Source organism: Phocaeicola coprocola, from assembly GCF_041333015.1.
Taxonomy (GTDB): domain Bacteria; phylum Bacteroidota; class Bacteroidia; order Bacteroidales; family Bacteroidaceae; genus Phocaeicola; species Phocaeicola coprocola.
Genome location: NZ_JBGKGM010000001.1, coordinates 57,672 through 115,342, shown reverse-complemented (window position 1 = coordinate 115,342; position 57,671 = coordinate 57,672). Strand labels below are relative to the sequence as shown.

Below are 57,671 nucleotides of genomic sequence, written 5' to 3'. Positions count from 1 at the left end.
TTTGTTTGTCAACTTTGGAGAGGCGGAAGCGGCCTATGTACTTCCGGTATTGGCTAAAGTACGTGCGGCCGGTATTCGTGCCGAAATCTATCCTGACAGTGCGAAAATGAAGAAGCAGATGAGTTATGCAAATGCGAAAGCTATTCCGTTTGTTGCTATAGTGGGAGAGAATGAAATGAACGAAGGCAAGGTCATGCTGAAAAACATGGCTACTGGCGAACAGAACTTGCTGGCTCCCGAAGAATTGATCGCTGCTATACGCTGATAGAAAGAAAATTTTTATTTGTTATTTCTCACCCCCTTCACATGCTTAATGCAATGTGAAGGGGGTGAATTGTATATATAGATCGAGTATTCAAGCAAACCAAATCATAGGCTGAATTTATCTGGAAAAGTGATTTCTATATGTGCATTAAATAATCAGCTTGTTTGCCGGAATTTATCCTGATGTTTTTTTTTATTTTGTACAAAAAAATAAAAAATATCATCATGTTTTTACTAAAAGAAGCTGATAAATTTTGAAGGGTAAATGAATATTCTTGATTAGATCTTATTTTAAACTATAAATTGGAATTTTCCTCCAGTAAGATATTTCAGTAATACAAACGTAATTGGCTTGTAAGTAAATCATCAAAAGGATGCAATCGGCACGAAATATCACCGCTCTATTTTTGCATCAGAAAAAATTAGTAGCGAAGGATGATTAAAACTAACAAGATGTTTCTTACAGCTTCGGCGATGATTTTAAGTGTCAGTGCCCAGGCTTTTACTTTAAAAGGTGTGGTTGTTGATAACTCAACGAAAGAGCCGCTTATCGGAGCAACTGTTCAAGTAGGTGGAACCACGACAGGAGTTATTACTGATATCGACGGACGGTTCGAAATTAAAGATATAAAAGGCAAAACATGTACGCTGATTGTACAGTATGTTTCGTATAAGACACAGGAAATTATCGTAGAAAAAGGGCAGAAGGATGAGTTGGTTATAGCACTTGCTCCCGATAATCAGCAGCTTGATGAGGTTACGGTGGTAGCCAGGAAGAATCTGGAGAATGAACGTTCGTTGATGATGGAGCGTCAGAGGTCGAGTGTAGCTATCGAAAATATCGGGGCGAAGGAAATGAGTACAAAGGGAATTTCCAATGTAGAAGAAGGCGTGAAGAAGATTACCGGTGTGTCGGTTGCTTCGGCTGGACAAATCATTGTACGCGGACTGGGTGACCGTTACAGCACGACGACATTGAACGGGTTGCCTATTGCTTCTCCCAATCCTGACCATAAGTTGATACCGCTTGACTTGTTCCCGTCTTCTACCGTGAAGAATATTACCGTAAGTAAAGTCTATGAGGCCAATTCGTTTGCCGATTATTCAGGTGCACATATCGACATAGGTACAAAAGAGCAGACTGGTGAAGATTTTTTCAGCCTTTCGTTTAATACCGGGGGCAAGTTCAATACTTTAGGAAAAGATACTTATCAGATGGATCGTGATGGAACTTTGTTTAAAACTCCGTCACTCGACAATAAGTTACGTGATATGTCGCTAGTGGATTTTGAGGAATATGCCGGAAAAAATCAGTTGTTCAATACCAGTTTTGATGTATCTCGCAGTAAGTCTTTACCTGAATTTGGTGGAAACGTAGGGTTCGGAAAGAATTTTGATATAAACGGGAATACTCTTAGCTTGCTGGCTTCAATGGGGGTAAGCAATGAACAGCAAACGATGCTTGATGCCAGTGTACGTACGCTGGAGGCTACCGGAACCACATTGAATGATTTCAGTTATGACAGTTATTCCAGTGAACTGAAGATTGCCGGATTAGGTAGTCTGGGATATAGTTTCCGTAAGCAAGACCAGTTGAATTATACTTTTTTCTATGCCCGCAATGCGATAGACAATTACATGCTTCGTGAAGGATATGATTATGAAGATCATAACTTGATTGGAAGCAATAACGTAACGCATGTCTATACACTGCAAAACCATCAGTTGGGTGGAAAACACTTTTTCGGTGACAAATGGAGTATGAACTGGAGTGGTTCGTATAGCAAGACTTCGAGTGATGAACCCGATCGCCGGCAGATTATGTTTATCAGAGAAGGTAATGAAATCAATTTGTTTAAGTTGAACCGTCAGGAAACCATGCGTTATTTTGGTGTACTTGATGAAAAAGAATGGGTAGGCAATCTGTCGGGTGACTATAAATTTGGAAACCAGAACAAGTTGCAGGCTGGATTTACTTACAAGGACAAGACACGCGACTATAGCTCAACTCGCTTTTACTATAATTTGAATAAGTTGAATCCGGTGATTGGAGGTGAAGAGGATATTTATACACCTTCCGGTTTCCTGAATCAGGAAGCTATAGAAAGTGGACTTGTTTCCATCTCACGCTCTCAGCAGCCCAAAGACAGTTATACAGCTGGAAATAAAATTTATGCAGGATATATTTTAGCTGATATTTATCCGGTAGAAGCTCTATTGGTGAATGTGGGAGTACGCTATGAAAGCAGTAAGCTGTGGGTGAATTATGCAGAAGACGGAGGAAAGTTGCAGCGCCGTGACTTAAACAGTAACGATTTGTTTCCTGCCATGAACTTACGTTATCAGCTGGATAAAAGAAACAGTTTCCGTTTTTCATTCTCGCGTACAGTGACGCGTCCTTCATTTATCGAAATGGCTCCTTTCCTTTATCAGGAATCGTATGGTTCGGCACAGATCCGAGGTAATGCAGATTTGAAGAACGGTTATAACTATAACCTTGATTTGCGTTATGAGTTCTTTGGAGAAAATGGTGACATGTTCTCGGCAACAGCTTATTATAAACATTTGGAAGACCCTATTGAGCAGATCCAGCAATTGTCGGGAGGAGCTACTATCCATTCGTTCCAGAATGCCAATAATGGTATGGCTGCCGGTCTGGAGGTTGAATTCCGTAAAGAACTGATACGTGATTTACGTTTGGGAGCCAACGCTTCGTTTATGTATACTGACGTAAAGCTTCCCGAAGGAGGAGCATATACCAATACTCAGCGTGCTTTGCAAGGAGCATCTCCTTATCTGGTGAATGCTGATATCACTTATACTCCGCGTCTGGACGATGTGAAACAGTTGAGTGCAGCTTTGGTCTATAACCTGCAAGGTCCTCGTATTCAGTCGGTCGGTATTTCCGGACTGGGAGATGTCAAGCAGCAGCCGGTACATACTATGAATTTTGTAAGTAGCTTTAAATTCAATGAAAAAGTTTCATTGAAACTACAGATAAACGACTTGCTTAATCAGCCTGTTGTCTTCAAACAGGAAGTTCCCTCTACAGGAGAAAAGGTAGAAGTTGAGCGCTTCAAACGTGGAAGCAGTTTTGAAATCGGTGTGACATATAACTTATAATCAAAATAAATTCTAAACAACTAACTTAAACAAAACATTTTGAGTATGAAAAAGAATTGGAAGTTTGCAACAATGGCATTGATAGCTGGCGTATCTCTTTTTGCAACCTCTTGCAGCAGTGATGAAGATCCTGTCAATAATCCGGGTGATGGAGGAGAAGATACCTATGTTCTTAACAGTGACATTACCGAAAATGTAACGTTGGAAACTGGAAAAACCTATACACTTAGCGGAGGTGTTCATGTTAAATCGGGAGCAACTCTTACTATCAAGCCGGGAGTTACTATCGTAGCACAGCACGATGAAACAGTAGATTATATTCTTATCGAACAGGGTGCTAAGATTGATGCGCAGGGTACAGCTGCACAGCCTATTGTTATGACTTCTGAAAAGAAAGAAGCAGGAGCTTGGGGAGGTTTGCATATCTGCGGTTATGCTCATACAAATAATGGATCGGGAAAATCAGAAATAGGTAATGCACCTTATGGAGGAAACAATGATGCTGACAACTCTGGTACATTGAAATATATCCGTTTGGAATATACCGGATATGCTTTTGATGAAGAACATGAAGCAAACGGAGTTTCTTTCTATGGTGTTGGTAATGGAACTACTGTAGAACATTTGCAGGCTTATCAGGGATCGGACGATGGATTTGAATTCTTTGGAGGTTCTGTCAATGTAAAATATATGGTTGTGACAAGCTGTAGTGACGACTCTTTCGACTGGACTGAAGGATGGAACGGGAAAGCACAGTTCCTGGTTGCTTATCAGGAAGGTGAATCTTCACTGGGATATGCTTGCGACTGCCTGATGGAATGTGACAATAATGGTACTAACAATGCGGCAACTCCGGTTGCACATCCGACAATTGCCAATGCTACTTTGATTGGAAACGGTGGAGATGCTCAGGGAGTACGCTTGCGTGCCGGAACTCAGGTAGAACTTTACAATACAATCATAACAGGCAAAGGCAAACCGCTGACTGTAGAAACAAATGAAACAGAGAATGCTTTAAAAGATGGTACTTCAAAACTGGAGTATGTTGCTATCAGTGGTGAATTGTCATCTAAGCAGGGAATCTATACAAATGCAGACTTTGCTCAGGCTACTGGCAATCTGACAAATCAGGAATTCTCATGGACAGGCAAATATGTAGGTACTCTTGACGGAGGAAAAGATTTGTCTGCAGACAGCTTCTTTACTAAAACCGACTATAAAGGTGCTGTAAAGAGCGGTGACGACTGGACTTCTGGTTGGACACTATAATATCAAGTCTTGCCAAGAGGCATACGAACTTCTGCTTTTTATCCGGAACCGGTTGCTGATGACCGGTTTCGGATTAATTTCCCCCTGACTCCGGCTTGTCCGAACTCTCCAGCCTCGAGGAAGCTGTCGCCAACTTTTCTTCCGAATGTGTGCGCAAGCTCCGTATGCAGCATAGCTGTTGCACGGAAATAACAGTCTTTGCCTATACCAGTCGTTTCCGTCTGGATCTTCCGTAGCACTGCATCAACCGCACCATCCACTTGCAGGTACCGACCAACGACCTCCAGGAGCTTGTAAGCACCGCAGTCCGGGCACTCCGTATGGATTTCCGTAAAGAGGGGGGATATTTATATAAAAAGCCGGTGTCATTGTCTGGAACATAGTTCCTGACTCTGCCGTCCAGACCAACCTTTTTGATACCATAGACCGTGAGAAGCAGTCACGTCTGGCCGCTGCCATAGATGCCATCAACCGCAAGAACGGCCACAATACCATTAAGGTAGCTGTCCAGGGCACTACGGACAAGTCGTGGCATCTCAAATGCGAACACATCAGCAAGCAGTACACCACCAATCTGGATGATATTATAATGATTTATTGTAATGGTGATAAAAGAGAAAAGGAGGCAAAATAACCTCTTTTCCTTTTAAAAGGTAGGACTATAATACAAGTACTGTCAGCCTTCAAAACTTGTTTCATAATTTCTCCTTATCTATTTCGTTCCTACTTCAGACAAGTTATAATACATGCTATATAGCATGTAAAATACCTTTTTTGCAGATGTTCTCAATCTTTATGTTTTGTTAATGTTCTTTATGTCAGTAAAATACCAGTTACTAACTAATAAAAGGGACCGTTTAAATGTAAGCATACCAGTCTTTTCAGCGACATTTTGACAGACAGTCATGTGTTTTTAGGCAGATATAAGAAAATTCTTTCTGCGTTAAACCTAGCATCCGATTTTTCCATCTTAAAATATTTATCTACATTACGACCAAATCTAATACTATTAAATTATGAAACTGAAAGTACTCATTTTATTATTTGTACCTTTCATGCTTGCAGCATGCAGGGACGACGATAACCCACGTAGTAGGCCAAACTTTGTAGAGACCTCATTTACCGATATCAGCGGAGAGTTGACAAATGATTATGGAGAAGAAGTTCTGACAGACAGAAACACACTCTACGGAATATCTGTACGGCTGGATAATCTTCATACATACTCTTATGGATTATTTGACGACTTAAGCAAGGCAGTAGTACGCCGAGATGCAAATCAAGAATATTGGTTTAAACTGACAGTAGTACCTAACGGAAAAACATTATGCACACAAGATGAACAAGGAAACTATGGAGACCTGTTTACAATATATGATGACGGTAAACTGCAAAACTGCCCACTCAGTAACACCTTTATCTACTGTGATACTACTATTGCGCGTAACGGATTCCAGGAAGATATTCAACCACGAAAAAGTTATCCATACGACATTTACGTAGACATGGATAGAGTTTTCAATACTGCCACAGAACAAAGATTTGTCTGCTACAAATACAATGGCCACATCCGCTTCTTTGCCTATAATCTTTCACAAGGCAGATTTGAAATACACATGAACGAGATGGACAAACAGTTCTTCCTTACCCCAGAGAAACAAGAGTGCATCCTTCCCTTTACCCTACTAAACAGATTCCCATTTCCTACAGCGATGTGCAGAGATTATGCCAGTGAAGCTACATTCCAAGTGAGATACATAGATGAAGAACGACAAATCGACCGATGGATGAATAAATCCGTAATTGTACACAGAGACGAACAGAATATCTTTTTGTTGGATGTAAATGAATTTACAAACTGATTGTTTAATCATAATTTATACGACTATGAAAATAACAGGTAATTTTAATCCCAAAACCGGAACAGAAGAAGAGTATACCGTTGATTTCGAACAAGAACTAACACAAGATACAATTTTTAATTGTAATATTTGGGATGAAGTAAAAGGAGAAGCAGGATTCTTTTCTGCTACCATAGATAAAAAACTACCTTCTAACTTTTACCAAGTATCTTATAGAAAAGGGACTAAATCTTTTAAATTTAAAATTTTTTGGGTTGAAGAATGTAAAGACGCCCAAATTTCTATTAATGGAATAAAAGGTACAATACTCAATTATGTAACTAAGTTGTTTGCTGTCACAACCCCTACCTTGACCTTACAAACAATTCCCCCGGAAATTAAATTAGGTATGAATATATCTTGTGAAACCTTATTGGGAAAAGACTATAGCGATGAAAAACAATATCAAATTGAGCAAATATGGGATATACCCAATCAACTTTTTAAAAAAATTGGAACCCCAGGAGTTAATCGCAACCATCTTTATCAAACCTTGCAAGCCATAGAATTAGGACAAGGACTCATCAATTTATCTGTCAAAGTCCAATATTTAAACAAAAACATGATAAAAGCTACTGTAGGCAAAGGATGCCTGAATGTAGAAGTAAAGAATCCCTATACATTAACAGCCAACAAATCTTCGACCTGCATTGGTAGCTATGTAACATATACTATCAATGGCTTACAAGGTGGAGAAAAGATTGTATGGAAAGCTGTACAACATGCGAAACTTTACAGTGGGCAAGGAACAGGTACTGCTGTATTTCAAGCAACAGAACAAGGTTATTTAAATGTGAATGTTACTATTCAATATGAACAAGCAAGTATTCCATTAAACTCGAATGAAGTCTGGTCGGGAAAACCAACTATCAATACCAGCCTTGAAACATCCCACGTAATGACAGAACGAACCCCGGTTATCATAGACGCAAGCAATGAGTTCTTCCATTACAAAGGAGGCATATCCTATGCCATAGAGAGCGAAGATGCAGAATACGTTACCGTTACAGAAACGGATAAGAAGTTTAAAGTAGAAACCACCATCCCCGGAACCCAACGAGGAGAAATCAAACTGCGCCTGAAGGTATCGAACGACTGCGGAGAAGTATCGAATCTGCATACCATCGCGTATGATACATTGCCCGGCTTGGAACCTGCCAAAGCCATTGATTTATTTTCGGCCAAGGAGCATGAATTTTCATGTGTCAGAACATATGATATGGTGAAATATGTAGGGAATCTGCAAACTTTCCAAATGTTCTTTTCTTTTACATTGGAGCGTAAAGCTACGATTAAGTATATACGCCCATTCTGCACAGAAGAAAAATATTTAGGATTCCGCATATTCGACAGAAAGGATGAAGACCTTGAAATACCATTATATACGCACGAAGCATCGGATACCTACATGACCATAGATAATATGCCATCAGGAGAATACATGATGGCATTGGATGTAGTACGTAATCATTCCGACAAGCTTGAAATTCTATTCAGTGGCTTTATTGGCGGCAGTAGCCCAACTCATCCTTATGTAATAAAACCGAATGAAAACGGTTTTAATTTCAGCGACTGTAGAAGCACAGAAACGTATGATGCCAATTTCTACTATAAGAATGAGCAAGGAGAATCTGTAGGTTCGGTAGCCGGAACACATAATACTTACTACATTCTTACATTGGAAAAGCCCATGAAGCTGATAATCCATACAGCCGATTCGAAGGTTAGCACAGAATTTCACATCATGCAAGGAGAACCTTATGACTGGAAAGTGCTGTATCACGAAACTGGAGGAAATTATCGTATGGAAGAAATACAAGCCGATCCGGAAGTATCGGAGGAATTGAAATCCATGCTATTGAACTCCCTTTCGGCTGGACAGACTTATGTAAAACGGCTTTTCCCCGCTGGTGAATACCGCTTTGTATTGAATGGGATCAAGAAATCGAACGGAGGACTATACAACGGATCCCTTAATTTTAATGTCATAGGATTACCTATCACCGGAAAATCTTTTGATACAGCTTTTGATTTGGGAACTTTTAAAGAACATGAATTCCATTTTAGCCAGATTTTCAGTGATGTACAAGCACACAAAGAATTGGGTATACAAAAACTGTATTACCAGTTCCACATGGAAAAGAATGTCAATTTTATGTTGAATGCCAAAAGTAAATCCTCTTTTCTGCCCATTGTTCTTTATAACTCAAATAAGGAGCCAATGTCAACTTCTGAAACAGAAGAGGGAATCTGCATTAATGATATGCTGGGAGGCAGATTCTATTTTACTATAGATATTGCTTCTGTGGCAGAAGATGAACTGGAAATAGTAGGAAAAGGTATGTTCCGGGGACGAGATCCTTACTTCTCCTATAATTTAGGTACACATGATAAAGATTTCACTATTTCGGACACAATCAACACAGCTGTTGGAGCATTTTATGAAACATTCATTTATACAGATGAAAGCGGAAATCTGGTCTATCCAAATGAACCAGAAGCGCGTCATGTGTATTATAAAATCACACTACAAAAAGAAATGCAGCTTATTATACATACGACATATTCTGAAATCCCTCTCACCGAGTTGCATATTATGATAGGGGAACCCATTGGATGGAATGTTTTGTATTACAAGGATTATGGTTGTGAAGGTATTGAGAATGACCCGGATATTCCGGAAGAAATAAAACAGAACATTACATTCGGACAGATTTGTGTAAAAATCAACCTACCTGCAGGAGAATATAAATTAGTAGTAAATGGAACCAAACGGACAAACGCAGGCTCCAGAAATGGAGTACTGGTTACAAATATAATAGGTAAGGTTATCTAAAAAGTGGAAAGCTTTCGAAAAAGTTTGTGAGAGGGTTTCTGTTTTCGTCTGGATAAGGTAGTCTTTAAGTAATCCTTCACATATTACGTGAGTTTGAAATAGAATTATAATACCCGCCATTGACAAAATATACATCAATGGCGGGCTTCTTCTCAGAGAAACGGTATTCAGAGATAGCTGACAATGAATTGGCAATGAAATAGCGTGAAAAAGATAACGCGAGTGTTATTATCTGTGTGCTACCAATTTGGATGATATTATAATGATTTGTTGTAATGGTGACATGACAAATCAGGAATTCTCATGGACAGGCAAATATGTAGGTACTCTTGACGGAGGAAAAGATTTGTCTGCCGACAGCTTCTTTACTAAAACCGACTATAAAGGTGCGGTGAAGAGCGGTGACGACTGGACTTCTGGTTGGACACTATAATATCAAGTCTTGCCAAGAGGCATACGAACTTCTGCTTTTTATCCGGAACCGGTTGCTGATGACCGGTTTCGGATTATTTTTGCCGGTTATTCGCTTTCGTCCTTGTCTTCATCCTGACTGATCAGGCGTGAAGATAGTTTCTTTTTAGGGGTAATTCCCAGTTCTTTCAGCATTTCTGCCTGACGGATCACATTGCCTTTTCCTGCCGATAATTGTCCGAGTGCAGTATCGTAAGCTGCTGAGGCAGTCTTTAATGTTTCACCTATACGTTCGAATGTTTCGGTAAAGCTTACCAGTTTTTCGTATAAGGCAGTACCCCTTTTTACTATTTCCTGGGTGTTTTTTTCCTGATATTCTCGTTTCCACAGATCGAGTGCCAGCCTGAGTGCCGCGATCAGGTTGGTAGGACTCATCAGCACGACCTTTTTCTTGTAGGCATAGTTCCAGAGATTCGGATCTGTTTGCAGGGCCAGTACATAGGCTGGCTCGTTAGGAATGAACATCATTACGAAATCGAGCGAGGAGATATTATATCGGGAGTAGTCTTTCTGACTTAGTTCGTCGATATGAGCTTTTACGGAAGATAAATGAGCTCTCAGGTATTGCTCCTGTTCACTACGTTCAGAGCTGTTTACATAATTGGCATAGGCTGTGAGTGAAACCTTTGAGTCGATGATTACCTGACGGTTGTCGGGATACTTTACCAGAACATCTGGTTGCAGGCGTTGGCCGTTTTCGTTACGTAAAGGTTCTCCATGTTCATCTTTTAAAAATTCCTGACGGAAATACTCTTCTCCTTCCCGCAGTCCGGAGTTTTCGAGAATCGATTCCAGAATCATTTCTCCCCAGTTTCCTTGTGTCTTGGAATCACCTTTCAGCGCACGGGTCAAGTTATTGGCTTCGTCACTTATCTGCTTGTTCAGTTGTACCAGTTCCTTAATCTTGTCTTCCAGTGAAAAACGCTGCTTCGATTCTTTGTCGTACACCTCGGCTACCTGATGCTTGAATTCGTTCAGATTTTCTCTGAAAGGATTTAATAAGTTGCTGAGGCTTTCGGCACTTAGTTTATTGAATGATTCTGCCTTCTGTTGGAATATTTTGTTGGCGATGTTTTCAAATTCCAGGTTGAACTGTTTATGCAGATTTACGATTTCTTGTTTTTGATGGTCGAGTTTTTCTTCGAGTGCACGCTTTTCCGCCTGTAGGGCAGCTACCTGCCGGTTTGCTTCTACGACCAGTTTTATGTTATTTTCTGCCTGATTTTGTATGCGCAGATTCTCTTCTCTGTATCTTTCTGTTTCGGTTGCATGTTGCTTTTTTTCTGCTTCCAGCAAGTCTTCATGATGCTTTGTTTGTAAATATAGCTGAGTCTTTAATGAATTTAACTGGCGTGAAGCTATGAAATATCCGATAAGTCCTCCGATAAGGAGCGTAATGATAAGGTAAAGTATTTCCATTTTCTGTAGATGTTGTTATGTTTGGAATGTAAAGATACAGTTAAAGTTTTAATCGAAGCTAGTCTTGATTTGATATTTTAGAGGAACGCTGAGATTCTGTTTGGCAAGTATGTCAGTAGAAAAAGTGGATTTTGTCAGAAAAACCATGTCAGAATGTCATGAAAGAAGTCTGGCACGTTTTTCGTAACAAGTCAAATGTCCGTTTCAAGGATATAAATAAAATGTATATATAAATAAGTAAAAATATAAAGACTATGAACATTAAACCATTAGCAGACAGAGTCCTGATTCTTCCGGCTCCTGCAGAAGAAAAAACGATTGGTGGTATTATCATTCCTGATACAGCAAAAGAAAAACCATTGCAGGGTGAAGTTGTGGCAGTAGGAAATGGCACAAAGGATGAAGAAATGATATTGAAAGTTGGCGATACAGTATTGTATGGAAAATATTCAGGTACTGAAATCGAACACGACGGAGTAAAATATCTGATGATGCGTCAGAGTGACGTTCTCGCAGTTTTGGGATAATTCATAAGTTGAACTTTTAAAACATTAAGATTATTATGGCAAAAGATATTCTCTTCAACATTGATGCTCGCGATCAGTTGAAAAAAGGTGTAGACGAATTGGCTAACGCTGTTAAAGTAACTCTCGGTCCGAAAGGTCGTAATGTTATCATCGAAAAGAAATTCGGTGCTCCTCATATTACAAAAGACGGTGTAACAGTTGCTAAGGAAGTAGAATTGAGCGATCCGTTCCAGAATACAGGTGCACAGTTGGTTAAGTCTGTAGCTTCGAAGACTGGTGATGATGCTGGTGACGGTACTACAACTGCTACTGTATTGGCTCAGTCTATCGTGGGTGTAGGCTTGAAGAACGTTACTGCCGGTGCAAATCCGATGGATTTGAAACGTGGTATCGACAAGGCTGTTGCTAAAGTTGTAGAATCAATCAAGGCACAGGCTGAAACAGTTGGTGATAACTACGATAAGATTGAACAGGTTGCAACTATTTCTGCAAACAATGATCCGGTTATCGGTAAACTGATTGCTGATGCAATGCGTAAGGTTTCTAAAGATGGTGTAATCACTATCGAAGAAGCAAAAGGTACTGATACTACTATCGGTGTAGTAGAAGGTATGCAGTTCGACCGTGGTTATTTGTCAGCTTACTTCGTAACTGATACAGAAAAGATGGAATGTGTGATGGAACACCCATACATCTTGATTTACGATAAGAAGATTTCTAACCTGAAAGATTTCTTGCCTATCCTTGAACCGGCAGTTCAGAGCGGACGTCCTTTGTTGGTTATTGCCGAAGATGTTGACAGTGAAGCATTGACAACATTGGTTGTAAACCGTCTGCGTGGCCAGTTGAAGATTTGTGCAGTGAAGGCTCCGGGCTTCGGCGACCGTCGTAAAGCTATGCTGGAAGATATCGCAGTATTGACTGGTGGTGTAGTTATCAGCGAAGAAAAAGGTTTGAAACTGGAACAGGCTACTATTGAAATGTTGGGTACTTGCGATAAGGTAACTGTTTCTAAGGAAAATACTACTATCGTAAACGGTGCTGGTCAGAAAGAGTTGATTCAGGAACGTATCAACCAGATTAAGGCTGAAATGAAGAATTCTACTTCTGATTATGATAAAGAAAAACTTCAGGAACGTCTGGCTAAATTGTCAGGTGGTGTAGCTGTTCTTTATGTAGGTGCTGCCAGCGAAGTAGAAATGAAAGAAAAGAAAGACCGTGTAGACGATGCGTTGTGTGCTACTCGTGCTGCTATCGAAGAAGGTATTGTACCGGGCGGTGGCGTAACTTACATCCGTGCTATTGACGCATTGGAAGGCATGAAGGGTGACAATGCAGATGAAACAACTGGTATCGAAATAATCAAGCGTGCTATTGAAGAGCCGCTTCGTCAGATTGTAGCCAATGCCGGAAAGGAAGGAGCAGTGGTTGTACAGAAAGTACGTGAAGGTAAAGGTGATTTCGGATACAATGCACGTACAGATGTTTACGAACACTTGCATGCAGCCGGTGTTGTAGATCCTGCTAAAGTAACTCGTGTTGCACTTGAAAACGCAGCTTCTATTGCAGGAATGTTCTTGACTACAGAGTGTGTCATCGTAGAAAAGAAAGAAGAAAAACCTGAAATGCCGATGGCTGCTCCGGGTATGGGCGGTATGGGTGGCATGATGTAATCTTCCCCCCTTTTCTATAATAAAAAACGGAAACCTCTCGTTCTGGGAAATCTAGACGGGAGGTTTTCTTGTTTTTGGAGATATTGTTTTTTAATTGATAATGCTTTTTTCTGACTCTGACTCTATTTTGTGCCTTCGGAAGTAAAAAGGTTTATGTGGAAAGAGATTAATTGGCTTTCAGTTTCTATTTTCTGATTTTTTTTGTATCTTTCCAAATAGAGATAAAATGTTAGGAGGAATTGATATGACAAAAGAAGAACTGATGCGTAAAGCCATAGAACTTTCAGTACAAAATGTAGCTGAGGGAGGAGGACCGTTTGGCGCAGTTATTGCTAAAAATGGTGAGATTATTGCGATGGGAGTAAATCGTGTAACTCCAGATTGTGACCCTACGGCACATGCTGAAGTTAGTGCTATCCGTACGGCTGCAAAGATATTAGGGACTTTCGATTTGAGCGGGTGTGAGATTTACACTTCCTGTGAACCCTGTCCGATGTGTCTGGGAGCTATTTACTGGGCACATTTAGATAGAATGTATTATGGAAATAGTAAGAAGGATGCTGCTGATATAGGTTTTGATGACGCCTTTATATATGAAGAACTTGATTTGAAACCGGCAGACCGTAAGCTGAAGTCTGAAGTGTTATTGCCTGAGGAGGCTATTAAAGCTTTCCGTGATTGGGAAAATAAAACTGATAAAGTAGAATATTGATATCGTTTAAAATTAGAAAGCACCACGGATTACGCTGATCTCGGAAATCTGTTATCGGTTTTTGAACAGTGTAATCTGTGGTGCTTTTTTTGACACACAGCTTAATTTCTTATTTGCTTGTAATTTACATTTTCATTGCTTTTTTCAGACATGCTGATTAATCAGTGCTGTTATCGTGTCATCGTTTCCCAAATCTTCACATGGTTTTCTTCCATGATGAGGAAACTTTTTACGAATAGTTTTTTAAGCTTCTCAATCATCTAGAGTAGTCTTGTTTTATGTTTTGCAACACAAAATTACATCTTTTGAGTATATGTTGTTATGTTGTATAGCATATTTTGACCTCTCTTTGTATAATTCTTGATGTAAATCAATTTTACAAGCGAAAAATGAATAATAATTGGGTACTGTCAAATAATGATTGCTTAGAACTTTAATCTTGCAAATTCACTTTCGAAGTTGGGGGTAAATACTCCCTTTCCTAAATTGTTTTTTATTTCTTCTATTGACCAGAAACGCCCTCCGTCAAGTTCGTTGCTGGGAGAGATTTCTCCGTTATAAATAGTACGATGGCAGAATACCAGTTCTTTTTCTCTGTCCGACTCAAAAACATAATGTGTAAGCAGTTCGAAAGTAAAGTCGGAAATGCCAAGTTCTTCTTGAGCCTCTCTTTTTAAGGCCATTTCCACACTCTCACCTAAGTCAATATGTCCTCCAACCGAAGTGTCCCATTTATTGGGCTGAATATCTTTCCATGCAGGACGTTTTTGTAAATATAGCTCACCCTTATCGTTGAAAACATGCAGATGAACTACCGGATGGAGTAATTTACTACCACTATGACATTCTTTTCGTGTAGCAGCTCCTGTGATATTTCCTTCCTCATCTACTATCGGAAACATTTCTTCATTGTTGTCGAACATAATTATTGTCTGTTAAATGTTAGTGCTTTATTTATTGTTGCAAAGATACTAATTTTAGTGAGACAAGATTGGATAAGGCAAGAAGGAAAGGTATATAGAAGAGGCTGAATTCTATCGGGGATACGGATCAGAATTCAGCCTCAGGCTAGTGATTTCTTAATCAGAAATTTGTATTGTTATTCTATTGAAAACTTTTTAACTTAATTATTTACCTATTGTCAATTATTGTCTATTGGATATTCTGAAAAAATCTTTTTACTTTAAGTTGGTATGTGAAGAAGGAATCAGTTCGAAAATACTTTTGATTCGTTTCATGTCAAATTTAGGAGTACGGTCATAATAATAAATACCGTTTTTCTCTTGCTCAACATCTGTCAGCTGAGTGTAACAGAATCCCATTACATGCTTAGCTCCTTTCAGTGCTTCTACCTGTCCTTGCAAACGTGTATAAAACTCTTCTTCTGTCTGTGGAAGATTACCATATCCCCATGAGTTTTTACGTTCTTCGGGAGCCATCCATCCTATACCTCCAAATTCATCAACCATATAAGGTTGTCCTTCATATACGGCCAAATATTTTTTATCGCGGCTGTTGCGATAAGGTTCTTCTCCTTCCTTAAATATTAACTGTTCTGATAAACGCGTACCATCTTGTTCATAATTGTGGACACTCCAAATATCAGTCAATACATGATCATCTCCACTTGCATCGTTGATAGGACGAGTAGAATCCATAGCTTTTGTCATGTGGTAGATGTCACGGATTAAGCGCGGATAAGAACCGTCACGGCTTCCCCATGTTTCATTGAAAGGAGTCCAGGTTACTAATGATGGGTGGTTACGGTCGCGTACCACAATTTCACTCCATTCACTGATAAAGTTACGTGCCGCAATTTCATCGTTCACATCCATTACCCAGCTTGCACTTTCTCCCCAGGTAATGTATCCCAGTTTGTCTGCCCAATAATAATAACGTTCTTCGAATACCTTCTGATGTAAACGTGCGCCATTGAATCCTGCATTTTTACCTAAAATAATATCATTTTTAAGCGCTTCGTCTGATGGAGCAGTCCATATTCCGTCGGGGTAATATCCCTGATCTAATACCAGTCTTTGGAAATAAGGCTGGTTGTTCAGGTAGAATATTCCATCAGAAATATGTATCTTACGCATGCCGGTATATGATTCGACTTTATCAAGCACTTTTCCTGATTTGTCTTTAACCAGATAAGTCAGTTCATACAAGAATGGTGATTCCGGCGACCATAATTTCATGTTCTTGACCGGAAGTACAATGCATGTGTTGTTAGAGCATGTTGCCTGCTTTTTACTGATAACCTTATCACCGTCTTTCAGTATGATTTCTAATATGTTATCCGATTCCTTGTAAAAGCTGGGGGTAGCTACTAATTGTTTCTGGTCGATATCTGTGCGTATAACCATATCTTTTAAACCTTCTGAAGCAACGGCTTCCATCCAGACAGTTTGCCAGATACCTGTGACACGGGTATAAGAACAACCTCCTGAGAAAAAGTTTGTACATTGTTTTCCACCGGTTTGTTTTCCTCCTCTTAAATCATCTTTTACTTGAATAACCAGGTTATGAGTGTTTCCTGCCTGTACAAATCGTGTAATATCTATTGCAAAAGATGAGCTTCCTCCCCAGTGTTGCTGAATTTTCTTTCCGTCAATGTATATTTCGCACCAGTAGTCTACGGCACCGAAATTCAGGAATATTTTCTTTCCGTTCCAGTTAGCTGGTATGGAAATTTTTCTTTGATACCACATACAGTTTATAAAGTCTGTATGTTTCACTCCAGACAATTCACTTTCCGGACAAAATGGAACTATAATGTTCTTGCTGAATTTTTCCGAATTCTGAAGCTGACGGTCAACACCGGACTGTCCGAAATCAAAATCGAAGGTCCATGTACCATTCAGGTTAATCCAGTCTTCCCGTTCAAATTGCGGACGTGGATATTCTTTGCGAGGCAAATCATTAGCTTTAACATTAAATGCTAATGCCAGAAAAAGCGCAGCTGTTGTAATTAGTTTTTTCATCGTTTATTTAGTTTGGGTTAATTATTCGTAAGTATTGGGAAAAGCACTGATACGCAAACGTGCTGCTCCCATAGGTATAAGAGTTATGTTTTCTTTTTCTCCTTTAGGCGCATTCGTTTCTGGTAGTTCATGACAAAGTCCATACTGATCTACCTTCCATGAAGGTACTTTACGGCCTATTGCTTTGATTTCTATTGGACAACTTTCCTGAGTAAATGGGAAGTTGTTATCAGGCCAGTTTTTCCGAATAACTTCAAAATTCTTTAAAGCATTTTCTTTATCCAGAACAAGAGAATAATTCCAGGCTGATGCAGGGAATATCTCAAATGAAGGCCAGTTTTCTGCATCTGCATCGTTTTGCCATTGTGAATCTCCGATAGCAGTCTGACGGCTGTCACGCTTAATGTATTTTTCTTGTATCTTTAGCGAGAAGGTCAGGGGGCCGTAATCGATACTCACACTGTTTTTATTGACTTGCCATGTGCGTAAGTTTAGATGCATCGGCACATTCAGCTCTATGACATCATCGTTGCTCCATGTTCGTTGGATACGGACATATTGTCCTGCTATTAATGAAGTCTTTACCTTTTTACCATTAATTTTGATGGAAGCGTCTGGACTCCATGATGGAATTCGCAGATAAAGAGGGAAATCTACATTTTTTTCTGTCTGGACTAATAGTTGTATAGACTCTTCGAAAGGATAATTGGTCTTTTCTATAAGTTTTATTTTCTGATTATTCCCAACTGTAATATCCGCCTGGCAGGATGCATATAGGGCGAGTGCTGCTCCGTTGTCGGGAGTTGCCAATACAAGGTGTTTGGCATAATAAGGCCATCCTTGGGTATGATTATGCTGACAACAACGACAACTGAAAGGATTCATTGCTAAAAATGGTCCAGAGTTGTCAATTCCGGGGTGGTGGTTTTGCGCATCGCTGGTAACCTGGTTAGGACTAGTTATATAACGCAGTGCTTTAAAGTCGGGCATTGTTGCAGCCGGATAGGTATTGAATGCAACATCTTCACAGTTTTCAGCCCAAAAAGGATCACCTGTAATTTTTAGCATGATTTCATCAGAGGCCATTTGTTCTACCATACCACAGGTTTCAACTCCTTGTCGTGGATCAATATATCCCATGCGAGCATTTTCGTCAGCTCCAAACATGCCTCCCGGAACTTGTCCAAAGGTACGTCTGATCAGATGATGTACATTATAACTAGCTGCCAGCATAGCAGAATCTTTACTTAGTAAGTAATAGGTAGCTGGCTCTCTGAAGCATTGAGCTATATTTACGTTATGCCAGTTGGGCAATGATGAAGGTTTTGTCCAGTCGGCTGTATTACGGTGTATTTTCTCAGCAAGTTCAAGGAGAAAAGCTTCACCTGTATGATTATATAACCAATATACACTCAGCAGATTATCTCCTCCGCGGCTGTTTTCCCAGTAATCTTCCAGAAATTTTTCATCAGCCAGATTAAGCTGCCATTTAAAATAGTTGGTCATTAAGTCAAGTACCCGGGAATCATTGGAATATTCGTAATATGACTGCAAGCACCAGAGCATAATCATCTGTGCCCAAAGTTCAGGCTTGTCACCTCTCATATTAATAGGACCGAATGAACCATCAGGACGCTGACTTTTTAAGGTTGCTTCAATCCAGATTTTAGCTTCATCAATCATTTTTTTGTCTTTTAGGATATACGCAAGATTGCCATATCCTTTGAGCCAGTAAGGAACCTCTTCCCATCCGTGATCTCCTTGTGTGGTAAGCCATGCATTATTATTTTTTTCCAACCATGCACTGATTTCATTCAGGTGGCCGGTTAATCCGTCTCTCTGACGTATCAGATACTCTTTCAACCAACCTTCGGGTTGAATACTTCCGACGGGTAGTTTTATGAAGTGTTGGGGCAATAACGGCAAACGATTATTGACATAATTAGAGGTGGAATTACCAAGAACTGGTTTTTCTACCATTGTAATGCTTTCATCCTGATGGGGCGCTTTTATCTGTCCACAAGAAGATAGCAGTATGATTACCGTGGAATAAATAGCTGTTTTGATATTCATATTTCTCATAGCTAATCGATTTTTTTCTCTGTTGCAAAAATTGTGTTTTTAAGAAAGAATCAACAAAAAAAATAAGTACATTAATGAAAAAAACTGACCATTTTTGTTTTACTGACAATAAAATTTGAATCTTTGGAGTGAAAAAGATAAATTTTACGTACTTTTGACAAAAAAGTAGGCATTTATTTTCTAATGTTCTGTATTATTTTTGTTTCTCTAGATATTTTTAGTTTATGAAATTGAATATAATTTTCTTTTTAGGGATAGTTGTCTTGGGGGGATTATCATGTACGGATTCGGGGAAAAATCAGTTAAAAGTAGAGGATGACTATTTTATTAATCCTATTTTTTCTTCTGGAAGTAATCCTAATGCTTTATTTTATGGAGGAAAGTATTATTATACTCATGAAACAAATGATATGATTCTACTTTGGGAAACTAATGATATAACAGATATGGGTAGTGCTGTTTGTAAAGAAGTTTGGCGACCTACTGATCCCAAGAGTATGCATAACTTGTGGGCTCCGGAGATACATCGGATTAATGATAAATGGTATATTTATTATGCTGCTGATGACGGAAATACGGACAATCATCAAATATATGTATTAGAAAATGATGCACGAACTCCGATGGAGGGAGCTTTTAAACAGAAAGGTCCCATTATGACTAATCAGGAATGGAACTGGGGAATACATGCATCTACTTTTGTGCATAAAGGTGTGCAGTATCTTATTTGGTCAGGATGGCCTAAGCGACGCATTATGGAAGAAACCCAATGTATTTACATTGCAAAAATGAAAAATCCATGGACTTTAGACGGAGAACGTATTATGTTATCTTCGCCGGAATATAACTGGGAACGGCAGTGGGTTAATCCTGATGGAAGTCGTACTGCCTATCCGATTTATGTAAACGAAGCTCCTACATTTTTATATTCTAAGGATAAGAAAAATTTGATTATATATTATTCAGCTAGTGGATGCTGGTCTCCTTATTATTGTATCGGAATGTTAAGCTGTAGTGCTGATGCTGATTTATTGGATCCGAAGTCTTGGAAAAAAACAACAGATCCGGTATTTTATCAATCTCCGCAAGACAGTGTGTGGGGACCAGGCAGTCCGTCATTTATCCCTTCTCCAGATAGTACAGAATGGTATATGCTTTATAATGCAAGAAATATACCTAATGGAATTACCGGAGAAAGTGAGAGTAGAACACCACGCTTACAGAAGATTTCATGGGATGAGAATAATATGCCGATATTAGGTAAGCCTGTCCGTTTAGGAAAGCCATTACCTAAGCCTTCGGGTATCGTTAAAAAGTGATTTAGAGATATAAAAAGACAACCTAGAAACTTTTAAGGTTGTCTTTTTTGTGTAAATATGATAGTAGTCTGTTCGTAATTTTGTTGATTTGTTTAAATATTTTGCCTAAACCATAATCATCTGAATATTGCTAGTTTGAAGTATTCTTTAATTCTGGTACAGTTTGATACTGCTTTCTGAATGTACTTTTTGGGAGAGTTGCATGGTGTATCTCTTTGCCGTATATGGACTCTTGTCAGCCGTAAGTGAAGTTGGCATGTGTTATTATTAGATGTGATATTTGTTTTTGAGGATTATATTTTGTTTATTCAAATTACTATTTCTATGTGTATTCGAATCTCCTGTTTGTTTAGATGTCAGGAGGTATTCTTGATAAAGAAGGCAAAAATATAATAATTTTAATTCATTTTCTGTGCAAAAAAATTTTCTTTCCTCTCTTTAACTTACAAAGAATCTTATGTGGCAATAGCGGGAAGACCGATTTGCGGCTTTCTGTTATGAACCTGCCTAAATATATGGAATTCAGAACGGAACCGGAGGTTATCAAACCCGGATAGGAAGCAGATATCGTGATAAGCGTCGGCGCTTCGAAACTTGTCGGAAAGCCTGAAAAGTTTCATGCTCCGCTGATTCTGGATGGAGTAACAGGACGTCCAAGCGACAGGACACTCAGTATTGAGATTAATTTAATCGATAAATGAAATAGTAAAAATATAATTGATAAGATATTATGAAAAGTAAAATAGTTAAGATTTTGATGTTGCTTGTCATTTCGCTGACAACCTTCTCATGTAGCGAAGACGAAGTATTGGAGCCTTCTCTTGAAGTAACACCTATTACACTTCAGGGCACATGGAAGCTGGCAGAACTGAATGGCGAACAGTTGCCCGAAGATTTCTATATCTATATAGAGTTCGACCGCAAAGGAAACTTTGAAATGTATCAGAAGCATGACAGCATGTATCCACGTTATATCACAGGTACTTATTCGGTTGAGAAAGATGGCCATTATGGATACGTTCTCAGCGGAAAGTATGATTATGAAAACGGCGACTGGAACAACGAATATATCGTAACAGATTTGATGCAGTCAGGCTCAATGGTATGGACAGTAAAAGAAGGTACTGAAGTATCTAAATACGTACGCGTAGACAAAGTTCCTGATGAAATAGTAGAAGAAGCAAAGGTTGATGCTGACGAAGAATAATAAAGCTGCACAACGATAAAGCATAAAAAAAAGAGAGAACGTCAAATCGGCGTTCTCTCTTTTTTTGTCATGTCAAGATATAATAAATTTTATTCTTGTTTCATTTTCCGCGATCTGTCATCCGGTCCTTTCGGGTGGATGACTTTTTCTAAACGAAGGTCGAATATCAGCGTAGAATATGCAGGAATAACATCACGCTCTACCGATCCATATCCCATACCATTAGGGATATACAGTTCGACATGCTGTCCTTCTTTCATCTTCAACAGAGCAGTTGTCCAGCCTGTAATTACACCTGAAGCCGCAAATGATCTGGGTTCGTTTACCATTCCATTCCATTCTCCAGAGAAACTTTCATCGAAGACCGTTCCGTTTATTAATTTTCCGCGATAGTGGACACTTACCATATCAGTCGACATAGGAGAAATTCCCAGAGGTTCGATATTATCTTCCGGAAAGAGCTTCATATACACATAATCGTTTTTCCCCGGAGTGTAGTCCTGATAGCCCAGATCCTCTGAAGCATCGCTCTGTAACTTATAGTTCAATACTTTTTCCCAATGTTCTCCGGCAGGAGGATTCGCGCAAACGGAGGCGATAGAGTCGATATAGGCATCGTTGCGCACTGCCCAGTCACTATACGGATCGGCCGTTTGTGTATCTTCACTGCAAGAAGTAAAGCCTGCACTCAGTGAAACAAGGATGCCTAACAACCATAATATATTTTTATTCATGCACATTCAAAATTTTTATTGCAAAGTCTTCAACAGACTAGTGATACTAACCTTATCGGCAATAATACTATTCAGATCGGCAATAGCCACGCGTTCTTGTTCCATTGTATCACGGTTACGCAGAGTTACGCAGTTGTCTTCCAGTGTCTGGTGGTCGATAGTGATACAATACGGAGTACCGATGGCATCCTGACGGCGGTAACGCTTACCGATACTGTCTTTTTCATCATACTGGCAGTGGAAGTGGAACTTCAGATCGTCCATGATTTCACGAGCCTTTTCAGGCAGACCGTCTTTCTTTACCAGCGGCATGATAGCCAGTTTTACTGGAGCCAGTGCAGCAGGCAATTTCAGTACGACACGAGTCTCTCCGTTTTCCAGCGTTTCTTCGTGGTAAGCAGCGCTCATGATACTCAGGAACATACGGTCTACACCGATAGATGTTTCGATAACGTACGGAGTATATGATTCGTTGATTTCCGGATCGAAGTACTTGATGCTCTTGCCAGAATATTTTTCATGCTGGCTCAAGTCGAAGTTAGTACGGCTGTGAATACCTTCTACTTCCTTGAATCCGAATGGCATCAGGAATTCGATATCGGTAGCGGCATTAGCGTAGTGAGCCAGTTTTTCGTGGTCGTGGTAACGGTAGTGGTCGTCGCCGAATCCCAGTGCCTTGTGCCATTTCAAACGAGTTTCTTTCCATTTCTGGAACCATTCAAGTTCAGTTCCCGGTTTTACAAAGAACTGCATTTCCATCTGTTCGAACTCACGCATACGGAAGATGAACTGACGTGCAACGATTTCGTTACGGAAAGCCTTACCAATCTGAGCGATACCGAAAGGAACTTTCATACGTCCTGTTTTCTGAACATTCAGGTAGTTTACGAAAATACCCTGAGCAGTTTCCGGACGCAGATATACTTTCATAGCACCGTCGGCAGTAGATCCCATTTCGGTAGAGAACATCAGGTTGAACTGACGTACTTCAGTCCAGTTTTTAGTTCCTGAAATCGGGCAAACGATTTCTTCGTCCAGGATGATCTGACGCAATTCGTTCAAGTCTGGTCCTGCATTCATTGCCTTTGAGTAGCGTTCGTGCAAAGCATCACGTTTAGCCTGATGTTCCAGTACACGTGCGTTAGTGCTGCGGAACTGAGCTTCATCGAATGCGTCACCGAATTTCTTTGCAGCTTTTGCAACTTCCTTATTGATCTTTTCGTCGTATTTAGCAATCTGGTCTTCAATCAGCACATCGGCACGATAACGTTTCTTCGAGTCGCGGTTATCGATCAAAGGATCGTTGAACGCATCCACGTGTCCCGAAGCCTTCCAGATAGTAGGATGCATGAAGATAGCCGAATCAATACCTACGATATTTTCATGCAGCAATACCATGCTCTGCCACCAGTACTGTTTGATGTTGTTTTTCAGTTCCACACCCATTTGTCCGTAGTCATATACGGCTCCCAGTCCATCGTAAATTTCACTTGAAGGAAATACGAAACCATATTCTTTACAGTGTGAAACAAGTTTCTTGAAAACGTCTTCTTGTGCCATTTTTCTTTCTTATTTTTTTGATGTATGTTATTTTCATTACATAGTAGACCACAAAGATAGGTATTTATAAGCAAAAAAGAAGAATAGCTGTCTTAATTTATCTTATGAATAGAGGGAATCTGTAAGGAAAGGTGGTTATTTTTTTCTACTTTTGCAGAAACATCCGTGAAAAAACAATGAGTACGAAAGATAAATATACACTTATGACCACAGCTCCGATTCCCCGTCTTATCGGTTCACTGGCTGTGCCTACCGTCATCAGCATGCTGGTTACTTCTTTTTATGTCATGGCTGATACTTATTTTGTGGGGCAGATTAACACACAGTCGACGGCTGCGGTTGGAATTTCGTTCTCTGTTATGGCTATCATTCAGGCTTTTGGATTTTTTTTCGGACATGGATCGGGTAATTATATTTCTCGTAAGTTGGGAGCCAAAGATTACGAAAGTGCAGAAAAAATGGCATCTACAGGCTTTTTCTATGCTTTCATGTCGGGAGCCATCATAGCCTTGTTCGGGCATTTGTATCTTTCTCAAATATGTGTTGCTCTGGGATCTACGCCTACTATCCTCCCTTATGCAGAGGAGTATTTGGGGACTATTTTGCTGGGTGCACCTTTTATGGCTTCTTCGCTGGTGCTGAATAACCAGATGCGTTTTCAGGGGAATGCGGTATACGCCATGGTGGGTATCATTGTAGGAGCGGTTCTGAATATCGGGCTCGATCCGCTGTTGATCTTTGTATTCGATATGGGTATTTCGGGAGCTGCGTGGGCTACCTTGCTGAGCCAGATATGCAGTTTTCTGGTGTTGCTCGTAATGGACAGCCGAGGTACAAATATCCGCATCCGTTTCAAAAATTTTACCTTGAAACCGGCATATTTGAAAGAAATCGTATTCGGTGGAAGCCCTTCGCTTTGTCGTCAGGGACTTGCCAGCCTTTCTACCATTCTGCTGAACGTGGCAGCCGGAGCTTATGGAGATGCAGCCATTGCCGGAATGTCTATCGTTACCCGTATCTGTATGTTTATCAACTCTTTTGTGATTGGTTTCGGACAAGGTTTCCAGCCGGTATGCGGATTCAATTACGGAGCAGGCATTTACCGTCGTGTACGCGAAGGCTTCTGGTTCTGTGTCAAGACAGGAGTTGTGTTTCTGGCTGTCTGTTCGGTTATCGGTTACATTTTCTCTCCCGAGATCGTATCGTGGTTCCGCGATGATCCGCATGTTATCGAAACCGGAACACGTGCCTTACGCTGGCAGCTCATTACTTTACCTTTAGGAGCATGGGTCATTTTGTGTAACATGATGTTGCAGACTATCCGCAAGCCTGTACGTGCCGTCACCTTGTCTTCTGCGCGGCAGGGACTGTTTTTCATCCCTTTCATCCTGATTCTCCCTCATTTCTTCGGTTTGCAGGGGGTGGAAATGTGTCAGGCGGTGTCCGATCTTTGTTCGTTCCTGCTTGCTATTCCGCTTACCATTCCTGTTTTGAATGAGATGAAAAAATAAAATTCTCATTGCCGGATGGTGCAGGGAAGCCTTTGCGGCCCACTGTCCGTACACTGATTTTCTGTACAAATTTTCCTGAAAATATGCTGATGTTTTTAGGAAAAGAAGCTGATATTTTCTTGAAAACAATAGCATCCGTATGAAAGATTCGTTCGACTAAATACAGGTTTATTTTCAGCAATATATATAATAGGAATATTTTTTTTCGTATTTTTGTCTGTTGTTTTTCCACTAAATCACTTATATGAGCGAAGATATTTTCGATAAAAACGATATCCAATCAAGCGATAAAGAAGCACATTCTGACTATAAGCCTGTCGACCAGGGCGACGAAACTGTAAAACACCAATTGAGCGGTATGTACCAGAACTGGTTTCTGGACTATGCTTCGTATGTTATTCTGGAACGTGCGGTTCCTCATATCAACGATGGACTGAAGCCTGTTCAGCGACGTATCCTGCACTCTATGAAGCGCCTGGACGACGGACGCTACAACAAGGTGGCAAATATCGTAGGACATACCATGCAGTTCCATCCTCATGGTGATGCGTCCATCGGCGATGCACTGGTACAGCTGGGACAGAAAGATCTGCTTATCGACTGTCAGGGAAACTGGGGAAATATTCTTACCGGTGATGATGCCGCTGCTCCCCGATACATTGAAGCACGTCTTTCGAAGTTTGCGCTCGATGTGGTGTTCAATCCGAAGACAACCGAATGGCAGGCTTCTTACGACGGACGAAACCGTGAACCGGTGACGCTTCCTGTCAAGTTTCCGCTGCTGCTGGCTCAGGGAGTGGAAGGTATTGCCGTAGGTCTTTCATCGAAAATATTGCCGCACAACTTCAATGAGCTGTGTGATGCGGCCATTGCTTACCTGCACGGAGAGGAGTTTCATCTGTATCCCGATTTCCAGACAGGAGGTTCCATCGATGTGTCGCGCTATAACGACGGTGAGCGTGGGGGAGTAGTGCGTGTACGTGCCAAAATCTCCAAGATAGATAATAAAACTCTTTGCATCAGTGAAATACCGTACGGAAAAACAACTTCTTCACTGATTGATTCTATCCTGAAAGCTATCGAAAAGGGTAAGATCAAGGTACGGAAGGTGGACGACAATACCGCCGACAAGGTGGAGATTCTGGTACATCTGGCTCCGGGCGTTTCGTCGGACAAGACACTCGACGCCCTGTATGCCTTTACCGACTGTGAGGTGAATATTTCGCCCAACTGTTGTGTCATCGACAACAAGAAGCCGCATTTCCTTTCTGCCAGTGCGGTACTCCGTAAGTCGGTAGACAATACACTTTCGCTGCTTCGTCAGGAACTGAACATCCAGCGCAACGAAACGCTGGAAACCTTGCATTTCGCTTCGCTGGAGAAAATCTTCATCGAAGAGCGTATCTACAAGGACAAGCAGTTCGAACAGGCTGAGAATATGGATGCCGCATGCGAACATATCGACGAACGGCTGACACCTTTCTATCCGCAGTTTGTACGCGAAGTGACTAAGGAGGATATCCTCAAGCTTATGGAGATAAAGATGGCGCGTATCCTGAAGTTCAACAAGGATAAGGCGGACGAGTTTATTACCAAGTTGAAAGCGGATATCGAAGAAATAGACAATCATCTGGCTCATATTACTGAATATACCATCGACTGGTATACACGCATCAAGGAGAAATACGGAAAGAATTTCCCGCGGCGTACGGAGATACGAAACTTCGATACGATTGTGGCAACCAAGGTGGCCGAGGCCAACGAGAAACTGTATATCAACCGCGAGGAAGGATTTATCGGTACGGGACTGAAGAAAGACGAGTATATCTGCAACTGTTCCGATATCGACGACGTGATTATCTTCTATAAAGATGGAAAATATAAAATCGTGCGTGTTTCGGACAAGCTGTTCGTGGGTAAGAACATTCTCTACGTGAATATCTTCAAGAAGAACGACAAGCGTACGATCTATAACGTGATTTATCGTGACGGGAAAGAAGGATTCCACTATATCAAGCGTTTCAATGTAACGTCGATGATACGCGACCGTGAATACGATGTGACACAGGGAACTCCCGGATCGAAAATTGTATATTTCACAGCCAATCCGAACGGGGAAGCTGAGGTTATCAAGGTGACACTCCGCCCGAATCCGCGTATCAAGAAGCTGATATTCGAAAAAGACTTCAGTACCATTAACATCAAGGGACGACAGTCGATGGGTAATCTGCTGACCAAATATGAAGTGCATAAAATCAGTCTGAAACAGCGTGGAGGCTCTACACTGGGAGGCAGAAAGGTATGGTTCGACCATGATGTGCTTCGTCTGAATTACGACGGTCGCGGACAGTATCTCGGAGAATTCCAGAGTGGGGAAAGCATTCTGGTTGTGCATAAGAACGGTGAATTCTATACAACCGATTTCGACTTGAATAACCACTACGACGCCGATATACAGTTTATTGAGAAATTTGATGCTGAGAAGGTCTGGACAGCAGTGCTCTATGATGCCGACCAGCAGAATTATCCATATCTGAAACGCTTTACGTTCGAGCAGACAGCCAAACGGTTGAACTATCTGGGTGAAAACAAACACAACCAGTTGATTCTGCTTTCGGGTGAAGTTTATCCCCGTTTGCAGGTTGTATTCGGCGGACACGACAGCTTCAGGGAAGCGTTGATTATAGAGGCAAGCGACTTTGTAGGTGTCAAGAGCTTCAAGGCAAAAGGCAAGCGTCTGACTACATTTACGGTAGACCGCATCGAGGAGCTGGAGCCTACCCGTCGTCCGGAACCACAGGAAGATATGGAAGATGCAGATACACCAGAAACGGAAAATGATAATGTTGCGGAAGAAGACAATGAACAAATGACATTATTTTAAAACCGGAACAATGAAACGAAAGCTTATTACGCTGTTCATCGCACTCGGGGCCGTTTTTTCTTTGTATGCGCAGGAAGACAGCTTGCGGGCCACGCGTTACGTAATGCGCTCTACAATGGCAGGAGTGGGACACAGCAACGTATTCGAAACATATCTTTCTCCGCTGGAATATAGCGGAACGGAAGTCAGGTTTATGCACGAAAGCATGCGTATGACACGTATGCTGGGAGGAAACGTATCCGGGCAAAGTCTGTTTCAGATCAATGCCTCGTATAACAAGAATATTTCTCAGACTGCTGAGATGTATGCCGGACTGGTAAACTGGAGCTATGCCCTGCATTATCAGTTCCGCATGAACGATGATAAGCTGAAGATCCTTGTAGGACCGATGCTCGACCTGAACGGCGGTGTGGTTTATAACCGGCGTAATTCCAACAATCCGGCTCAGGCTAAGGCATACGGAGGGTTGGGAGCATCGGGTATGGTTATCTACAAATTTCACATCGCACGCTATCCGCTGACGGTGCGTTATCAGGCAAATCTTCCGCTGCTGGGCGTTATGTTCTCGCCCGAATACGGTGAGTCGTATTATGAAATCTTTTCGTTAGGCAATGGAGGACGGAATGTGCTGTTTACTTCGCTGCACAATAATCCTTCACTGCGACAGATGGTTACGCTGGACTTTCCGATACGCAATGTCGTGATGCGTGTAGGATATGTGTGCGACATTCAGCAGGCAAAGGTCAACAACCTGAAAAGCCATACCTATTCACACGATTTTATGATAGGCTTCGTGCGCAACCTGTATTTGCTTCGCGGGAAGAAACATATCAGCATGCCACTTAAAGTAACTCCCTTTTAGCTTATGAAACGATTTGCGTGTATTGTATATATTGCTTTGTCCGGACTTCTGATTTTTAATTCCTGTATACGGGAAGATATTTCCGGCAATACGCCTGAAGATAACTTTGAGGCACTGTGGAAGATTATAGATGAACAGTATTGCTTTCTCGGCTATAAGAACCAGGAGTATGGACTCGACTGGAATGAAGTGCACGAACGGTATGCCCGTCGTATCACGTCGGATATGACTTGGGAAAACCTGTTCGAGGTCTTGTCGGATATGGTAAACGAGTTACGCGACGGCCATGTGAATCTTTCCAGTTCACTTGCTACGTCACAATATCGGGAATGGTTCGACAGTTATCCGCGCAATTTCAGCGACAGTATTCAGAGTATTTACCTGGGAAAAGACTATACGAATTCTTCCGGACTGACTTACGGCATTCTGGAGAACAACATCGGGTATATTTATTGCTCCAGTTTCTCCAATGGGATAGGCGATGGTAATCTGGACCAGACTCTGAACAAGCTTGCTATTTGCGACGGGCTGATTATTGATGTGAGGAATAACGGAGGAGGTAACCTGACGACAGCACAGAAGTTGGCTGCACGGTTTACAAACGAGAAAATGCTTGTGGGATACATGTGTCACAAGACAGGTCCCGGACACAGTGACCTTTCCGAACCAAAGCCTGTTTACATAGAACCGTCCGACGGTATACGCTGGCAGAAAAAGGTAGTAGTGCTCACCAACCGGCGCTCTTATAGTGCGACAAACGATTTTGTCAACAGCATGAACCAGTTTCCGAATGTCACAATCGTAGGCGATAAGACCGGAGGAGGCTCAGGGTTGCCGTTCAGTTCTGAAATACCTAACGGCTGGTCTATCCGCTTTTCTGCCAGTCCGATGTTCGATCCGGAAATGAATCAGCTGGAGTTTGGTATCGATCCGGACGTGAAAGTAGACATGACAAGCGAAGATGTGCAGCGAGGAAAAGATACTATTATAGAAACAGCATGTAAAATATTAAAGAATTAGCTCTAATATTTTGCAAATTCAAAAATATAGTCTATCTTTGCAACCGCAAAAAGGAAATATATACTGATTTAAGTTATATTTTACTTCGCGCCTGTGGCGTAATTGGTAGCCGCGCCAGACTTAGGATCTGGTGCCGTGAGGCGTGTAGGTTCGAGTCCTATCAGGCGCACGAAAAATGGATTTAATAGATTTCTCTAAGCAGAATTTATTAAATCCATTTTTTTGTGCATTGGGGAATTGATTCTGCAAGATTGAATTAAATTCTTTCTATTCAGATCAGCAATTTATATTTAGCCAGCGAATTACTCAGGTTTTATGTGGAGTTATCAAATACGGTTGACGTTGTGGTTTACGCGAAGAGTTAATCATAGTGTCAAATAGTTCTAATTTGTTTGGGTCAGTAGAAATTTAGTGGGGATACGCATATAGCTTCGCAATGCGGAATAAAAAGAACTTCTTATCAGCTACTCCTCTTAGATTTGCTCTGAACAGTTTAATTTTTGCATTGAACGATTCTGCCATCGCATTTGAAGAACGATGGTTGTAGAAATTCAGTATTTCATCATAGTGCTCATAGAAAGTAGCAGCAATGACATTAAAAGAATGCATCCCTGCTTCTTCTACTTTATTATACCATCGTGCCATAGCCAGACGTGCAGCGTCCTTTATGGTGTTCTTAGAGAAAATCATCCGCAGGGAATGGCACAAACCGTATGCCTTTTTGATGTCAGGGTATTCCTCAAATAGGATTGCTGCCCTTTGCTTCTGTTTTTCTGTCCATTTATCAGCTGACTTGAAAAGCAGATACCGGGAGCGTATAAGTAATTCCCTACGGGTATCGCCATTGGAATATCGGTATGGGACATAATCTTCGTTCTTCCGCTTAGCTTCTTCCATTTCCTCATTGGCCTGCTGTATGGCATCCCAACGGTGTTTGATGCGTAATTCCTGCACAGCATCACAAGCTAATCTCTGAATGTGAAAACGGTCTATCACACGGCTGGCTTCAGGAAATGCAGTCCGTACAATCTTGCGCATGGAGTCTGAAAGGTCAAGTGTCACTTCTTTAACGGCATAACGGATTTCTTCGTCAATTCGTTGCAGTACAGCTATTACATCCTCTGATTTAGTTCCTGCCACGACAGCTACCAGGGAGCACTCTCTCGTACAGGCATCACGGTTGGTTACAAAGGTGTAAAGTTCACCGTTGGAGAGTGAGGTCTCGTCAATCGCCAGATACGGTCCCATATTTTCCGGAAACAGCATCCATTCACCGGCATGGGATAACTGTTCCCAATTACGATATCCGCTGAGAACCTCCTTGTACTGTTTTTCAAATGTATGACCATCTATATGATAGAATTCCTCAAGCGTACGGCAGGTCACTGGGGATGTCTCCATACGTTTCTTTTAAAAAAGCCCCAAATTCTTTGGAGTATCTGGTTCCCTTGGCTACAACATCGAGGTCGATGGGAATACTGAAACTTTTACCTGTGCGCAAGTCCGTCCAACGACGACGTCTGATCTTGAGGATTACCTTATGGTCCCGTATGGGAAAGTCTGTCACATTAACAGCTTCCATAAAACCTTTGGATTCAAAATGTTCGTCATTGCTTAACTTGGAATTCATCTTTTCATCCAGACTAATATGAATCTCTTGAGAGGTTTGTTCAACTCCAGAGATAAGAAAGTAATCTAATATCTGAGCCGGCAACACGAGGCTGGCTAGCATATTCAAATAATCGTTTTTCATAATGCGAAGTAAGCAATACTTTACGAGTATAAAAAATAATCCCCACGAAATTTCTACTGACCCATTTGTTTTACTAAGCGACACTTTCAAAAAAACAAAAAAAGCATCGACAATCATCAGATTATCAATGCTTTTTCCCAGTCGGGGTGACTGGATTCGAACCAGCGACCACACGCCCCCCAGACGCGTACTCTAACCGGGCTGAGCTACACCCCGAATTGCGGATGCAAAGGTAAGGCTTTATTTTAAATTAGCAAATTATTTCATATGCTTTTTCTGCTTTTTTAGAATAAGCTGTCGCTGTAATATCTTTAATAATGCCTTTTAGCCCATTGTTTCGCAATAGAAGTCGAACATATCATATACCTCATCTTGAGTGGCACTTTGGTTGATATGGATATCACCTATTTCACCGAGTAGGGTGAAGTTGACATTGCCCAGTGAGGAATTTTTCTTATCATGTTTCATAAACTCGTACAGACGGTCATAATCCTTACAGCTGAATGCCAGTTTCCCGTAATGCTCCTTGATGAACTGTATGGTAGGGCGTAACTTGTCTTTTGGGAAACCTACCTTGAGATGTGAATAATATAGTTCGCACACCATTCCCCATGCTACGGCATATCCATGCAATACAGGATGGCCTGTTTCCAGAGCAAAACTTTCGAATGCATGACCTACGGTATGTCCGAAGTTTAAGGCCTTGCGGATATTTTTCTCAAAAGGATCCTGTTCTACCACTTTTTCTTTTACCTCGATGGAAGCTGCTACAAGTTGTTGCAGATGCTTGTAGTCTACATGCTCTATATCGAATTTGATAAGCTCGCTCCAGTGCTCCGTGTTGCTGATAAGTCCGTGCTTCAGCATTTCCGCATATCCCGACAAGATATTGGGATAATCGAGTGATTTAAGAAATTCACAGTCTATCAGAACATAATTGGCTGGTGCGAAGACTCCAATCTCATTTTTCAACCCATTGAAGTTGATGCCTGTCTTTCCTCCTACAGAAGCATCTACCATGGCCAGTAATGTAGTAGGAATGTTAACCATGTCGATACCTCGTTTGAAAGTAGCAGCAGCAAAACCACCCAGGTCGGTTATCATACCTCCGCCCAGATTGATCATCAGTGAGTGGCGTGTACCTCCCTTGTTGCTAAGCTGGCTCCATACGTAGGCAAGAGTTTCCAGATTCTTATGAATATCTTCCACTCCGATGCAAATATGTTCTGCCTGTGCAAGAAACGGATATTTTTCGATAATCGGAAGGCAATACGTGCGCGTATGCTCGTCGGTCAGAATAAATAATTTATCGTATGTTTTGCTGGTGACTGCCTTTTGCAGGTTTTCTTCCAGGTTATGGCAGATTACAACTTCTTGTTTACTCATAAATCTATTGTTTTTCCTGCAAAAATAGAAAAAAAGTAAAAAGTACATGTGTGTACGTTGACAATTAATTATTTTTGTGCTGAATTTACCAATAAATTGATTTATGAAAGGAATATTACCGGTTGCCTGTAGAATAGCAGGATACGCATTACTTATTTTATCTGTTTTTGTGCCTTTGTTGATGTATATGTTTGGTCAGGTACACGACGGGAATCTGATTTATGTAAAATTGGGGATTAAGTTGGTTGTCTGGCTGTCGCTGTTCATGATTTTTCTCTCTAAAGTAAAGGATGAGGCCGAAGAGACGGCATGTCTGCGCAGTAAAGCTATGAAATATGCCTTATATATCTGGGGAGTGTATTACATCGTGATGCTGATAAAGGGAGCAGTAAACCAAGATTTGCAGGTGGCCGACAATTCTGTCGGAATAGTTTATCTGATTATCTGTGTGATTTGTTGGGAGTTTTTGTATCAGAAGCATCGTATAGAAAAAACGTTCAGAAAAAAATAAGTTTTAAAAAAGGTTGCAATATTAAACCTTTAAAATGTTTTGATGTCAAACCAGCGTTAAAACATTTGATTAGATCGGAATAATGAAAAACTGGGTTATGGGGCTGCTACTGTTATCTTGTGGGATATACGCTTTTGGACAAAGCAGAGGTAGCAAAGGTTTAGTTTCGGGTACAGTTGTCGATGGAGATGATAACTCCCCGGTGATGCAGGCTACGGTACAGATTCTTGCGTTGAAAGATAGTTCGATGGTAGCTGGTAATGTGACTGATTTGGACGGACGCTTTTCGTTGTCAGCTCGTCCGGGTAAATACCTGTTGAAGGTTTCCTTTGTCGGATATTCGCCGTCTTTTCAGCCTATTACATTAACGAGTTCTAAACCACGTCTTAATCTGGGAACAATCTCCCTGCACTCGGATGCAGTTATGCTTGAAGGAGCTGTCATTGTAGCTCAGGCACCAGAGGTTACTGCTGCCGAAGATACATTGGTATACAATAGCTCTGCATATCGTGTTCCGGAGGGTTCTGCACTGGAAGAACTGGTTAAGAAATTGCCGGGAGCAGAAATTGACGATGACGGTAAAATTACGATCAACGGAAAGAAAATAAAGAAAATTATGATCGACGGCAAGGAGTTTTTTGCCGATGATCCTAATATCGCCATGAAGAACCTGCCGGTTAATATCATCGATAAGATACGTGCCTATGAAAAACAGTCGGATATGGCACGAATGACTGGTGTGGACGATGGAGAAGAGGAAACCGTGCTCGACCTGAGTGTGAAGCCCGGAATGAATCAGGGATGGATTGGTAATACCGATCTGGCTGCCGGTACGAAAGACCGTTATAGCGGAAAGGTGATGATCAATCATTTCCGCAACAAGAACCAGCTGACTGCCATCGGTTCGGTCAATAACGTAAATGACAATGCTTTTCCCGGTGGAGGTGGAGGATTCCGTAAGGGAGGAAACGGTCTGACTGCTGTGAAAATGGCAGGTGTGAACTTTGCCACTGAAACAGAAAAGTTGAAGACTGAAGGAAGTGTCAACTTTAATTATAAGGATGCTGATATCGTCAGTAAACAGGCATCCGAAACTTTTGTATCATCGGAAAGAAGTTCTTTTAAAAACGCGCTAGACCATTCTCGCAATAAAAATACCAAGCTGGTGGCAGATGCCTTTATCGAGTGGAAACCGGATACCATGACTACTTTTGTATTCCGTCCTCGTTTCAGCTATGGTAAGACCGACAATACCAACGGACAGAACTCTTATACATTCAGTCAGGATCCTGGATATACAACTGATGAACTTTTCGGTACGGACGACTTGACTTCGCTGGTTTCCGAAGAAGATATTATCAATACGGTGCTGAAGAATACACTGAAAAAAGGTGATGACCTGACTGTAGGAGGTTCGGTGCTCGTGAACCGGAGATTAGGCAAGCTTGGCCGGAATATTACATTCCGTGGAAAATATAATTACACCAATAGCAGCAGTGAACAGTTTTCTACATCGGAAACAGAGTATTTCCAGAAAACTCCGGAAGAACGTATGGAAATATTGAACCGCTATATTACAACTCCTACAAAGAGCTACGATTATAGTGCGCGTCTGACGTACAGTGAGCCGATTTTTACCGGGGGATTTTTGCAGTTCAGCTACAATTTCCAGTATAAACACTCTACCACAGATAATTCTACATTCGATATGGGTGACAACTGGACGACTGGTGACGGAGTGAATGAAAGTAATCCGGGAGTGCTCAACAACGACTTGAGCAAGAGTGCAGCCTATAATTATTATAATCACCAGATGGATGTTACTTTCCGCTGGATACGTGAGAAGATGCGCTTGAATGCGGGAGTCAGCTTCCAGCCTCAGAAGTCGGATCTTTCTTATAAGAAAGGTGATCTGGATACAACGACTGTCAGAAATGTATTTAATTTTACTCCGACATTCGATTTCCGCTATAAATTCTCAAAAACCAGTCAGTTGCGCTTGCGTTATCGCGGACAGGCTTCTCAGCCGAACATGGTAGATTTGCTGCCTATCTCCGATAATACAGACCCGCTTAATATTCAGAACGGTAATCCAGGACTGAAGCCGACATTTACAAATGAATTGCGTGCCGAATATAATTTCTTTAATACGGAAAAACAACGGGGAATGTTTTCATTTTTCCGTTACCAGAATATCATGAACAATATAAGCGACCGCAAAGTCTACGATTCGGAAACCGGTGGATATGTTACTACTCCTGAAAATATTAACGGAAACTGGAACCTGATCGGAATGGTGGGAACCAACATTGCCTTGAGAAACAAGAAATATACCATCAATACGTTTACCAGAGCAAATTACCAGAATATGGTGAGCTATATAAGCGAGAAGGATCTTGTTTCTGATACAGACAAGAATATTACCAAACGCTTGTCGCTGGGTGAACGTTTAAGAGGTACGTACCGTAATGACTGGTGGGAGTTCTCTCTGAATGGCTCACTCGATTATACCCATTCGAGAAACAGTTATCAGGAAAGCAACAATCTGGATACTTACCAGTTTGCTTATGGAGCCAGCACCAATGTGCGTTTGCCGTGGAATATGTCCATTTCTACAGATTTGTCGCAGAACTCCCGCAGAGGATATGCCGAGTCGAGTATGAATACCGATGAACTAATTTGGAACGCTCAGATTTCTCAGGACTTTTTGAAGGGAAATGCTGCTACCGTAAGTATTCAGTTCTATGATATATTGAGAAACCAGAGCAATATCAGTCGTGTAATTACGGCTGCTATGCGTCAGGATACTGAGTATAATGCTATTTATAGCTATTGCATGGTACACTTCATCTATCGTCTGAACCTGTTCGGCGGTAAGGGAGCTGGTAAGGGAGGTCCCGGCTTTGCGCCTCCCGGACCTGGCGGACGTCATGGAGGATTTGGTGGTCCTCCCCATCGCCGGTTTTAAATAATATTCGAAAACGGAGATTCGCATAATGGCGGATACTCCGTTTTTTGTTCGTATGCTCGGCATGAGTATTAGCTAACGGGTGCAAGTCCCCAATGAGCCCTAATAGCGGGAATCATACAGCCAAAAGCAAGGGTGTCCATCGCGAGTTGGAATCTGAAAGAAGCTGGCGGCAAACATCTGGTCTGACGAACAGAAACTTCATATAAGGCATATGACCGTGGGTAAGGTTGCGAAACAAACTAAAGCCCTATAGCTATTCGGGACGGTTAGTGTAAATGGAGCAGACATAAGATTGAAAGTTAATACCCTTATCCGAGGAGGTCTCACGGACATATGGTGAGGATGAATGATTCGAAGTACCATGATGGAGTAAAGCTTGCCGTGAGAAGTCAGCAGAGGTCGTAGTACCCAAGGCATGCATGCCTATAGGGAAGGACCAAACTTTATTTAAACGGCATAACTGAAAACTACCGTTTGTTGGAACGAATGCATAAAACCAAAACAGAAGTATTGGGCTACCTTTAAAGAGATAGGACGGAATCCGAAGGGTATAAAGGAGCGCAGACCTACAAATGGATGGTTGAAGAAGATGTCGTGGAAGTGTCTTTCGAAGAATACGAAAGGCATCCATAGTAAAGAACCGCCGTATGCCGAACGGCACGTACGGTGGTGTGAGAGGTCGGAAAACGAAAGTAGGAAGAAAACTACTTCGTTTTCCTCCTACTCGATGTATCGGTTGAGTTGCTAGTGAATCTCTGTAAGGGAAATATTTTAAACAATTTTAGATTCCCTCCGATTTTCATGTTTGCGGAATCATTTAATTTTTCCTATTTTTGTCCGAATAGCAGAAATTTAGTATGAGAAAATTTTTTTATATCCTTTTGCTTTTGTTCGTCAGTGCTTTAGCTCAGGCACAAATGAACTGTACGTTTACTCATTATTCTCAGGAGAATGGTCTGTCCGAGAATTCGGTAATGGATATGGTACAGGATCACGACGGTATGATATGGTTTGCAACGTGGGATGGAATCAATCGCTTCAATGGCTACGACTTTAAGGTTTATAAGGCCCGTAAGGAAAACGATATGCGATGGAGTTCCAATCGTGTAGACCATTTGCAGGTCGACAAGTATGGAGATGTATGGTGCATTACTTACGATGGGAAGGCATTCCGTTTCGATAAGCGGATGGAAGCGTTTACCGAAGTTACGGCAAATGGGGCTGAAAAAGACTTGGTTATAACTTCTATCTTGCCGTTGGATAATGGAACTGTATGGCTGCTTACTGATAAAAACGGAGGTATCAGAGTGGTGCCTGACAGGAAAACCGGAACACTTGCTTCGAAAGTTTATTTGTCTACTGCTTCAAAAGAAAAAGGTACTGCTATCAAGACTGTTTTTTTAGATAAGAAAAACAGAGAGTGGCTGCTTACAAAAGATGGATTGCTTTGCATCGAAGGTAATAATGGAAAGCAGACTCCTTTTTTTGTAAATACGCATCCTGAATCCGGACGGCCTAACCAGTCTTTTTTTTCGGCTGCATTCGTTAACGGACACGTATATTTTACCTCTAATAAAGGACGGGTATGGAAATACTCGCTGAAGGATGAAACATTCGAGTTGAAAGGCTTGGACTTGCAGGACGATGTGATAAGCATACGGGAATTGTCCGGAGGAAAGGTCATTATGGCTACCCGCCGGTCGGGCTTCGTTGTGGGAGATGCAGCGCTCGAATCACTGAAGTATTACGGTCTGAAAAATGAATTTGATTTTTCTCAGCATCCGATACGGTCAATATATGTCGACAGTCATAATGAGGTCTGGTTCGAAGTAAACAAGATTGGTACGGTCTGTCATTTTAATCCGTCGACGGAGGTGTTCAAGGTGGAACAGGTTCCGGTTGAAAAAGAACCGGGTGATGCTCCAAAGTTTGCTGTCTGCGAAGATAAGCAAGGCAATCTGTGGGTACATCCGGTAGGAGGAGGACTGTCTTGGTTCGACAGAGAAAATAATGAGCTGAAGCCTTTCTATAATGAAGTGGGAACAGATGCATGGCGCTTCTCAAACAAACTTCATGCTATGATGCTCGACCATCAGGGCAATTTATGGCTGGGCACTCACTCCAAAGGACTGGATAAGGTTACATTCTTCAAGAACGAATTCCAGTTGATTAAGCCGCAGAACTGTAAGTACGATACCAATGCCAATCAGGTACGTTCGCTTTGTCAGGATTCCCGTAAGCAGTTGTGGATAGGTACACGTAATAGTAAAGTTTCTGTGTATTCTCTTGACTTCCAGTTGCAGGGTTATCTTACAGTCGACGGACGCATATCACTTACTGGTACTCCTTTCAGAGGATCTGCCTATAAGATAATAGAGGATTCGAAAAAAAATATCTGGATTGCTACGAAAGGAAACGGAATCGTTCAGCTGATACCGCAGGGAAGCGGATATAAGATGCTTCATTATACTTACGATGCCAACGATATCTATAGTCTGAGCCATAACAATGTGTACGACTTGTGTGAAGACAGTTACGGTCGTATCTGGGTTGTTACTTTCGGTGGAGGTATCGATTACATCGAAAAGGAGAGTGATGGAAGTGTCCGTTTTATAAACTCGCGCAATAATCTGAAATCGTATCCAATGGAACGTTGCTATAAGGCACGTCGTATGTTGCTCGACAAAAAAGGTATGCTGTGGGTAGCTACTTCCAATGGACTGCTGGCTTTCAGTGAAAAGTTCGAACGTCCCGATACGATTGATTTTCATTTGTTCGTGTGCATGCCTAATAAGCGTGAAGTGTTGAGCTGCAACGATATATACGATATCTTGCTTACACACGACGGACGTCTGTTTTTTGCTACTTTCGGTGGAGGACTGAATGAGCTTAAGAGCCTTGATAAGAATGGTAACGGCCTGTTTACTTCGTATTCGGCAAAAGACGGACTTCCTACCGATGTACTTTCTTCACTTGCCGAAGATACGAAAGGAGATATATGGATTGGTTCGGAAAGCGGTCTGAGCAAGATGGATATTGTCAACCATCATTTCGATAATTATCTGAAGCAGGAGATAGGAGAGGAGCTTTCGTTTGAAGAAAGTACGGCAATACGTGCCGAAGACGGACGCTTGCTGTTCGGAACAAACAGAGGACTTTTGTGCTTTACTCCCGAACTGATACGGAAAAACTCCTATGTGCCTGGCATTGTATTGTCGGGCTTGAAGATAGCCAATAAAGATGTTGTTCCCAGACCGGAATCCGTATTGCCTGAGTCTTTGAACAGTTTGTCGCATTTGTATTTGTCGCATAAGGAAAACACCGTAACGCTTTCTTTTGCTGCTCTGGATATGAGTTTCCCGGAAAATGTAAAGTATGCCTATATGCTCGACGGGTTCGATAAGGAGTGGAATTATGTGGGTAAACAGCGTACGGCTACTTATACAAACCTGCCGAAAGGTAATTATGTCTTTCGTGTGAAGTCGACCAACGGAGCCGGTATCTGGGTGGAGAACGAACGTGCCTTGCGGATAACCGTCAAGCCTTCGTTTTGGGAGACTCCTTATGCCTATGTGATTTACACATTAGGCTTTATGCTGATTCTGCTGGTTGGAGCCTATACACTTTTCGTTATTTACCGGTTGAAACATGAGGTGTCTGTCGAACAGCAGGTAACGGACATGAAGCTCCGCTTCTTTACCAATATCTCTCATGAACTCCGTACACCGCTTACCTTGATAGAGGGGCCGCTGGAATATATCTTGAAACGTTCGGATTTAAGTAAGGACGTACGCGAACAGTTGCAGGTGGTAGAACGTAATACACATCGGATGCTGAGACTTGTCAATCAGATTCTGGATTTCCGTAAGATACAGAATCACAAGATGAAACTATGCATCGAACAGATTGATATCGTCGCGTTTGTACATAAGATTATGGAGAATTTTGAATCCATAGCCGAATCGAACAAGATTGATTTTATTTTCGAAACCGAACAGCCTAAGCTCAAGTTGTGGGTAGACGCTGACAAGGTAGAGAAAATAGTCTTCAATTTGCTGTCGAATGCATTCAAGTATACGCAGCCCGGAAAAAACATTACCGTATTTATCCTTGAAAATGAAGATACGGTTACCGTAGGAGTGCAGGATCAGGGTAGAGGTATTTCTGAAAATAAGAAGGCTTCACTGTTTGTACGTTTTGAAACCCTGCTCGATAAGAACCTGTTCAATCCGAACAGTTCTGGCATCGGACTTTCGCTTGTGAAAGAACTGGTGGAAATGCACCATGCCAGCATACATGTAGACAGTAAGGAAGGAGAAGGCAGTTGCTTTAGCGTAGACTTCCTGAAGGGAAAAGACCATTACGGTGAGAATGCCGAATTTGTCTTGTCGGATAACGTGGAAATAATCGGTGAAGCATCCAAGCATTCCTTGCCTGTGGATGTCGAAACTCCTGCCGTTGCTGTACCGGAGGATAAGCCGGAAGCTGTTCCTGCTGCTGATGAGGCAGACAAGGCATCGGTTTCTGAAACAAAGACAATGCTGCTCATAGAAGACAATCTGGAGTTGCGCTTCTTCTTGCGGAGTATTTTCAGCCAGCGTTTCCGCATTATAGAAGCTGCCAACGGAGTGGAAGGACTGGAGAAAGCCATTAAGTATGTGCCCGATATCATAATCAGTGATATTATGATGCCCGAGAAGGACGGAATAACTCTGGTGAAGGAGCTGAGGGAGGAACTGACTACCAGCCATATTCCAATCGTATTGCTTACTGCAAAGACCGATATGGACACCAAGTTGCAGAGTCTGGAACTGGGGGCCGACAGTTATATCACCAAACCGTTCAGTGCCACTTACCTCGAAGCACGTGTTGATAATTTGCTGGCACGCCGTCAGAAGTTGCGTCAGCTCTATTGCGACCACCTGATGGATATCAATCCTCCGAAAGTGGAAAATGAGGAAGAAGAGGTAGATGTCATGTCGCAGCAGGACCGTCGTTTCCTGGAGCAGCTGACAAACTTTATGGAACGGAATATCGACAATGGAGAACTTGTTGTAGACGATCTGGTGCATGAAATGGCTGTGAGCCGTTCAGTCTTCTTCAAGAAGCTGAAATCATTGACCGGACTTGCTCCGATAGAATTTATCAAGGAAATGCGTGTGAAACGTGCTGCCCAGCTTATCGAGACTGGAGAGTTTAACATGACACAGATTTCGTATATGGTGGGAATCAACGATCCGCGTTACTTCAGCAAGTGCTTCAAGCAACGCTTTGGCATGACTCCTACCGAATACCGTGAAAAGCAGAAAAACAAATAATTGAGATTTTTTTATCGGGGAACCTTTCCGGAAATTTGTACAAAAGCAAAAGGATATTGTACAAATTTCCGGATTTTTTGTTGATAAGTTTTGGCTATTTAGCCTGTTTTTACTTATTGATTTTAGCATATTTTCATTAGAGAAAGATTAGTTTAATTCACGGCTCTTTCATTTAAGCTTAGATAAAGGCACATAATTCCCCCACCCACTTCTTATGGGAAGTAGGGATTTTGTTATGATTGATACCCAAAACGTTACGAATCCTCTGAAATTACAAATTATCTCATTTTTGATCCAGCATATGTATCATTGCGGTAAAGTCCAAAGAAAGTTCTCTAATAAGTTCGGCCGTTCCCTTAGCCTTGTCGGAGAGCTTTTTCCTTTTACCTTTCCATATAGAAAGTATTGCCAGTACTATCCTCTGTATCGTGTCAAGGTTTCTGGCGGACCTTGCACTATTCCGCCTGATGAAGTCCTGCCTCAGGTTGCGGTCAAGGTCCCAGTGCATGCTTTCTATTGCCCAATGCATTCTGGCTATTGTACTCAGCCGCCTGGCACTTCCGTGAAAACTGGAGACATAGAACCTCCTCTCGGAAGATTTCTGACCATCAGATTTTCTCTCCGTTGCAGTCCGTATTTCGACAACCGTCAGATTTCCATTCCACTTTTTCCTGTCCGTAATCAGGTCATTTCCACGAAAGATACGGCATACTCTGGTCTCTATTCTGCCATGTTCAAGAAAAGGGCCTTCCGAATATACATCCACAGGCTCTGCAAGTTCGACATTGTCCTCAACCCCATATCGCAGAGTTCTCTGGTTTGCCTTCAGCTCGATAAGGAAATCACCGCCTTTTTCCCGGATTTTATCTATGATGGCTTTCTGGAAGGACATGGCGTCTGCCGTAACTATGCATCCTGACACATCCACCTTGTCCAACAGTTTGGGTACGGAAGTTATCTCGTTGCTTTTTTCTTCACACATGTCCGTGGCAAGGGTGAAACCTCCTTCAAGGGAATAGGCGGATACGATGTCGGGGGTGCGTCCGTTTTCAAGTACCGTCCCTCTCATTGCCTTGCCGTCAATACAGAGGATGTCTCCGGCACAACCGACAAGCTCATCATGGAAGGTGGAGGTAAATTCAGACATCCGCTCAGACATGGCTTCATCATCAATATGTTTGAATATACGGCAGAGCGTAGGTTCAGAAGGCACACCGTCCAACAAAATTCCTAAAGAGCGGAAGCGTTTCAGATTACGCTCGCCGAATCTGATTATATCCGGTCTTGTCATACACTTGCCCAGCCGTCCGAGTATTACAAGGAGAAGAATATCTTCCAGCTTGTATTTGTAGTTTCCCTTGTCTGTCCTGCGGTCATCCGGCACTGATTTCACAAATTCTTTCAGATGTTTCATTATGCTGCCACGACGGCAGAATGCATGTTTCTTTTTTATATATTAGACATGCAAAATGTTGCATATCAGCAAAATAAATCTTATTTTCGCATAGCGAAAATTAAGGCGGAAATCAAAAAACGACCTCTGTCGCATTTGATTTCCGCCTACAAAAATAATTTTATATGAACGATAAAAAGAAACACCGGAAGCGGTGCTTCCTGCATCGCTGTGCGCAAAAATAATGGTTTTTCGGAGAATAACAAGGATTATAGAGGTTGTTTTAAATGAAAGAGCCGTGAGTTTAATTAGGAAAAAAACTTTTTTTTTGTGTTTTTTATATAGAGAATAATTATATTTGTTGTGCTTTTATAAATGGATATGTAAAGTTCTTAACAAGTCAAAGAAGCTTTTTGAGGAGTAAGTATTAACCTAATTAGTGAAAAGGCATGACACTCTTGTATAAAAATGAACATATTTCGTGTACTAATTATGCGGAAGAATTCAATAAAGTTTTTACGTTGATGGAGATTCCCGAAGGGCATACTGTGGAACGTCGGTTTCTTAATACAACTTTTTTGGTTATTTTGTTACAAGGAGATATTGAGATAAGATATGAAATAGATAAATATTTTACTCCTCAATTGGGGTATATGTTTTTACTTCCAAAAAATAAACAAATAACGACCTTTGCTCGGAAAGCTACGACCTTATTATTATGTTCGTTTACAAACGATTTGAAGTTGTGCTCGCGTTTTTCCATTCAACAGTTGTCGCATTTTATATCTGAAAGCGCTTGTCAAAATCCATATTGCTTGAAACTAGATATACGCTTGCAAAGTTTCTTTTCTTTACTAGTAGATTGTTTAAAAGAGGGATTGGGGTGCATACACTATCATCAGATAAAGCGTGATGAACTTTTCTTGTATTTGCGTGCCGGATATACAAAAGAAGAACTGGCTTTGTTTTTCTATCCCGTTTTGGCCCAAAATTTAGAATTTAAGGATTTTGTATTAATGAATAGCCGCAAGATATTTGATGTCAAGGATTTTGCTTTACAGGCAAATATGAGTCAGAGTACGTTTAATCGGCGCTTTAAGGAAACTTTCAATGAAACAGCTAAAAACTGGCTCTTATTACGTAAACAGGAGTTTGTGAAGCGCGATATTGCTTTGAGCAATTTGTCATTTAGTGAGATTGCCGAAAAATATAAGTTCTCTTCAACCTCGTATCTGGATACATTCTGTAAAAAATATTTTGGAAAGACTCCTAAAGAAATACGAAAAGAAGCAATTGGAAAAAACTGTATAGGTTGACTAGAATTATAGGGTGATTGTAAATTGTAATTATTTGACGTGAATTTGTAATTTTTGTATTTCCGTTGCTGTTTACCTTTGCAAAAAAATAAAATGATAGTGTAGATGATACGGAAATATAGAAAATTACTCTTTCTATGTGCCTTTCTGTGTTTCGGAGGAAACGGAAATGCTCAAAACGTAGCTTTGAAGACAAATGCTCTTTATTGGGGAGCTACTACCCCCAATGCCAGCGTTGAAATTGGTTTGAGCCGAAAGTTTACTACCGACTGGCAGCTGGCATACAATCCTTGGACGTTTAGGGATGACAGAAAGATGCGTTTCTGGCTTGTGCAACCAGAATTGAGATACTGGTTCTGCGAGAGTTTTGAAGGTCATTTTGTAGGAGCTCACTTGCATGGAGCACAATATTATGGAGGTTTCAGTGATAAGCGATACGACGGTTACTTGGCCGGAGGGGGAGTAACCTATGGCTACAACTGGATATTGTCGTCGCACTGGAATCTGGAAGCGCTGATTGGTGCCGGATACGCTCGCCTGTGGTATAAGGAGAGTCCCCGCATTCCTTGCAGTAAGTGCCATGAAGACAAGACCAAAGATTATTGGGGGCTTACAAAATTGGCTGTATCGGTTTCTTATATCTTTTAAACGTTTGCAATATGAAATTCAGATATACATATTTAATCTGGGCTGGATGCTTGTGGCTTGGAGTAGTCGGCTGTGCATCATCGGGTATGAGTAAGAAAGTTGTGGTAACACCGGTGCGTACACTGATCCCCGACAGCATGTCTACTGTGGGTGTGGATGTGAATATTCACATTCCGGCAAAGGCCTTTACAGGTCGCACCCGCCTCATTGTTGTTCCGCAGTTGCTGCAGAAAGACTCTATGCTGGCAGAATACACTCCTATGGTGTTCGATGCTCCTATCTATAGTAAGAAAATGAACCGCCGTGTACTTCTCGACGGCTATGTTGATACACTGGCAAATGTCGCACGCAAGGTAAACAACCGCAAGGAGTACGATGTAACCTATTCCGAACGGGTAGCCGTGCCTGCCGATATTGACGGCGGACGCATTGTGGCCGTACTTTCTACCGACGGATGTGGTGAGTGTGGTATTGCCGATACCGTAGATATTGCTTACATCAACAATATCCCTACGCTGATAGAACCCAAGAAATCGCTTCAACTGAACTGGATTGAGCCAGAGTTTGTTATCCGTCCCAAGGTTATGGAAGGCAGAGGAGAAGCTTTGTTGCAGTTCGTGATAAACCGTTACGACATCAACCTCTCGCTGGGTGATAACCGCAACGAGATGAACCGTATGCTTGCTACGCTGCAGAAAATCGTGACAGACTCGCTTGCCACACTGAACAGGGTAAGCATTTACGGTATGGCATCGGCTGACGGTTCGTATGCTTTCAATACTACCTTGTCGCGCAACCGTGCCAATTCTGCCAAAAACTGGCTGGTAGACCAGCTTCATATCAGTGCGTCGCAAGCTTCACGTTTCAGTGTCGGTTCCCGTCCCGAAGGCTGGATGCCGGTGCTGCAGGCAATGATTGCCGACGGACACCCCGACTCGCTGAAGGTAAGAGAGATATTAGATAAGTATAATGCCGAGAACGACGATGTGGCAGAACGCTATATCCGCCGTCTGTCTTGCTGGAACGACATCAAAAACAATTACTTGCAGAAAGACCGCAAGGTAGAATACGTATATACATATACACTGAAGAGTTTCACTACCGATGCCGAACTGCTCGACATGTACGGCAAGCGTCCCGATGCCTTCAATGAAGAAGAGCTGTTGCGCGTATCGACCCTGAAGAAGACTCCCGAAGAGAAGAAGGAGGTATACCGTACCATTTTGCACTACTTCCCGCAATCGCAGGTGGCAGCCAATAATCTGGCGGTACTTCTGCTGCGTGAAGACAAGGCAGATGAGGCCGAGGCAGTGCTCAACGGGTTGAAAGAATATTCACCCGAGGTGCTGAATACCAAGGCAGCCGTATATGTATATAAGGAAAACAACGAAAAAGCTATTGAGCTGCTGCAAACCAATACCGAATTGCCTCAGGCGCGCTACAACCTGGCATTGCTCAAGGCACAGGAAAGAAAGCTGCAAGAGGCGTACACGCTGATGCGGGGGTACGAAGACGTGAATGCGGCGGTTGTATCGCTCAGTGTTGGCGATACACAGCATGCGGCTTCCATTATGGATCGCTGCGAAGACCACACTCCGCTGGCAGAATACGTACGTGCGCTGGTGGCTGCACGTATGCAGAAAGAGGCAGACGAGGTAGCAGCCCGTCTGGAACATGCGCTGCCCGACAGCCGATTGAAGGAACGAATGCAAACAGAGCCGGATTTCCTTCCTTACCTTACGACACCGGCATTTCAAGCATTGACAGAAGGAAAAGACTATGAGTAGAGGTATAAAGATATTGTATGTATTGCCGGTGGCTGTGTGTCTTCTGTGGAGCAGTTGCATACGCGACTCCATTCCTCCCTGTCCGCCGCTGCAGGTTACGCTTACAGTAAAAGATAAGAATTACTTCAACATCGACGATGCCGTGAAGCTGGGACTGATGGAGCGCAAGGCAGAAAACCTGCCGTTTCGCGATTACGTGAGCACGCTATATTACATTGTACACGATGCCGAAGGAAAGGTAGTGGCAGAGCAGAAAAATACGCTGGTAGACAACGATAATCAGACTCAGCTTATCACTCTTCCCGAGTCGTTGCCGTATGGAAAATATACTCTTACCGTATGGGGAAACATGAAGAGCGATGAACCGCTGGGAGAAGATGCTACTACGGCAGAAATGGAAGCTGTGGGTGCGGCGGCAAACGACATCTATCTGGCAAGTGCTACGTTCGACTATCGTTACGGCAACGAAGAACATTCGCTTGCCATGGAGCGTACCAAGGGCAACTTGCTTATCAAGGCGGAGGGAATCCCCGATAACATCGACTTCTCCACCAAGGATATACAGGATATTTACAATTTTGTAGACAATGGTTTCCAGTATTCCACCCTGACCGATATACATACCGAGCTCGACTGGCAGGAGATACGCAGTGAAATAAAGAGCGAAACGCTGATGTGTCCGTCGCCGTCGTACGAAGGTTCTACGCTGAGTGTGATGTTTATCGACAAGTCGGCAGCCGGAACCCAAGGCAGGGCAACCTACCATCCTACGCTAGAACCACAGGACGTAAACATCACCATGGGGCGTAACGAGATTACCATCCTGAAGTATGTGTATGTAGACGAAGGCGGAAGCGGTGAGGGCGACTTCGAGATTTACCTTCGGGTAAATGATAACTGGGAGTTACTACACGGTATGGAACTGGATTGATTGACCGATTATTGATAATGTTATTATTTATAGTTTAATTTTTTAAGTATGAAGAAAAACTATTTATTGGGAATGGCTTTGATAGCGTCATTGTCATTCTATTCTTGCGACAAGGAAGTTGTCTATGTGCAAGACGGAAATGGTGTAGAGAGTGTAGCTGACGGTGCTCAGATTATCACACTTCAGGTGGAAAATGGTGGCGACGGACTGGCTACCCGTGCCGGACGCCCGCTGTTTAGTGCCGAGGCTAAACAGACTATTGAAAATGTGAAGCTGTGGATTTGTGATAATACTGGTAAGAAGGTAGTATATGTAAAAGAAATCTCTAATTGGAATACTGATGGTTCAACTGTATATACTACTGGTGGTCACGGTCGTCAGACTACTATTGAACTGAAGGATGCAGATAAACTTGCTGCCGGTACTTATCAGATTTATGCGGTAGGTTATAGTGCTACTAGTGATTATGATTTAACTAAGGTTACTGAAGTTAAAAAGACAGAAGAAGGTGAAGGTAAATATACTTTCAGCGAAAACATGGTGTTGCCAATTAAAGGGGACGCTACGAATAAGATTGGTGAAGAAATCTTTGCCGGACAGATGGAATTGACTGTTGAACAAGGAAAAGGTTTCAAGAAACCGATAGTACTGAACCGTCAGGTAGCAGGTGCTTTTGCCTATGTTAAGGATATTCCTTATATGGAAGGTGCTAAGTATCTGAAACTGGTTGCAAGTGCTCAGAATCAGTCATTGGTTCTTGGTAATTTCAATAGCTTTGATCTTACTGGAAATGGTTCTGGTAATGGCAAGAATGTAAAATATGTAGTAAACGGTACCAATGGCAAATCTGGAAGTGATACTTGTGTGATTAGCACTATTGATTTGAATAAATGGTTTACTGCTATTAAGGATGAGGACGGTGATAATTTGATTGATGCGGGTAAAAACTGGAAAAATCCACATAGACCTAGTGGCAGCCCTGCAGCTGGTACATATCCTACTTTCCAGAAAGGTTCTGCTTTTGGTGGTGAATTTGTTATCCCGTTTGCACATGTAGATGGAAAACAGACTTTGACTTTGCAATTGACAAATGCAGGTGGAAAGGTACTTAGAAGCTGGAAAGTGAATCTGGGTTCAACTGATGTTCAGTTGAATCAGACAATTACATACTGGAATAGTAATTGGGATAGTACTATTACAGATACATCTGCAAACACCTACAGCCTTGTACGTAACCACTTGTATGGTATTGGTACCAGAATGAATGATGATCCGGGAAAAGGTACAGATCCAGATCCGGATCCAGATCCAGAACCTACAGATCCAGATCAACCAGAATCATTGAACAACAAGCAGGAACTTGTATTGAAAGTAAACGATAACTGGGAAGTGATTCACGGAATGGAATTGGATTAATTTTCAGACCGATATATCGAATAGTATTGCCTGACATTCGGGCAATACTATTTTACCCTGTTTTTTGAATTTCCGAAGTCAAGTAACAAAAAGCTCTTCTGCAAGACGCCGGCAACAGTGAGATTTCTCATGAACGATACGAATCGGAGCCGGAAGACTGCCTGTCTTTCATGATTATTCCGAAGGCAAGAGCCAGGCAGCTTTCCGTCATTATTCAGAGAAAGAATCGCGTAAAACCGCAGGCAGGTAGTACCGTTTTATGCACGACGGGGAAGTGAAGAAATATTGTAAAAACTATAAAATTTAAAGATAATGAGCGTATTTTTCCAGACATCCAGACAAAGGAGTTTTCTTTCCGCCTGTCGAATAGCCGGAAAGAAATGGTCTGCATCGGTGCCGCTGTTTCTGGCTGCACTGCTGACAGTTGTATTTTATTCATGCCGCGATGAGGATTTACTTCCCTCGGTGCAATCTTTCGAACAAGGCGGAACACGTGCTGAGGCTGCAAGTACCTCGGGACTTGATGTGGTACAGGGTGCTACCTACGGTGCTACATACAAGCCCAATTGTCGTGTCCCTTTGGTGGGTGAAGGAAGAGTAATCAACCAGATAACCAAGAATTTGGTAGGCGTTTTAAGTAACTCGGATAATAAGTTGGAATATTTGGTAGACAAGAACTTAGATAACTCTGTTAGTCTGAAGGGATTGGCAGAGGTAAATGCAGGGCTTCCAATTTTGTCTGTAAAAGATGTCAATCGTGTTTACTACGATTCTTCTAATGGCATTAAGGTCGGATTCTTGTATAAAGCCCCAGGAGGTTTACTAAGCTTAAATGTATTGCAAGGCTTTTGGGTAAAGACTTATTTAAAAGGCGAAGAACAAGACGGTTCCTCTACATCAGGAAGTGGTGATAATTTTAAGTTACTAAACTTAAATCTCTTGAATGTATCCGGAGGATTAAGTGAAATTTCATTTACTACTACTAAACCTTTTGATGAGGTACGCATCGGTTGTGCTTCCATCGATGTCGAAGTACTTAGTGGACTGGAGTTCTACTATGCGTTTGTGGGGGAGAATCCTAAAAAGATAGCAGCAGAAACATATGCGTATCCTACAGCTAAGCAAGAAAAACCAGCACATTGGGGGACAGGAGATTTAGTAAACAAGAATCTAAATGATGGACCGGTATGTGAACTTGTAAGCGGACTATTGGGTGGTGGACTCACATGTCGTGTAGATTTTGGAGCGACGATACCCGTTGGTTCAGAAGTAGGATATTATACAACTGGGGGTGGATTAGCTTCTATTTCTTTAGGAGCTACTAAATTAAATGCCTATGACACAGGTGATAATAATCCTCAAAGCATTAATACGGAAAGTGGTATCGGAGTATCTGCTTTAGTAGGAGGCGCAAGAGAGTTTAGCATGATATTAACAAAAAAGGATACCCGAAGATTGGAACTTGATTTACCTTCTGGTATTAATTTGTTATCAGCAGTGAAAGTTCATTACGCCTACTCCCGCGACCCGGTAGAGATAGACGTATCCTCTTATTTTACCATTGGCAATGATACCATTTCTACCGATTATTACAACCTCCCGACACCATCGGAAGGTACTGTAATCTATTCACTTATTAGTTGGCCCAGCGGAGCTACATCTCCTTCTATATCGGGCAACCACATGACCGGCATGACAGTAAATGGTGACTATGTAGTAAAGGCTGTATATACCCGAGAAGAAAAAGAAATTTCATGGTCGTATGCGGTGATTCATCGCAATAAAAAAGAAGCTGAGGCGGGTTGTAATACGATGATGATTAATACTTCTGCGAACCAAGGACAGTATACGGTGGTTGAATCTAGTGGATCGCAGGGAGGTATTTCTTTGTTCAATAAGATAAACAACCGCCAGAATCTGGTTGATGGTGATTATACTAATTATGCAGAAGCTACCAATGTATTGAGCTTGATTCAGTTTGGCAGTCTGGCTGGTGTACATTCTTCTCAAGACATTGCTCCGCAAGGAGGAAAGACCCGCGTGGGATTTGTGATGCAGACAAATAATCAGCTGCTGGGTGCCGATGTCTTGAAGTTTTTCTTTATCAGACTGTATAAAGATGGTGAAGAAGTGTTTTCCGGACTGACGGCAGAAAATGACGCGGTAGGAGTGGGACTGGTAGGAAACGACGGAAGCAAGTTACGTTTTTATGTGGAAACAGATAAGACATTCGATCAGGTGGAGCTTTGGACTGCAGGCTTGCTGAATGTCAATTTGAATACCTTCCGTTTGTATTATGCTTTCTACGAACCCACTACTTGCGAAGAGTATGCAGGGACATCGGAGGCTTGCATGGAAATAATCACGGCGCAGAAGCATGGGGCGACTATCAACTATGCAGAAACAAAATCTTCGTCGGTTGCAAGTGTAGGGACTACCATGAACAATCTGTCGTACGTAATCGACAACAGTCAGCAGACAGCGGCTTCTATTGTAGCTGGAGTCAGCCTGATAAGCCGTTCTACCGTGGCTGTAAAATTTAATTCCATCAGAGGCGGACAGCCGCTGGGTGCCATACTCCGTACGCCGGGATATGTGCTGAATGCGTCTGTTCTTCAGAATGTGACAATAGCTGCATACAATGGTGGACAGGCGGTAGCAAGTGAGTCTACTTCCGGCGGATTGGCTTCCATCGAGGTGATAAGCGATGCCGGACTGGCTTATATGGAGGTTACTCCTTTACAGGGTTACGATGAAGTACGTATTTCGTTCCCTTCATTGGCAGATGCGCTCGAAACAGTCTGGCTGTCGGGTTTCTATATCCGTCCGGATGCCAACGGAAATGGTATTCCCGACTGTGCGGAAGAACCGGATGATCAAGGAGAAACCGACATTGCATATAAGAGTATAACCGAACATGTTTGTGTGGATGAAACAACCTATTTGGGCAATGTACGTATCTTTGTCGATGCTCAGGATGATAAAGTTGGTACTAAACTTACATTTACCTGCTATCCGTATAACGGCAACGGACAGAAGATAGAACAGGAGGCTGAATTGCGGCAGGATGATAAGGGCTATTTCTTTGAATTGTCATTGCCGGTAGGCGATTATTCTATTTCGGGATTGTCTACTTACAACGGGCTGCGTGCTCAGGTACATCCGCTGAAGACTACCTGGAAGAGAAATGCGTCAGATACCGACTGGAACAACTGGAGCAACTGGACGGACGGTTCTCCTTGGGGATGTACTAATGTGGTGATTCCTGCAGGAGCCACACGTTATCCTGACTTGAATGCTTGGGGTAGTGTAGATAAATTCTATGGCGGTAACTATTGTGCGAATATTCATTTCGAACCGGGAGCTGCTGTACTCAATACACAATATCTGGAGTATGACTGTGCATACGTGGAAATGGAAGTACAAAGCGGTATGTATCATATGATTTCTACTCCGCTTCACGGCATGGTTACGGGCGATATGTTTGTTTCGCCTGAGATGCCGGCATACTTTACTCCGCTGAATGGGGCTACTTATCGTGAAGTGCGACACAATCCGATAGTACGTCAGAAAATGTACAGTCGTGCGGTTACAACTGCAACTTCTGGTACTAACGGTACTGTAGTTGCTACTGCCGACTGGAGTCGTACATTCAATGCCGTGGCTCAGCCGTACGAGCAGGCACAGGGCATCAAGATGATGGTTGGAAATGATTGGGGGACTTCTTATCGTCTTCGTTTCCCGAAAGCATATACCGAGTACAATTATTATACGCTTTCCGGCGGATGGGTTAAAAAAGAAACTTTGCCGGAAGGGGCAAGAAATATGAATGGAAAATTTGCTTATGAAGAGAGTGGGTTTAAGCCGGAGAATGCAGGTCGTTCATTTACTTTTGAATTGCGGAATGAAGAACAGGGAGCTACCTATTTTGTGGCAGGTAACCCGTTTATGAGTTATTTGGATATAAAGACATTCCTGACAGAAAATAAACAGTCTGTTCAAGCTATCCGTATCATAGATTCTGAAAGTGTTTTCGGAGAAGAAGAGGGATTGGTCAGAATTTCCTTAGGTAAAAACGGAGATTTAAGCTTTGATGTAGCTGGAGAACAGAGCAACACCATTGCACCGTTGCAGGCATTTTATGTAGAGGCGTTAGAAGGTTATACTTCAGACAATGTTAATATAACTTATACCTCGGATATGTTTGTACAGCCTTCTGCAAGTACCGCAACCAGAAGTTCCCGCAGTGCTTCTGTTCCGACAGCAGGCGAAATGAAAATCTCGGCTGTATCGGGTAACTCTGTAAGTTCTTGTTCGCTGATTCGCAGTGCCGGAGCATCAGATGCATACAATGCGAAGGAGGATATTGTTTCACTGATTGACGAGGACTTTATGCCGAAGGTAAAGGTGTATACCGTAGCCGACAAGCGTGCGCTCGATATTCAGAAAATGAGTAATGCAACTCGTGTGGATTTAGGATTCATGGTAAAGGACGGTTCGCAACAGACAGAATTCACTTTGGATTATGGCAGCAACTGGAAGGGATGGACACTGGTTGACAAGCAGACAGGAAAGCGCTACCTGCTGGATGGTACTTCGCTTACAGTAAATGCAGGTGCGATGAAGAGTAATGACGGACGTTTCTATCTCGTAAAAGAATGAAAGGAAAGTAGGTTATGAAAATGAAACAATTCATACATGCTGTATCTTGTGCCCTGACTGTGTGTGGCTTCCTCCTGCTGGGAGCCTCATGTAGCAAGGAGAATGAACCGGTACAGACTGTTGAGGGAGTAACGGTTACCATTGCGGCTCAGAGTGACTTGCAGACCCGTACTTCCTTGCCGGTTTATGATGGAGATTATGGAAATAATATTCGTGGTGTGCAGCACGTTACGGATGTATATCTCTATATTTACGAAATGGACGAAGCTGGGACCGATGGTGAGTGTAAAGCCCGCTTTAATGTGGGGTGGAGAGAATACTTTGGAGCTAATAATCTTCCGAATGAAACGGCAGTAATGCGGTATACGTTTGCCTATACATTTACAGTCGGAAAAACTTACCGGCTGGTAGCGGTAGGTGTAGATGGAGCGACAGGGCAAGATAATATGCCAGACTATGACGGGATGAACTCGAAAGAAACCTATGGCTTGCCTGAGTCTATTCAGACAGGCAGTAAGCTGATTGATCCGATTACACTTCAAGAAGGTAAAACTCCGACTGATATGGCACATTCGGAATTCTTTACGGGGTACGTAGATTTCAAGCCAGCATCGGAGAGTGACAAGAATATTGGTGAGATTAATTTGTGGCGCAGAGTCGCAGGTCTGCAGGTTTGCCTGAATCTGATTCCGAAGGAAGTAGAGCGCGTGAGAATATTGCTTTATAATTCACAGAATACACAAGTGAAACTATTGCCCAGTGCTCCAGCAGCAAGTGGAATTACAGATTATATTACCAGCCCTTACGGGAATGATTCTTTCAACGAAGAGGGCAGGGTACTGATGGATAAGACCTTTACAAAGGATGATTTATATCTTCCAGAACCTGGCTCAGGAGTCATTCCTGATTATGTTTACAGATGCTACATGACGGCATTTATGCTGCCTGTCAATATTCCAGACAGGGAGCTGTACGACTATACGCTTGTAGCGGAGTTTGTTACTACCTCCATGACCGGTATTGTAGGTTCCAGCAAAAAGGTACGGTTGATAAAGCCTTGGCAAAATAGCGACGGGCTTGATTTCGAAGACGAAACTGATATAGGCACAGGTATTATCGACGACCTCGACAAGTATCTTTTCCCGATTGAGGCAAATCATTTTTATTGTCTGGGGATTCCGTCAAAACCTATAGACTGTTCTGGCGTGTTGCAATAACAATTGGCACTGTGTAAGGTAGTTACAAGGGTATGAAGTTTCTTAATTGGATGATTAACTTATGAAATATACTAGATTGATTTATATGTCAGGCATCGTCCTGATGCTTCTTTCTGCCTGCAGCGATTCGTCGTCGCTTGATGCAGAAGGACAGAATGGGAAGCCACTGCAGCAGACGTTTACTGTAGCGGTAGAAAGTGTGGGCGAGCTTTTTGAAGGTGGAGAAGGGGTGAATCCGGCTACTGTCACATCACGCCGTCCTATTTCGAGCGTTACACCTACGCAGACGTTCGACAAGCTCAGTACTGATTGTGGAGTATCAGAGCCCGGCAAAGGTGGTATATAAAAAGACGATTGAAAACTGGAGTAATCCGGATAACAAAGCAAGCTATCCCTGGAGTACGGAAGACGGACAGGGACGATATGTCACAATTACACTTACCGGCAGTGAGTGTCTGGAGGAAGGAAAGAATTACATGGCATATGTAATTGGTTACCAAAGCGGAACTTACGGAGGCTATGAGCCGTTTAAAGGTGTAGAAGTAGGGGATTATTACAATCAGACTGAAACCGTAACTGTCCCTAATGGAGGGTATGCTGAAGAAGTTTTTGCAGGTGCAGAAATTTTTTTGGTGGAAAATGGAGTGATTCTTTCCAAACTGAGTGCTGAAGCAGAGGCACAGCATGGACTGATGGTAGCTCGCCGGCAGGTAGCGGGTACGTTCGGCTATTTTACCCGTGTGCCGGTGCAGGTAAACGGCAGTAGTGTGGCTAAGCTGCGGCTAGTTGCGACCAAACGTAATCAGACTATTATCTTCGGAGGATTCAGAAGTGTGGACGATGCTTTCGATTTTCATAAGGATAATGTGATAAACGGCATGAATCCGCGTATGGATTATGACTGTGCACTGGCAGGATCGGCAGTGAACAATGCGTTTTCTGTATATGAGGTTGATTTGTGCAAGTGGTTTCCAGGTAATACAGAGAATGTGCAGTTGCCGCTGGATATGAATGGTGATGGTTATCTGGATAGTGCCGATACGAACTGGCGGACTGATGAGGAAGCCTATCCTAAGGGGACGATTTCATTACCGAGGGGTACGGTGTTCGGTGATAGCTTTTGGGTTTCGGTTGTTATGACGCAGCGAGATGTGGAAGAAGGAATACCTACTTTCCAAATGCAGATGCTTGATGCGGAAGGAAGAGTGATAAAGTATTGGGATATTATTTTACGTAATTACGAAACTGCAGGTGAAGACCGTACATTGGTATCGTTGCCTGATGGGGAGAACGGACGTACTGTGATTACCGAACTCGATAATATTGATACAGAAACTTGTTTTAGTATTGTACGTAATCGTTTGTATACGATGGGGGAAAAGAGGCAATCGCAGAATTATGGTGAAGATGAGCCTATCGATTTAAGTTCAGCCGGAGTGCTTGTGCTTGATGCTCGTCATGAATGGCAGATTATGAATTCTATTATCTTTAATTAGGTATTTATATTACATTTTGTTAATAAAAGAACAATATCCCCAACTTATTTAGCAAGTTGGGGATATTGTTTCAGAATTCAGTGGGTTTTCCTGTATTCTGCATATAGTTTGTTCTAATTTTAGAACGGATAACCGATTGCGAAGTGGATACCCATTCCGTCCTTGAAGTTCGGTATGTTGTAGTATTTGGAGATTCCTGTTTCGTAAGGTACGTGCAGGGCTACTCCCCAGTCGAGGCGAAGTACAAGGAAAGACAAGTCGTATCGGATACCCAGACCTGTTCCCAGTGCAATATTGTCGAAGAACTTGTTGAACGTAAATTGCGCATCGGGACGTGCTTCGTCTTTCCGCATCAGCCATACGTTTCCGGCATCGAGAAACAATGCTCCGTTCAGATTGCCTCCGAAAAGGTTGGAGAAAATGCGGAAGCGATACTCCAGGTTGGCTTCCAGCTTGATATCTCCCGTTTCGTCTACGTACGAATAGGCTGCGTTTTCGGCCGGATGAA

Annotated in this window: 43 protein-coding genes and 2 tRNA genes (2 of these 45 cut by a window edge); 30 read left to right on the top strand and 15 right to left on the bottom strand. The window is 42.1% G+C overall.

Annotation, left to right across the window (positions count from 1 at the left end):
• The 3 genes from hisS to ACDG22_RS00350 all read left to right on the top strand — a co-directional run.
• Positions 1-265, top strand: the end of a protein-coding gene (hisS, locus tag ACDG22_RS00360) for a histidine--tRNA ligase (RefSeq protein WP_007571056.1). Its footprint begins 1,097 nt before the window's first position; the window shows 265 of its 1,362 coding nt (coding positions 1,098-1,362); the start codon falls outside the window, past its left edge; its stop codon occupies positions 263-265.
• A 434-nt stretch (positions 266-699) separates the two neighbouring features.
• Complete coding sequence (locus ACDG22_RS00355; protein ID WP_270230061.1) at positions 700-3,387, top strand: TonB-dependent receptor; 2,688 nt, start codon at positions 700-702, stop codon at positions 3,385-3,387.
• A gap of 45 nt (positions 3,388-3,432) precedes the next feature.
• Complete coding sequence (locus ACDG22_RS00350) at positions 3,433-4,656, top strand: hypothetical protein (protein ID WP_007571054.1); 1,224 nt, start codon at positions 3,433-3,435, stop codon at positions 4,654-4,656.
• A gap of 38 nt (positions 4,657-4,694) precedes the next feature.
• On the opposite strand, the gene ACDG22_RS16515 is transcribed toward ACDG22_RS00350, so the two are convergent.
• Together ACDG22_RS16515 and ACDG22_RS00340 are read right to left on the bottom strand one after the other, a co-directional pair.
• Positions 4,695-4,895: a hypothetical protein gene (locus ACDG22_RS16515; RefSeq protein ID WP_185150239.1), complete on the bottom strand. Its 201-nt coding sequence runs from the start codon at positions 4,893-4,895 to the stop codon at positions 4,695-4,697.
• A 4-nt stretch (positions 4,896-4,899) separates the two neighbouring features.
• The gene (locus ACDG22_RS00340) at positions 4,900-5,208 is read right to left on the bottom strand and encodes a hypothetical protein (protein ID WP_270212976.1); all 309 of its coding nucleotides are present in this window, start codon (positions 5,206-5,208) and stop codon (positions 4,900-4,902) included.
• Between ACDG22_RS00340 and ACDG22_RS00335 the strand changes: the two genes are divergently transcribed.
• The 4 genes from ACDG22_RS00335 (at position 5,150) to ACDG22_RS00320 (ending at position 9,826) form a co-directional block, all read left to right on the top strand.
• Positions 5,150-5,290, top strand: coding sequence for a DUF4113 domain-containing protein (locus ACDG22_RS00335; RefSeq protein ID WP_235776976.1), 141 nt, complete (start codon positions 5,150-5,152; stop codon positions 5,288-5,290). The genes ACDG22_RS00340 and ACDG22_RS00335 overlap by 59 nt on opposite strands.
• A gap of 382 nt (positions 5,291-5,672) precedes the next feature.
• The gene (locus ACDG22_RS00330) at positions 5,673-6,518 is read left to right on the top strand and encodes a hypothetical protein (protein WP_007571051.1); all 846 of its coding nucleotides are present in this window, start codon (positions 5,673-5,675) and stop codon (positions 6,516-6,518) included.
• A gap of 25 nt (positions 6,519-6,543) precedes the next feature.
• Complete coding sequence (locus tag ACDG22_RS00325) at positions 6,544-9,393, top strand: hypothetical protein (RefSeq protein ID WP_040312184.1); 2,850 nt, start codon at positions 6,544-6,546, stop codon at positions 9,391-9,393.
• Positions 9,394-9,640: 247 nt separating this feature from the next.
• Positions 9,641-9,826: a hypothetical protein gene (locus ACDG22_RS00320; protein WP_040312183.1), complete on the top strand. Its 186-nt coding sequence runs from the start codon at positions 9,641-9,643 to the stop codon at positions 9,824-9,826.
• A gap of 86 nt (positions 9,827-9,912) precedes the next feature.
• Here the strand turns inward: ACDG22_RS00320 and rmuC are convergent, their stop codons facing one another.
• Positions 9,913-11,283, bottom strand: coding sequence for a DNA recombination protein RmuC (gene rmuC / locus ACDG22_RS00315; RefSeq protein ID WP_227994705.1), 1,371 nt, complete (start codon positions 11,281-11,283; stop codon positions 9,913-9,915).
• 254 nt (positions 11,284-11,537) lie between these two features.
• Here rmuC and ACDG22_RS00310 point away from each other — a divergent pair, with 254 nt between their 5' ends.
• From ACDG22_RS00310 to ACDG22_RS00300, 3 genes are all read left to right on the top strand, one after another.
• Positions 11,538-11,810 carry a co-chaperone GroES gene (locus ACDG22_RS00310; RefSeq protein ID WP_007571044.1) on the top strand — a complete coding sequence of 91 codons (273 nt, stop codon included), beginning with the start codon at positions 11,538-11,540 and terminating at the stop codon, positions 11,808-11,810.
• Positions 11,811-11,845: 35 nt separating this feature from the next.
• Positions 11,846-13,483 carry a chaperonin GroEL gene (groL, locus tag ACDG22_RS00305; RefSeq protein ID WP_007571042.1) on the top strand — a complete coding sequence of 546 codons (1,638 nt, stop codon included), beginning with the start codon at positions 11,846-11,848 and terminating at the stop codon, positions 13,481-13,483.
• A 244-nt stretch (positions 13,484-13,727) separates the two neighbouring features.
• Complete coding sequence (locus ACDG22_RS00300) at positions 13,728-14,195, top strand: nucleoside deaminase (protein ID WP_118485253.1); 468 nt, start codon at positions 13,728-13,730, stop codon at positions 14,193-14,195.
• Between the two features lie 425 nt (positions 14,196-14,620).
• Here the strand turns inward: ACDG22_RS00300 and ACDG22_RS00295 are convergent, their stop codons facing one another.
• From ACDG22_RS00295 to ACDG22_RS00285, 3 genes are all read right to left on the bottom strand, one after another.
• Positions 14,621-15,121: an NUDIX hydrolase gene (locus tag ACDG22_RS00295; RefSeq protein WP_085960436.1), complete on the bottom strand. Its 501-nt coding sequence runs from the start codon at positions 15,119-15,121 to the stop codon at positions 14,621-14,623.
• A gap of 252 nt (positions 15,122-15,373) precedes the next feature.
• A complete protein-coding gene (locus tag ACDG22_RS00290) occupies positions 15,374-17,179 on the bottom strand; it encodes a glycoside hydrolase family 2 protein (RefSeq protein WP_007571039.1) in 1,806 nt (601 codons plus the stop codon).
• A 21-nt stretch (positions 17,180-17,200) separates the two neighbouring features.
• A complete protein-coding gene (locus ACDG22_RS00285) occupies positions 17,201-19,261 on the bottom strand; it encodes a beta-L-arabinofuranosidase domain-containing protein (protein ID WP_370858746.1) in 2,061 nt (686 codons plus the stop codon).
• Between the two features lie 224 nt (positions 19,262-19,485).
• Between ACDG22_RS00285 and ACDG22_RS00280 the strand changes: the two genes are divergently transcribed.
• The 3 genes from ACDG22_RS00280 to ACDG22_RS00270 all read left to right on the top strand — a co-directional run bounded on the left by ACDG22_RS00280 (position 19,486) and on the right by ACDG22_RS00270 (position 21,787).
• Positions 19,486-20,580, top strand: a complete 1,095-nt coding sequence (locus tag ACDG22_RS00280) for a glycoside hydrolase family 43 protein (protein ID WP_270230063.1) — start codon at positions 19,486-19,488, stop codon at positions 20,578-20,580.
• 569 nt (positions 20,581-21,149) lie between these two features.
• Entirely contained in the window at positions 21,150-21,281 is a 132-nt protein-coding gene (locus ACDG22_RS00275; protein WP_270230064.1) for a hypothetical protein, read from the top strand.
• Positions 21,282-21,310: 29 nt separating this feature from the next.
• Entirely contained in the window at positions 21,311-21,787 is a 477-nt protein-coding gene (locus ACDG22_RS00270) for a lipocalin family protein (RefSeq protein WP_007571034.1), read from the top strand.
• Positions 21,788-21,876: 89 nt separating this feature from the next.
• On the opposite strand, the gene ACDG22_RS00265 is transcribed toward ACDG22_RS00270, so the two are convergent.
• Together ACDG22_RS00265 and ACDG22_RS00260 are read right to left on the bottom strand one after the other, a co-directional pair.
• Entirely contained in the window at positions 21,877-22,521 is a 645-nt protein-coding gene (locus tag ACDG22_RS00265; protein WP_007571032.1) for an FKBP-type peptidyl-prolyl cis-trans isomerase, read from the bottom strand.
• Between the two features lie 15 nt (positions 22,522-22,536).
• Complete coding sequence (locus ACDG22_RS00260) at positions 22,537-24,081, bottom strand: glycine--tRNA ligase (protein WP_007571030.1); 1,545 nt, start codon at positions 24,079-24,081, stop codon at positions 22,537-22,539.
• Positions 24,082-24,257: 176 nt separating this feature from the next.
• Between ACDG22_RS00260 and ACDG22_RS00255 the strand changes: the two genes are divergently transcribed.
• The 5 genes from ACDG22_RS00255 (at position 24,258) to ACDG22_RS00235 (ending at position 30,527) form a co-directional block, all read left to right on the top strand.
• Positions 24,258-25,592: an MATE family efflux transporter gene (locus tag ACDG22_RS00255; protein ID WP_270230118.1), complete on the top strand. Its 1,335-nt coding sequence runs from the start codon at positions 24,258-24,260 to the stop codon at positions 25,590-25,592.
• Between the two features lie 244 nt (positions 25,593-25,836).
• On the top strand, positions 25,837-28,476 hold the full coding sequence (locus tag ACDG22_RS00250) for a DNA gyrase/topoisomerase IV subunit A (RefSeq protein WP_270230119.1): 2,640 nt from the start codon (positions 25,837-25,839) through the stop codon (positions 28,474-28,476).
• Between the two features lie 10 nt (positions 28,477-28,486).
• Positions 28,487-29,338 carry a DUF3316 domain-containing protein gene (locus ACDG22_RS00245; protein ID WP_270230120.1) on the top strand — a complete coding sequence of 284 codons (852 nt, stop codon included), beginning with the start codon at positions 28,487-28,489 and terminating at the stop codon, positions 29,336-29,338.
• Between the two features lie 3 nt (positions 29,339-29,341).
• Complete coding sequence (locus ACDG22_RS00240; protein ID WP_270230121.1) at positions 29,342-30,358, top strand: S41 family peptidase; 1,017 nt, start codon at positions 29,342-29,344, stop codon at positions 30,356-30,358.
• Between the two features lie 87 nt (positions 30,359-30,445).
• Positions 30,446-30,527: transfer RNA gene (locus ACDG22_RS00235), tRNA-Leu, on the top strand.
• A gap of 239 nt (positions 30,528-30,766) precedes the next feature.
• On the opposite strand, the gene ACDG22_RS00230 is transcribed toward ACDG22_RS00235, so the two are convergent.
• From ACDG22_RS00230 to aroB, 4 genes are all read right to left on the bottom strand, one after another.
• Positions 30,767-31,759, bottom strand: a complete 993-nt coding sequence (locus tag ACDG22_RS00230; protein ID WP_370858745.1) for an ISAon1 family transposase — start codon at positions 31,757-31,759, stop codon at positions 30,767-30,769.
• Entirely contained in the window at positions 31,725-32,111 is a 387-nt protein-coding gene (locus tag ACDG22_RS00225) for an ISAon1 family transposase N-terminal region protein (RefSeq protein WP_007565224.1), read from the bottom strand. Before ACDG22_RS00225 ends, ACDG22_RS00230 begins: the two co-directional genes overlap by 35 nt.
• A 141-nt stretch (positions 32,112-32,252) precedes the next feature.
• A tRNA-Pro gene (locus ACDG22_RS00220) sits at positions 32,253-32,327 on the bottom strand.
• 108 nt (positions 32,328-32,435) lie between these two features.
• Positions 32,436-33,497, bottom strand: coding sequence for a 3-dehydroquinate synthase (aroB, locus tag ACDG22_RS00215; RefSeq protein WP_270231044.1), 1,062 nt, complete (start codon positions 33,495-33,497; stop codon positions 32,436-32,438).
• Between the two features lie 103 nt (positions 33,498-33,600).
• Between aroB and ACDG22_RS00210 the strand changes: the two genes are divergently transcribed.
• Both ACDG22_RS00210 and ACDG22_RS00205 read left to right on the top strand, forming a co-directional pair.
• Positions 33,601-34,008 (top strand): hypothetical protein, encoded by a 408-nt coding sequence (locus ACDG22_RS00210; RefSeq protein ID WP_007570969.1) that lies wholly within the window; start codon positions 33,601-33,603, stop codon positions 34,006-34,008.
• A gap of 82 nt (positions 34,009-34,090) precedes the next feature.
• On the top strand, positions 34,091-36,976 hold the full coding sequence (locus ACDG22_RS00205) for a TonB-dependent receptor (protein WP_270231042.1): 2,886 nt from the start codon (positions 34,091-34,093) through the stop codon (positions 36,974-36,976).
• A 256-nt stretch (positions 36,977-37,232) separates the two neighbouring features.
• On the opposite strand, the gene ACDG22_RS00200 is transcribed toward ACDG22_RS00205, so the two are convergent.
• On the bottom strand, positions 37,233-37,712 hold the full coding sequence (locus tag ACDG22_RS00200; RefSeq protein ID WP_370858846.1) for a hypothetical protein: 480 nt from the start codon (positions 37,710-37,712) through the stop codon (positions 37,233-37,235).
• Positions 37,713-37,836: 124 nt separating this feature from the next.
• Between ACDG22_RS00200 and ACDG22_RS00195 the strand changes: the two genes are divergently transcribed.
• Complete coding sequence (locus tag ACDG22_RS00195; protein ID WP_178269948.1) at positions 37,837-42,297, top strand: hybrid sensor histidine kinase/response regulator transcription factor; 4,461 nt, start codon at positions 37,837-37,839, stop codon at positions 42,295-42,297.
• Between the two features lie 283 nt (positions 42,298-42,580).
• Here ACDG22_RS00195 and ACDG22_RS00190 read toward each other — a convergent pair whose 3' ends face one another.
• Positions 42,581-43,711, bottom strand: coding sequence for an ISAs1 family transposase (locus tag ACDG22_RS00190; RefSeq protein ID WP_370858744.1), 1,131 nt, complete (start codon positions 43,709-43,711; stop codon positions 42,581-42,583).
• Positions 43,712-44,505: 794 nt separating this feature from the next.
• Here ACDG22_RS00190 and ACDG22_RS00185 point away from each other — a divergent pair.
• From ACDG22_RS00185 to ACDG22_RS00145, 9 genes are all read left to right on the top strand, one after another.
• Positions 44,506-45,006 carry a helix-turn-helix transcriptional regulator gene (locus ACDG22_RS00185; RefSeq protein WP_370858743.1) on the top strand — a complete coding sequence of 167 codons (501 nt, stop codon included), beginning with the start codon at positions 44,506-44,508 and terminating at the stop codon, positions 45,004-45,006.
• 105 nt (positions 45,007-45,111) lie between these two features.
• The gene (locus ACDG22_RS00180; RefSeq protein ID WP_117702032.1) at positions 45,112-45,654 is read left to right on the top strand and encodes a DUF3575 domain-containing protein; all 543 of its coding nucleotides are present in this window, start codon (positions 45,112-45,114) and stop codon (positions 45,652-45,654) included.
• An 11-nt stretch (positions 45,655-45,665) separates the two neighbouring features.
• Complete coding sequence (locus ACDG22_RS00175) at positions 45,666-47,441, top strand: hypothetical protein (RefSeq protein ID WP_270230467.1); 1,776 nt, start codon at positions 45,666-45,668, stop codon at positions 47,439-47,441.
• Positions 47,434-48,372 carry a FimB/Mfa2 family fimbrial subunit gene (locus tag ACDG22_RS00170; protein ID WP_270230466.1) on the top strand — a complete coding sequence of 313 codons (939 nt, stop codon included), beginning with the start codon at positions 47,434-47,436 and terminating at the stop codon, positions 48,370-48,372. Before ACDG22_RS00175 ends, ACDG22_RS00170 begins: the two co-directional genes overlap by 8 nt.
• A gap of 48 nt (positions 48,373-48,420) precedes the next feature.
• A complete protein-coding gene (locus ACDG22_RS00165; RefSeq protein WP_270230465.1) occupies positions 48,421-49,788 on the top strand; it encodes a hypothetical protein in 1,368 nt (455 codons plus the stop codon).
• Between the two features lie 312 nt (positions 49,789-50,100).
• The gene (locus tag ACDG22_RS00160) at positions 50,101-54,450 is read left to right on the top strand and encodes a hypothetical protein (protein WP_270230464.1); all 4,350 of its coding nucleotides are present in this window, start codon (positions 50,101-50,103) and stop codon (positions 54,448-54,450) included.
• A gap of 14 nt (positions 54,451-54,464) precedes the next feature.
• A complete protein-coding gene (locus ACDG22_RS00155; RefSeq protein ID WP_270230463.1) occupies positions 54,465-55,667 on the top strand; it encodes a FimB/Mfa2 family fimbrial subunit in 1,203 nt (400 codons plus the stop codon).
• A gap of 61 nt (positions 55,668-55,728) precedes the next feature.
• On the top strand, positions 55,729-56,013 hold the full coding sequence (locus ACDG22_RS00150) for a hypothetical protein (RefSeq protein ID WP_270230462.1): 285 nt from the start codon (positions 55,729-55,731) through the stop codon (positions 56,011-56,013).
• Positions 55,979-57,163: a hypothetical protein gene (locus tag ACDG22_RS00145; protein ID WP_270230461.1), complete on the top strand. Its 1,185-nt coding sequence runs from the start codon at positions 55,979-55,981 to the stop codon at positions 57,161-57,163. Before ACDG22_RS00150 ends, ACDG22_RS00145 begins: the two co-directional genes overlap by 35 nt.
• A gap of 119 nt (positions 57,164-57,282) precedes the next feature.
• Here the strand turns inward: ACDG22_RS00145 and tamL are convergent, their stop codons facing one another.
• Positions 57,283-57,671, bottom strand: partial view of a translocation and assembly module lipoprotein TamL gene (gene tamL / locus ACDG22_RS00140; RefSeq protein ID WP_270230460.1) — the final stretch only. The gene runs 1,945 nt beyond the window's last position; the window shows 389 of its 2,334 coding nt (coding positions 1,946-2,334); its start codon lies beyond the right edge, outside the window; the stop codon is at positions 57,283-57,285.

Coding starts and splice junctions, on each gene's coding strand:
- groL (WP_007571042.1), top strand. CDS start 11,846: ATGGCAAAAGATATTCTCTTCAACATTGATGCTCGCGATCAGTTGAAA.
- ACDG22_RS00325 (WP_040312184.1), top strand. CDS start 6,544: ATGAAAATAACAGGTAATTTTAATCCCAAAACCGGAACAGAAGAAGAG.
- ACDG22_RS00355 (WP_270230061.1), top strand. CDS start 700: ATGATTAAAACTAACAAGATGTTTCTTACAGCTTCGGCGATGATTTTA.
- ACDG22_RS00350 (WP_007571054.1), top strand. CDS start 3,433: ATGAAAAAGAATTGGAAGTTTGCAACAATGGCATTGATAGCTGGCGTA.
- ACDG22_RS00160 (WP_270230464.1), top strand. CDS start 50,101: ATGAGCGTATTTTTCCAGACATCCAGACAAAGGAGTTTTCTTTCCGCC.
- ACDG22_RS00300 (WP_118485253.1), top strand. CDS start 13,728: ATGACAAAAGAAGAACTGATGCGTAAAGCCATAGAACTTTCAGTACAA.
- ACDG22_RS00310 (WP_007571044.1), top strand. CDS start 11,538: ATGAACATTAAACCATTAGCAGACAGAGTCCTGATTCTTCCGGCTCCT.
- ACDG22_RS00210 (WP_007570969.1), top strand. CDS start 33,601: ATGAAAGGAATATTACCGGTTGCCTGTAGAATAGCAGGATACGCATTA.
- ACDG22_RS00260 (WP_007571030.1), bottom strand. CDS start 24,081: ATGGCACAAGAAGACGTTTTCAAGAAACTTGTTTCACACTGTAAAGAA.
- ACDG22_RS00195 (WP_178269948.1), top strand. CDS start 37,837: ATGAGAAAATTTTTTTATATCCTTTTGCTTTTGTTCGTCAGTGCTTTA.
- ACDG22_RS00330 (WP_007571051.1), top strand. CDS start 5,673: ATGAAACTGAAAGTACTCATTTTATTATTTGTACCTTTCATGCTTGCA.
- ACDG22_RS00205 (WP_270231042.1), top strand. CDS start 34,091: ATGAAAAACTGGGTTATGGGGCTGCTACTGTTATCTTGTGGGATATAC.
- rmuC (WP_227994705.1), bottom strand. CDS start 11,283: ATGGAAATACTTTACCTTATCATTACGCTCCTTATCGGAGGACTTATC.
- ACDG22_RS00340 (WP_270212976.1), bottom strand. CDS start 5,208: ATGTGTTCGCATTTGAGATGCCACGACTTGTCCGTAGTGCCCTGGACA.
- ACDG22_RS00165 (WP_270230465.1), top strand. CDS start 48,421: ATGAAGAAAAACTATTTATTGGGAATGGCTTTGATAGCGTCATTGTCA.
- ACDG22_RS00280 (WP_270230063.1), top strand. CDS start 19,486: ATGAAATTGAATATAATTTTCTTTTTAGGGATAGTTGTCTTGGGGGGA.
- ACDG22_RS00170 (WP_270230466.1), top strand. CDS start 47,434: ATGAGTAGAGGTATAAAGATATTGTATGTATTGCCGGTGGCTGTGTGT.
- ACDG22_RS00150 (WP_270230462.1), top strand. CDS start 55,729: ATGAAATATACTAGATTGATTTATATGTCAGGCATCGTCCTGATGCTT.
- ACDG22_RS00265 (WP_007571032.1), bottom strand. CDS start 22,521: ATGAATAAAAATATATTATGGTTGTTAGGCATCCTTGTTTCACTGAGT.
- ACDG22_RS00270 (WP_007571034.1), top strand. CDS start 21,311: ATGAAAAGTAAAATAGTTAAGATTTTGATGTTGCTTGTCATTTCGCTG.
- ACDG22_RS00225 (WP_007565224.1), bottom strand. CDS start 32,111: ATGAAAAACGATTATTTGAATATGCTAGCCAGCCTCGTGTTGCCGGCT.
- ACDG22_RS00250 (WP_270230119.1), top strand. CDS start 25,837: ATGAGCGAAGATATTTTCGATAAAAACGATATCCAATCAAGCGATAAA.
- aroB (WP_270231044.1), bottom strand. CDS start 33,497: ATGAGTAAACAAGAAGTTGTAATCTGCCATAACCTGGAAGAAAACCTG.
- ACDG22_RS00285 (WP_370858746.1), bottom strand. CDS start 19,261: ATGAGAAATATGAATATCAAAACAGCTATTTATTCCACGGTAATCATA.
- ACDG22_RS00155 (WP_270230463.1), top strand. CDS start 54,465: ATGAAAATGAAACAATTCATACATGCTGTATCTTGTGCCCTGACTGTG.
- ACDG22_RS00175 (WP_270230467.1), top strand. CDS start 45,666: ATGAAATTCAGATATACATATTTAATCTGGGCTGGATGCTTGTGGCTT.
- ACDG22_RS00245 (WP_270230120.1), top strand. CDS start 28,487: ATGAAACGAAAGCTTATTACGCTGTTCATCGCACTCGGGGCCGTTTTT.
- ACDG22_RS00180 (WP_117702032.1), top strand. CDS start 45,112: ATGATACGGAAATATAGAAAATTACTCTTTCTATGTGCCTTTCTGTGT.
- ACDG22_RS00190 (WP_370858744.1), bottom strand. CDS start 43,711: ATGAAACATCTGAAAGAATTTGTGAAATCAGTGCCGGATGACCGCAGG.
- ACDG22_RS00240 (WP_270230121.1), top strand. CDS start 29,342: ATGAAACGATTTGCGTGTATTGTATATATTGCTTTGTCCGGACTTCTG.
- ACDG22_RS00230 (WP_370858745.1), bottom strand. CDS start 31,759: ATGGAGACATCCCCAGTGACCTGCCGTACGCTTGAGGAATTCTATCAT.
- ACDG22_RS00290 (WP_007571039.1), bottom strand. CDS start 17,179: ATGAAAAAACTAATTACAACAGCTGCGCTTTTTCTGGCATTAGCATTT.
- ACDG22_RS00255 (WP_270230118.1), top strand. CDS start 24,258: ATGAGTACGAAAGATAAATATACACTTATGACCACAGCTCCGATTCCC.